The sequence below is a fragment of the Rhizobium sp. 268 genome (assembly GCF_036571585.1).
GTDB classification, from domain to species: Bacteria; Pseudomonadota; Alphaproteobacteria; order Rhizobiales; family Rhizobiaceae; genus Rhizobium; species Rhizobium redzepovicii.
The window spans coordinates 112,052-166,483 of the sequence record NZ_JAPPSO010000003.1 but is presented as its reverse complement, the minus strand read 5'-3'; the positions used below and the strand labels follow the sequence as shown (position 1 = coordinate 166,483).

The following is a 54,432-nucleotide window of genomic DNA, read 5'->3' as shown; positions in this document are numbered from 1 at the left end:
GCCCGTCCTGCGGCGCATGCAAATCGATGCTGCCGCCGGGCTGCCCCGGCCGGATGACGATCGTCGCCAGAAGCTCGCCCTCTGCAACCCTGTCGCCGATCTTGCGATGGAATAGCACGGCGCCGCCTTCGGGCGCGCGAAGGATCTCGACATTATCGAGCGGCACGGCCGGACCGGAAAATGCCGTAGTGGCCGTCTCGCCGCTGACGATCCCGCGCGTCACGAGGAAACGCCAAAGCCCGTCCGCGTCCTTCTTCGCCAGCGTCGGATCGACATCACGCTTACCGCGCAGCTCGACCGTGACCGAAAGCCGGCCCGGCAGTCGGGATCGGCGCTCGCCTGGGACCTTATATTTCCAGGCAAAGCCGACGGCCTCCTCGAAGGCCGAGCTTTCGCCATCCGAAAGCAGCACGGCCTCCATGTCGAGCGCAGCGGCGAGATCGGCCGCTTCCGGCCAGAAGGCCTCATCGATATAGGCATATTGCAGCGATTCATCGTCGCAATGCAGATCGACGACCAGATCGGCACCGAGCGCCAGATGCATCAGCTGCCGCTTCAATCTGTCGGTAGCCGGGTAATCGTCGAGGTCTTCAATCAGAGTGGCGCGATCGGCAATGGAGATCAGCGGGAAATCCCGATTGAAATTGGTGCGGGAGCCGAGATCGAAACGGCCCTGCAAATCACCGAAATGCGATTGCGCCGCACCGATCGGATTGGCCTGCTGCACGATGGTGATATCGCCGGCAATTCCGCCTTCGCTTTCCGCCTGCCGCAGCCGCTCGCAGAGGAAGTGCAAGAGCGCCGTTCCCGGCAGCTCGCCGGCATGCAGTGCCGCCTGGATATAGATCGTCGGCGCCTTGTGATCGCAACCGAAAAAACGCAGCACCGGCAACCGCCACTCCGTTCCAGGCGTATCGCCCGGGATGATGATCTCTGAAACGTCCATGCTGTCTTCGCTCCGCATTGCCATCCGAACGGCGCTTCCAGCTTTATCCGCGGATATCCGGCAAGCGCAAGTCTCACCGGGCACGGTGCCTCAGCCGAGCAGCGGCCAGCGATCGATGATGTTCGGTTTTTCCGAGAAGGCTGTGGATCAGCAGGAATTCGACGCCGCTTGCCGTTCGACGATCGCGGTAGGGCAGAGAGCGAAGAAAAGCCGTGACTGTCACTCCGGCTTTCACCCGGCCGCCCGCGCCGATTCTGACCATGGTCGAAATCGAAGGAAGTCTGTTCATGGGCTATCCGGCCGTCATGACCCACCTCGTCGTTCCCAAACGGCATGAAAGATACGCCGGCATGATAGGATATCAAGAACAGAAAAAGAACATGAGGCGCAAGAATCGGGTTGAAACAGCGGCCGTCCCGTACGATTTTGGTGTTGATCGAAAAACGTGGAGGCTGTGTTATGGCCCAGACGACATACCACTATCTGATCTTCGAAACCGCCGGCGGTTTCTGCGGCATCGCCTGGCGCGACGCCGGCATCGCCCGCTTCCAGTTGCCGACGAAGTCAGCGGAAGCAACAGAACGCCTGCTGCGCCGCCGCCTGCCGGATGCCGAACCCGGCGCGCCGACGCCCAATGTGCTCGAAACGGTCGCGGCGGTGAAGCGCTATTTCCAGGGCGAGGAAACGGATTTCTCAGGCGTCGAACTCGATCTGGCCGGCCAGGATGCCTTCTTCAGGGATATTTATGCAGCGGCAAGGCGTGTTGGTTGGGGTCGTACGACCACCTACGGCGCGCTGGCGAAAGAGCTCGGCGCCAGGCCGGAAGCCGCCCGCGACGTCGGCCAGGCGATGGCAAAGAACCCGGTCGCGCTGATCATTCCCTGCCACCGGGTGCTGGCCGCCGGCGGCAAGATCGGCGGCTTCTCCGCTCCCGGCGGTTCGTCATCGAAGGCCCGTATGCTGGAACTCGAAGGCGTCAGCCTTGCCCCGCCGCCGCCGGCCCAGCAGTCGCTGGGCCTCTAGTCGAAATGCCGGCTGCTCAATACGGGCTCGCCGTCGGTCGGATGATGATCTCGCTGACATCGACGTCATCGGGCTGGCTGATGGCGTAGAGGATCGAATTGGCGACGGCCTCCGGGCTGATCGTGACCGCTCTGAACGCCTTCATGGCGTCCCGCGCGGTCGGATCGGTGATCGTCTCGGCCAGTTCCGAGGTCGTCGTGCCGGGAGAAATGACGGTGACGCGGATGCGATCGGTCTCCTGCCGCAGCCCGTCCGAGATCGCACGGACTGCGAATTTCGTCGCGCAATAGACGGCGGCCGTCGGCGAGACACTGTGGCCGCCGATCGAAGACAGGTTGACGATCTGCCCTGATCCCTGCGCCTTCATGATCGGCAGGGCTGCGGCGATGCCGTAGAGAACGCCCTTGATGTTGACGTCGACCATCCGGTCCCATTCCTCGACTTTGAGAGCGTCGAACGGCGAGAGCGGCATGACCCCGGCATTGTTGACGAAGACGTCAAGCCGGCCGAATTCCGATCTGGCAAAACCGGCAAAGGCCTCGACCTCGGAACGGTCGGTGACATCAAGTTTTCGCAGGCGCACCATTCCCCCCTTGGCTTCGATTTCGCCGGCAAGCGCCTGCAACCGCTCGGTGCGGCGCGCGCCGATCACGATATGGGCGCCTGCGGCAGCCAGCACCCTTGCCGCAGCCTCTCCGATGCCGCTGCTGGCTCCAGTGATGGCAACGACTTTTCCTTCGATCTTCGACATTTCAAGCTCCATTTTTCGATGAGTGTTTTCTGGGCGATCAGCTGGGGAAATCGGCGCTGAGCGTCGTCTCTGCCCAGGCGTCGAAATTTACCCGCAGCGCATCGAGCCGTTCGCGGGCGATCTTCAGGGCAGGCGCGCCGAGCAACAGCCGCAGTGGCGGCTCGTCCGCCTCGAATGCCGATATGATCGCGGCTGCGGCGCGCGCCGGATCGCCTGGCTGCTTGCCGGAGACCGAACGGGTGGCCTGGCGCCGTTTGCCCGATGTCTCGGCATAGTCGTCGATAACAGTCCTGGATTCGACCATCGACCGACCGGCCCAATCCGTGCGGAAGGCGCCGGGCTCGAGGATCGTCACATCGATGCCGAGCGGTTTGACCTCATGGAAAAGCGACTCCGACAGGGCTTCGACCGCGAACTTAGTGGCATGGTAGTAGCCGGTCGCGGCGAAGGCGACGAGCCCGCCGAGCGAAGAGACGTTGAAGATATGCCCCCGACGGCGCGAGCGCATGCCCGGCAGGACGTGTTTGGTAACGGCGATCAAGCCGAAGACATTGGTCTCGAACTGGGCGCGTATTTCGGTTTCTTCGCCCTCTTCGATCGCCGAGAGGTAGCCGTAACCGGCATTGTTGACGAGCACGCCGATCGCGCCGAAATGCGCTTCGGCGTCCTGGACCGCGCGGGCGACGGAGCGGGCATCCGTCACATCGAGCGCGAGAGCAAGGGCGCGGTCGCCGTGTGCTGCCGTGAGATCTTTCAAGGCTTCGGGTCTGCGTGCGGTAACGGCGGCGCGCCAGCCCCGGGCTAGAACCGTTTCGGCAAGCGCCCGGCCGAGGCCGGACGAGGCGCCCGTTATGAACCAGATGGGTGTGATGGAAGACATGATTGTCGTCCTTTCCGGCCGGAAACGGCCTTATCCCGAGTGATGTATTATTTGCGGCGAAACACCATGCCGCCATGATGGAGTGTGTTGCCGTCGGCAAAATCGCCGTCGGCGGTGAAGCCGGTGTCGTCCCAGTATTCGATGTGGCTTCCGGTGACTTCGTAGCGGCCTCGATAGGCGCTTTCCCGGCTGCCGCGGGCCTCGTCGTAGCGCCCATCAGCCAGAAGTTCGTGGCGCACACGGCCATCATCCGTGACCCACATGCCGACATAGGGATGTTGTTGCATCATGTCCTCGCTTGTTTGTTGACGCACGGATTGCCCGGCGTTGAGACCATCCGCGGCTGCCCAACCGATCGCCGTGCCGGCCAAGGTGGTTGCGGCGGAAAGAAGCAGAACAGGTCTGGCTGAAATGTTTCGCATCGGTCTTCTCTTCGAAAGAGGCCTGTCCATGAACACTGCCTTGCTTGGCCTCGAGAGGAAGATAGTCTCCTTGGTCGACGTGATTAAGTTGCCAATTCGGGATGCCATGGTTAGAAATACTAACCAATGGTCGATGATCTCGAAGGCATTTCGGTCTTTCTTGCGGTGGCGGAGGCGCGCAACTTCCGCCTCGCCGGCGAGCGGCTTGGCGTCACCCGCTCCGCCGTCAGCCAGGCTTTGCAGCGCCTGGAGGATCGCCTCGGCGTTGCGCTCGTCCAACGCACGACGCGCAGCGTCAGCCTGACCGAGGCCGGCGAAGTGTTCTTCGAGGCGGTTCGCCCGTCTGTGCGGCAGGTCAGGGATGCGATGCAGACGCTGCGGGAAATGCAGGCGCGCCCGAGCGGCCTGCTCAGGCTCACCGTCTCGTCGATCGCCGAGAGTTTTCTGTCTGGCACCTTGCTGGCCGGCTTCATCGAGGCCTGCCCTGAGATCAAACTCGATATCACCATCACCGATGACGAATTCGATATCGTCGAGGCCGGCTTCGATGCGGGCGTCCGGCTCGGCGAGGTGATCGAGCAGGATATGATTGCAATCTCGGTCTCCGAGCGGCAGAGGCAATATGCCGTGGCATCCCCCGCCTACCTCGACAGCCGCGGCCGTCCGCGCCATCCCGGCGAGCTGCAGGGTCATTGCTGCATCGGCTGGCGGCCGCGTCCCGATACGGCGCCCTATCGCTGGGAATTCACCGAAAATGGCCGCGATTTCGAGGTCTCCGTCGATCCCGCCGTTACGACCAACGACATGGGCATGATGATCCGCATGGCCTGCGCCGGCGCCGGGATCACCTTCGGCATGGTGGAAACCTTTCAGCCCTATGTCGAACGCGGCGAACTCGTACCGCTGCTCGAAGATTTCTGTCCACCGTTTCCGGGCTTTTATCTCTATTATCCCAGGCGCCAGCGGCAGCCGCTGAAGCTACGGGCCTTGGTCGATCATATCAGGACGTCCGCCAGGCGTTAGTCGCCTGCCGCTGAAAGCAGCTATTGGCGTGAATTGTCCGCTCTTTGTCCGCGGCGTGTATTTCGCTCCGCTTTCAAATCGCGGAGTATGGCGTCATGATCAATCTCGAAGGAGCAAAAAATGTCCGATCATGATACCGTTCTTCTCGTCATCGACGCCCAGGAATCCTTCAGGCACCGTGATTATTGGGATGAAGACCTCGCCTCCGCCTATATCGATCGCCAGCAGGCTTTGATCGACGGCGCGGAAGCCCGCGGCATGACAGTCATTCAGATCTTTCATGTCGATGGAAACGGGCCGTTCTCCGAAAGCTCCGGGCTCGTCAGAACGCTTGCCCCACTCCGGATCGCCCCGAAGGCGACCTTCAGGAAGAGCCGCCATAGCGCTCTCGTCGGTTCGGGGCTCGACGTGTGGCTGACCGAGAATGGCGTCCGCCGTCTCCTCGTCTCCGGCATCCGCACCGAACAATGCTGCGAGACCACGACGCGTCACGCCTCGGATCTCGGCTATCAGGTCGATTATGTCGGCGAAGCGACCCTGACATTCCCGATGACCGACGGTATCGGACGCAGCTGGAGCGCCAGGGAAATCCGGGACCGAACCGAACTTGTTCTCTCCGGTCGCTTCGCGCGGATCGCGACCGTCGAACAGGCACTGACAGGCCGTGGGGAGCTGCTCGCCGCATGACCGACCCTGCGCAGCCCCTCGATATCCCGGTTTTCGTCGTCGTCCCGCCGCGCGTTCTGCTGCTCGACGTGGCCGGCCCGATCGAGGTGCTGCGTAAGGCCAACCTCGAACAGAACAGGGTGCGCTTTACCGTCACCTATATCGGTCCGTCGTCGACGGTCGGCAGCTCGATAGCTCTTGCCGTTACCGGCGTTGCTCCGCTGCCGGAGCGATTGCCGGATGGCGCGCTTGTCGTCATTGCCGGCAGCGCCGACGCCCCGATGGAAAACGGCCTCGAGCATAGCGAACGGGAATGCGCCGATGAGGCTGCCATCGTCGAATGGCTGAGACGTGCCATTCGTCCGGGAATTCGCCTGGCCTCGATCTGTTCGGGCGCATTGCTCGCCGCCGAGGCGGGAATGCTCGACGATTGCGACTGCACCACTCATCACGGCTGCATGGAAGATCTGATCAGGCTCGCGCCCACGGCGCGTGTCCGGGAGAATCGGCTTTATGTCGAGGACGGAGAGCGCCTGACGAGCGCCGGCATCACCGCCGGCATCGACCTCATGTTGCATATCGTCGCCGAAGCGGCGGGCCACGCATGCGCTGTCGCGGTGGCGCGATATCTCGTCGTCTATCTCAGGCGCGGCGGCTCGGACCCGCAGCTTTCACCCTGGCTTGAAGGCCGAAACCATATCCATCCGGTCATTCATCGTGTGCAGGACGCAGTGGTGGCCGATCCGGCTCAGGACTGGTCGGTCGCAGCACTTGCACGCCTCAGCGGCGCCAGCCCCCGCAACCTCTCGCGGCTGTTCAACGAACAGACAGGCATGAGCGTCACGGATTTCGTCAATCGTATGCGCGTGGCGCTCGCCCGCGAGATGCTCGCCGGTTCGCGGCTGGACATGGAGGCGGTCGCAATGCGCGCCGGCTTCGGCTCGGCGCGGCAGCTACGCCGCGCCTGGAACCGCTTGCATGAAAGCCCGCCGAGCACGGCGCGATCAAGGCTGTGATCGTCTGTCAGGTATCGGGCGATGAGATCGTATCAATCGCGATCATGGGAACGCAGGGCTTCCGCCAGGATGCCGGCTTCCATCTCTTCCAGGGTTTTCGGCTCGCCATTGAAGGGAAGCGTGCTGAACACGTCGTCTGCCTGCGTCAGCGCGAAGGCGGGCGCTTGCCTTTGCAGCACACCGTCCGGGTTTTTCTCGACAATGAGACGAGTTCCCGCCTTCCATTCCCGCCGTTGGCACACTTTTGGGAAGTATGACCTGTCCTTTGGTCGATACGGTGGTAATGAGGTTTTCAGCGCGGGCCATCGGTTTGGTCCCGTTTGGAAGACGAACATAAGATAGACAGGTGGGCCGCGATACCCAAGGATCACGATCCGGGCGAGGCGCGCGCCCTTTTGCCGGAGAAGCTATGCTGGACGAAGTCTTTCCCGTTCCGACCAGGGCCTTGATCCGCCAGGGTGGGCGAGCCTGTTTTTATCGTCTCGTCAATACGAGCCCCATTTTGTTCCAAGTGCAATCGGGAACTAAGATCATCATGGCGGATGACAGGCCTTTGCGCCTTGAGGCCGGCGCATACGGCTTGCTGCCCGACTATCAGCCATTGACGATGGAGAACATTCCGAAGGCGCCGCGAAACTATCAGACCGTAGCACTTCCCGTTCCGAGACAGTTGTTCGAGGATGCCTATGCGAGGATGGGGCCAATCGCCGTTCCCTCGCGGCCGCTTCCGGCAAGCACCTCGAGCTTCCCGGAAGAAGCCGCCGTATTGTTTGACTATTGCTGTCAGCCCGGCAACCTGGCGAGGCTTCCTGGCGCCATTGCCAGGGCCAGGCTGATGGAACTCGTCACCTGGTTTGCGCTCTGCGGTGCGGTGCTGGGTGAAGGCCAGAGTCCTCGGCTTGAGGATCGGCTGCGGCAGATGATCGAAAGCGATCCGGCCTTTGATTGGACATTGGCGCATGCGGCGCGTTCGTTCAACATGAGCGAAGCGACACTGAGGCGCAGGCTGGCCGCGGAGAATACCGGCTTCAGCGAGATCCTGAGCGATACGAGAATGAACCGGGCGCTGGGGCTCATTCATACGACGACGCTGCCGATGGCGCAGGTCGCGCTTGAGGTCGGCTACGATTCACCCTCTCAATTTTCGGCGCGTTTCAAAGAGCGGTTCGGCGTCAGTCCGCGCCACGTGCGCAGTGGTTCCGAGCATTTTGAACGGATCGGGGCAGAAGTTGAGCATAGCGGGGCAGATGCACTGACTCGCTGACGGTAGTTTTCCGGCGTCATCAACCGCAGGAAAACAGCATGCGTCTCATAACAGCAGTCCTTCTCGCCGCGTCCGTCTTTGGCGCCACGGCCGCCCAGGCCGAAATGAAACTCACCTCGAAAGATCTGACTTCAGGCAAGTCCATGGCTGATGCGCAGGTCTTCAACAGCTTTGATTGCGCGGGCAGCAACATCTCGCCGGAACTCGTTTGGTCGGCTGCACCCGAGGGAACCAAGAGCTTTGCGGTCATGGCTTACGATCCGGATGCTCCGACCGGCTCGGGCTGGTGGCACTGGTCTGTCTTCAACATTCCCGCAAATGTCTCGAAAATCGCCACTGGCGCCAGCGGTGAGAAAAAACTTCCAACGGGTGCCGTGGAAGGCCACACCGACTTCGCTACGTCAGGATATGGCGGCGCATGCCCGCCGGCCGGCGATGCGCCGCACCACTACCAGTTCACCATCTACGCGCTCTCGGTCGACAAGCTGCCGCTTCCCGAGACCGCGCCCGGGGCCATGGTTGGTTTCTATGTCAGGGCAAATACGCTCGCCAAGGCCTCCATCGAGGTGACCTACGGCCGCTGAAGCCGGCTGACCTCCGGCGACCAGTTCAGGCTGGCCGATAGATCTGCGCCACCGCGCCGCCTGGAAAAGCCTTCGAGCTCATCAGCTTGAGAGGCTTCGGCGCGGTGAGCTCGGAGAATAACGGCAGGCCTTTGCCGAGCGCCACGGGGATCACAAGCAGGGCGAACTGATCGACCAGTCCCTCGGCGATCAGGCTGCGGCCAAAGCTCACGCCGCCATGGGCGATGATCGGTTTGCCCTCCTCGGCTTTCAGCGTCGCGATTTCTTCCGCGAGGTTTCCGCCTGCCACATGTGCCTCCGCCCAGCTTTCCGCGCCGGGCTGCAGCCCTGGAGATTGTCCGGTTCCCGCCTTGGCGCCGATGTCATCGAGCGTCGCCGCCACCTTGCCGAGGATCGCCGGCCCCTGTCGTGAGAAGACGGCCTTGGGGATCTGGTTCATCGGTGGCGCGAAGGCCAGGGTGGACGTCGGCCAGAAGGGGGCCATGGCAAGGAAGCTGCGGCTGCCCATGATGTGCAGGCCGGCTTTCCCTATATATTCCACGCTCCAATTCTTCGCCTCCTGATCGGCGCCGAACATCCATGTGTTCCGGCCATCCAGATCACTGACGAAACCATCGACCGATATGGACATTTTCAGGATCAGGTCTCTCATGGCGTTCTCCTCGTTGGGCTTTGGCCCAAGGACGAACCGGACCGGGAAGATCCGACATTACCCGATCATATTAAGTGTCAGGGCCGCGCCTATCGCGACGCAAAGCGCTGCTTTGCCGAATCCGTGAACGGCATGAACAACGCGACAAGCGTGCCTTCCGGATCGCGGAACTGCACCGACCGATTGCCCCACGGCATCAGTTTAGGCTCATGAACAACTTCGACCCTATCCTTCAGCCGTGCATATTCTGCGTCGACGTCATCCACCATGAACTCGATGATCGCCGTTCGGTTGGCGCCGGCCTCGGCGCTACCTTCTTTGAACAGCGGTACGGTTTCCATGCTGCCAATGGCGAGCGCCGCCGAAGGGGTGACGATCTCGGCGAAAACCGGCGCCAACCACTCGGCCGATTGTCCGGTGACCATCTCGTAGAAGCCGACCACAGCCTTGATATTGCCGGCAATCAGCCGGGTTGAGGCAAATTTCATGACTTTTCCTTCCAGAAGACCGCAAACGCGCGCCACGTCGCTCAGGCCTTGTCGCACAGGCCTGTTGCCAGCATTATGGCAACAGGAGTCAGCAGTTATGCGAAAAGCCGATCGTCTGTTTCAGATCATTCAGATCCTGCGCCGGACGAACCGGCCGGTGACTGCCGCGGCAATCGCCGAAGAGATCGAAGTGTCCAGGCGCTCGGTGTACCGCGATATCGCCGACCTGATCGGCCAAGGGGTCCCCATCGTCGGAGAGGCCGGCTTCGGTTATTTGCTCGACCCTACCTATGACATGCCGCCTCTGATGCTGACGCCCGACGAGATCGAGGCGATCGTGCTGGGTGTACAATGGGTCGCAGGACGCGGCGATAAGGCGTTATCCGCAGCCGCACGGGACGTAGTGAGCAAGATCGCAGCCGTTATCCCCGAAAGGCTACGTCCATACATCGCTGAGCCAAGCGTTGAAGCAAAGCCTGGCACGATCACCCCGACACACACGGTCGATACGAACGAACTGCGCCATGCGATCCGTGAAGATCGGAAGCTTCGCCTGCGGTATCGATCCGATACTGGGGAGGAGACTGAGCGGATCGTGTGGCCGGTCATCCTCGGCTACAGTGAAGCAACGTGCCTGATTGTCGCGTGGTGCGAATTACGGCAGGACTTCCGTCATTTCCGAACCGATCGCATGCTTAAGATCGAAGTGCTGGAGGCGAGCAACGGCCTAAGGAAAGGCGACTTGCGTCGCCGCTGGGAGCGGTGGCGCGAGGAGCAGCCCTCCCGGTCCGACCACTGATCGCCGGGAGCCGCCGGGGCAGATGGCCCGCTACAGAGATATCGGTTGCGATCCGAGCCTAGTTTAGGTGGACAGCTCCTCGCGCCGCGGCGCTTCGCTGCCTGCGGATCGCGTCCGAAGCAGGCGGCGTTCTGCTGATTATCGACGCAAAGGGCGAGCGCGCAGCCCAATGGCATGTCAGCTATGGGGCCCAGCCGCTGGAAAGCCAGCCGCTTACGCTTGTGCCGCTCGCCACCTTCGCCGTTGATCTCAAGGGCAAGGGTCTTCTCTGACGGTCGTTCAGGCCTGTCGCCTTGTGGAGCAGAGCCACCAGTTCACGCTTGTTGCGCGGCGGCCGGCCATCGACCGTCTATTCCGGGGCTTGCCCCGCGATAGACGGCGATAGATGGCAGATGATTTATTGCTTTTTCAGTACGTTATTAAGGGTTTTGGCGCGCTATCGGCGGCGTTCGGATAGGCCAAAATCACTCCCACTCGATCGTGCCGGGCGGCTTCGAGGTGACGTCATAGACCACGCGGTTGATGCCACGCACCTCGTTGATGATGCGCGTGGCGGCGCGGCCGAGGAATTCCATGTCGTAGTGGTAGAAATCCGCGGTCATGCCGTCGACGGAGGTGACAGCGCGCAGTGCGCAGACGAATTCATAGGTGCGTCCGTCGCCCATCACGCCGACGGTCTGGACGGGGAGCAGCACGGCGAAGGCTTGCCAGATGGCGTCGTAGAGGCCGGCCTTGCGGATTTCGTCGAGATAGATCGCATCGGCTTCGCGCAGGATTTCCAGCTTCTCGCGGCTGATGCCGCCGGGGCAGCGGATGGCAAGGCCGGGGCCGGGGAAGGGGTGGCGGCCGATAAAGCTGTCGGGCAGGCCGAGCTCGCGGCCGAGCGCGCGCACCTCGTCCTTGAAGAGTTCGCGAAGCGGCTCGACGAGCTGCATCTTCATGCGCTCCGGCAGGCCGCCGACATTGTGGTGCGACTTGATCGTCACCGACGGGCCGCCGGTGAAGGAAACGCTCTCGATCACATCAGGATAGAGTGTACCCTGGCCGAGGAAATCGGCGCCGCCGAGCTTCTTCGCCTCTTCCTCGAAAGTTTCGATGAACAGCCGGCCGATGATCTTGCGCTTGGTTTCCGGGTCGCTGACGCCTTCGAGCTCGCCGATGAAGCGGTCGGAAGCGTCGACATGCAAGAGATGCAGATTGTAATGCTCGCGGAACATGGCGACGACATTGGCCGCCTCGTCCTTGCGCATCAGGCCGTGGTCGACGAGGATGCAGGTCAACTGATCGCCGACCGCCTCGTGGATCAGGAGTGCGGCGACCGAACTGTCGACGCCGCCCGAAAGCGCGCAGATGACGCGCTTGTCCCCCACCTGCTTGCGGATCTCGTCGACCGCCTTCTGGCGATAGGCCGACATCGACCAGTCGCCCTTGATGCCGGCAATGTTATGAATGAAGTTGCCGATCAGCTTTGCGCCGTCGGGTGTGTGCACGACCTCGGGGTGGAACTGCACGCCGTAATATTTGCGCTTCTCGTCGGCGATGAAGGCGTAGGGGGCGTTGGAGGAGGTGGCAACCACCTCGAAACCGTCAGGCAGCGCCGTGACGCGATCGCCATGGCTCATCCACACCTGATGGCGCGAGCCGGAGGACCAGAGGCCCTCGAACAGCTGGCAGTCCTTGTCGACGTCGAGGAAGGCGCGGCCGAATTCGCGGTGATGGCCGCTCTCGACCTTGCCGCCGAGCTGCATGCACATCGTCTGCTGGCCATAGCAGATGCCGAAGACCGGCAGGCCGCTGTCGAAGATGATCTGCGGCGCTCGCGGCGACCCCTCGTCGACCGTGGAGGCCGGGCTGCCGGACAGGATCACGGCTTTCGGCTGGAGGCGCTGGAAGCCCTCTTCGGCCGATTGGAACGGAACGATCTCGCAATAGACGCCGGCCTCGCGCACGCGTCGTGCGATGAGCTGGGTCACCTGGCTGCCGAAATCGACGATGAGAACGGAGTCGGGATGTGCTGTCTGGGTCATGGCGAGGCTTTAATGAAAAGCGCTTCGCCTTGCAATCCGGGAAATCGGCGGCGTCGGGTTTTTATTGTTCCGATTGTCCCCCGCGCAGCTGACGCGCGGCGCTTTCGAGCGGTCAGAACCAGAAAACCCCGTCCTCCAGCGCCGTGAACAGGCTGTCGACGCCGTAGGAGAGCTTGCGGTCGACGATGTGCAGATATTCCGTCCAGCCCGAGATGTGCTGCAGCTCGACCGCGCCGTCGGAAATGCCGCGAAGGCCGATCAGCGGCAGCTTGTAGCCCTGGCAGGCGCGCAGCACCGCATAGGTCTCCATGTCGACCATGTCGGCGTCGATGGCGCTATAGGCGGTGCCCGAGATGACATTGCCGCCTGTCGAAAGGCTTGCTTCGGCAATGCCCGGAATGCGCAGCGGCAGCTCAAGCGTTGCCGGCAGGTCGAGAAAGGGCGTGCGGCCCTTTTCGAAGCCGAGCGGCGAAGCGTCCATGTCGCGGTAGGAAACCGAGGTTACCTGATAGATTTCCGTCTGCTCCAGTTTGGCGGAGCCGGCCGAGCCCAGCGAAACCACGAGATCCGGCAGGTCGTCGGCGGCATCCAGCCGCGCCAGCGTCTTGGTCAGCGCGACCGCCGCCTCGACCGGGCCGACGCCGGTCATCAAGGGTTCGATCCGCGACCGCAGGAAGGGGCCGTATTCGGCCTCCGCCGCCATGACGAACAGCATGGATTTTCCCGCGACCGACTTCAACTCGAATTTCATCCCGTAATCCCTTCTCTACCGCGGATCACCATCATCGTTCCGGTCATGGAGGCGATGAGTTTCGCCGGCCCGTCGCTGATCGCGTAGCCTCGCCCGTCGGCGACGATGATGGTGGAGCCGGGTTTGGTAATTTCCCCGCGGAACAGGAAACGATCGCCACGCCCCGGCGACATGAGATTGACCTTGAATTCGATCGTCAGGATCGAGGCTTCGGGGTCGATGACGCTGTAGGCGGCAAAGCCGCAGGCTGAATCGAGCGCTGCAGAAATGATACCTGCGTGCAAGATGCCGTGCTGCTGTGTCAGTTTGACGTCGAAGGGAAGCTCGATCTCAACGACGCCGTGCTCGACGCGCGTCAGCTCCGCGCCGATCGTCTCCATCGCTGCCTGCCGCGCAAAATTGCGGCGGATTCGCGCGCGGAAATCGCCCCTGTCAGTCTCGCTCATGTCTGCCCCTCTTGCAGCCGGGAAAGTGGCATGGCGGGCCGGATTCGACAAGCTGCACATTGCTGAAATCGGTCTCAGCGCCGATGGAAAGCTGCGGCCGTGTCGCCGGGGCAACCTTTCGTCTTTCCGTCGCCATGCAAGCGGGTGATGCAAGCCGGTGCGAAGACGATTGCAGCTTCGCGCTCAGCGCGTATTCTCCGCGTCATGTCTCGAAAGAACGGAGCGCCGGCGCATGACGACGATATCGCAATCGGTCCGCAATTTCGAGACCTGGCTGGCGGGCGAACTCGGCGGCGATCTCGTCAAGGAGGATCTTCTTGAGAAGCACGAGAAGATGCGCAGCGGCGGCTTCGTCTTCCTGCGGGCCACCTATTGGCGTTGGTGCGAGACCATCCTCGATATCTGCCCGGAGCTTGGCCGCGCGCCCGAAGTGCTGGCGATCGGCGATACGCATCTGGAGAATTTCGGCACTTGGCGCGATGGCGAAGGCCGGCTCGTCTGGGGCGTCAATGATTTCGACGATGCGGCTGTGATGCCCTATGCGCTGGATCTCGTTCGCCTTGCGGCAAGCGCCATCCTGGCGCGCGGCGAGGATGGTCCCTCGGTTCGGATGATCGGCGAGTTGATCCTCAGCGGCTATCGCAGGGGCCTTGAAAATCCACTGCCCGTCATTCTCGAGCGGGATCACAAGTGGCTGCGCAAGGCGCTGATGCTGCCGAATTCCGAACGCCGGGAGTTTTGGGAGAAATATGAAATGCTGCTTCCCGGACGCGAGCCGCCGCCATCCGCTTATGCCAAGGCGCTCGCAGCTGCACTGCCGCCCGGTTCGGGACCTTTCGTGGCGAAGCCGCGCAGCGGCGGCACCGGCAGCCTCGGCCGGCCGCGTTTCGTCGCCTATGCGGAATGGCAGGGCGGGCCGGTGCTGCGTGAGGCCAAGGCGCTGATGCCGTCCGCCTGGTCGCTTCGCCACAGACCACAGGACATGGCGATCCATGTGGGAGAGATCGCCAATGGGCGGGCGCGGTGCGTCGATCCGCATTACCAGATTTCCGGCCGCATCCTCGTGCGCCGGCTCTCGCCGAACAGCTGTAAGATCGAAATCGACCGCCACTCCGACATCCTGCTTTCGCCGACGATGCTCGAATTGATGGGTTTCGAGATCGCCAATTGCCATTCCAACGATGCGGCTGCGACAGCGAGGATTCTCCAGGATATCAAGACGCGGGGAAACGAATGGCTGCATGAGGCGGCCAGGGCCGCCGCCTCAAGCGTCAGTGCCGAGCAGAAAGCCTATTCGCGCGGCGGCTAAATCCGCACGATATGCTGGTCCCATGCGACGTCGCTGCGGGTCGACAGGAAATCGCCGTCGTAGGAGGAGACGGCAAAGCCGCTTTTGGCCGGGGCGATGCCGGCCGCGTCCGGAATGATCGTCTCGGCCAGGACCTTGCCCGTCCTTGCGTCGAGGGTCACCGAGGCGCCGCCCTTCGGCGAGGTGATGCCGACGATGCCCTCGCTGCGGTTGACGGCAATCGCACCAACGTAATTAGCCAGCCTGCGCGTCGTCTGCTCCGGCAGGTCGATGAAGGAAAGCTCTTCGCCCTTGGCGAAATGGCCGACGAGCGGCGGTAAATCCTTGCGGTGACCTTCGTATTGGCAGGCAAACCAGATGCGGCCCTTGTCGTCGAGATCGACGTGGCGGGTGGAAAGCTCCGCCCATTGCGCCGGCAGCACATGTTTTTCGACAAGCGCCCCGGTCGCCGCATCGATCAGCGCCAGCGACGGCTGCATCTCCCCGAGATTGAGTTTGGTGCGGCCGAAATCCGGATGCGTCTCGATGCCGCCATTGGCGACGATCAGAAGGCCTCCGTCATCGGAAACCGTCATATCGTGCGGACCGATGCCATAGGTCTCGTATTCGCCGATGCGGGTGAAGCGGTTGCCGGCGTCGTAGATGCCGATCATACCGCGATTGCCGTCGAAGTCGTTTTCGCTGGCGTAGAGAAAACGACCGTCGGGAGAAAAGGCGCCGTGGCCATAGAAATGCCGGTCTACCCTGGCGCTGATGACGATCGGCTCGCTCCTGTGCCAGGGGTCGAAGATCATGGCATAGGTGCCGGGCCGGCGGGCGAAAGCGACGGTCCTGCCGGAGACGGCGCTGAACGCCATGCCGTGGGCCCGGGCGGGAAGCTTGACCTGGTCGACGATCTCGCCGCGCTCCGTCACGGTGGCAACGGCAAAGGAGCCGTCGGCAGCGCGAATGCCCGAGGCATAAACTGCATCGGCCCGCTCCAGGGCCATCAGCGACTTCGGCGCCAAACTCGCAAGGAAGCCGAGTCCGGCGGCCTTGACGAAACCGCGTCGGTCGATAGCAGTTGTTCGCGTCATCGCTTCAGTCCCCGTCTGAAAAGGAAAAGCCGGCCGAGAGGCCGATTGCGGCGCCATATTCGTCGCTGATCCTAGTGATCAGATCACGGCTTTCGGCCAAAAGCGTGTCGAGCTTGGCCTTTTCCGCATCGCTTGTGGCGGCGTCTATATCGGGGTTGAGTTTCGGCACGCTGTCGAGCAGCGATTTGAAGTCTTCGTCGATCGAGGCGGCGACTGCCTGTTTGTCCGGCGGCAGAAGCTCGGCCATGCCGGCCTTCTGCCAGAGCGTGCGCAGGCCGTCGATATTGGCGGTCATTGATTTCCAGGTATTCTTGGAACGCCAGTAGATCGCCATGCGCGGGCGCGGCGTGGTGTCCTTGCCCTTGTAGAATTGCTCCAGCCGCTGGTCGCGGACGTTCTCGGCGCCGTGGACGAGAATGCCGAGCAGCGCTGTCACGGCTTCCTTATTGTCCATGAAATCGTTGCTCTGCGGACCCGGATGTTTCCAGCTCGCCTGCACGCCGTCCGGCTTTTCCCAGGCGGCGACGACTTCGCCGGCCTCACGCTGGATATTGCCGGCGACAGCGGCGCCGTAAAGGCAACGGAAGCCGCCCTTCTGCTTGATCAGATCGTCCGAGCCGTTGCCGTAAAGCACGTATTCCAGCGCCGTCAGGCCCTGCAGCGCCACACTCTTGCCGGCGATCGCATCGACCGTCGCATCCTTCGGGTCGGCCTTGGCGATTAGCGCCTGCACCTGCTTCAGGCCAACGCCCTTGCGGTCGGGGTAGAACAGGATGTGTTCGAAGAGATTGTCCTGGATAACAGGTCCGGTCTGGACGATTTCGATGATCGACCAGTAGCGGATCGTATCGTCAAAGGCCGACTTCGCCTTATCCAGCGTCTGCTGGGTGCCGCCGTCGCAAAGATCCTTCATCGCCGTCGTCAGCCGGGCGGCGGACTGCTGCATGTTGCGATAGCCGGGGCGGATCACCTCGTCGACCGCGCGTTGCATCACGGCGGGAACGGCATCCTCGTTCATCCCTGCCGGCGGAGCGGCGGTCTGGGCAGCCGCCGACGTGGCAAGGCCGATCAGAGTGAGGCAGAGCAGGGGGTGCCAAAGGCGCATCAAAGTGACTCCAGGAATGTAATCAGGGCCGCCCTGTCGTCTTTCGACAGGGAGGAGAAAGCGTTGCGGGCCTTGTCTGCTTCGCCGCCGTGCCAGAGGATCGCCTCGGTGAGATCCCGCGCACGGCCGTCATGCAGGAAAAAGCTGTGTCCGCTGACAGTCCGGGTCAGTCCTATACCCCATAGCGGTGGCGTGCGCCATTCACGTCCGCTTGCAAGACCGACTTGCTGCCCGTCGGCAAGCCCGTCGCCCATATCGTGCAAAAGGAAGTCGGAATAGGGCCAGATCAGTTGGAAGGACTGCGCCTTGTCTGCCGAATCCCGGCGGGTGACGAATTTCGGCACATGGCAGGAAATGCAGCCGCTTTCATAGAAAATCCGTTTGCCCTTCAGCGTCTCGGGAAAGCTCGCCTTGCGGCGCGCCGGAACGGCAAGATTTTCGGAGTAGAAGGTCACGAGGTCGAGAATGGGGCCCGGCGCTTCTTCCGCGCCCAGCCGTTTCTGCACGCCGGTCGGCAGATCGAGGCATTTCTCCTCCGCCTTGGTGCAATCACCATGCGCGTCCGGGTGGTCGGGTGTCGAGATGCCGATATCATTGGCAAATGCGTCGGCATTCTGGTCGCGCACCGTGGCGTTCTGTGCCTTCCAGCCGAAGCGGCCGAGCGCGATCTCGCCGCTGCGGTGATCACGGACGATCGCCGCCTTGCCCGAAATGCCGTCGCCATCGGCATCATCGGGGTCGGCATGGGCAAGGATATCTGCCTCGGGAATGGCCTCGATCAGCCCGAGGCCGATCATGGCGGGGGCGACACGCGCCGAGATCGTCGTCGCCGCATCGAGCGGTCCATAGGCCAAGTTGGTCGCCGCATAATGCGGGCGGCGCAGAGACACGGTTTCGCCGTCGCCAAGCGTTGCCGTCTCCTCATCATAGCGGATCGTCATCCGGCCTTCGGCGGCAAGACCGGGAACGGCAAGATCCTGCAGCTGATGGCCATAGACCGGATCGGGGAAATTGAGGATATCCGCGCCTGCGATCGCCTTTTCTTCCTCCGGCGTTGCGGCCGCACGGGAAAGCCGCAGGAACATCGAGACGGCGCTTGGACCCCCTTCCGGCGGTTTGCCGCGGCCGTCATTGACGTGACAGCTCATGCAGGAGCGGGCGTTGAAGAGAGGGCCGAGCCCATCGGAAGCCTGCGTCGAGGAGGGGGAGGAAACCCAGAGCTTACGGAAAAGCGCATTGCCGAGCTTGAAATTCTGCTCTTCCTCGAAGGGAATGTTGGCCGAAATATGCGAGAAACTGTCTTCGGTGACGGGATCGATCGAGGTCGCCCCGCCCGCCTGCATCGCCTCATATTGTTCAGCTTTGGAAAAATCGCTAGTCGGCCGCGTCACGTCGGCGACGCGTTTGAGATCGGTTTCGGGAAGGTCGGTGCGTTTGGTTGGAAGATCGAAACCGGAGGCAAAAGCCACGGGTGCTCCGGCAAGGGCGGCGTAGGCTGCGACGCGGAGGCATGGGCGGAGTTTTGAGAGGACGCGATGAGCCCGAGCGGTAAGCTCCGGGGTGCTGGCGCGCGCTTCCTTTGCAACGCCCTCATTCGCTTCCTCGGGCTTTGCCCGAGGGATGTCACAGGAATCCAGTGCGCCCAAGTCCTTGGGCGTGGAAGACTCCCCTCTGACCGAGTCATTCACGGCGCGGACGCGCCGTGGCTGGATTCCTGTGACGAGCACAGGAATGAGGGAAGTAACAAATCGCATTTCAGAGTCGGGGCCGCTCCGTCATCGAAGCGGCCCGCCTTTGCTTATTTGAAGACGGCGTTAGGATTATCCAAGCTGTCGGAACCTTCAAGCTGAACCGTGCCGAGATCGAGTGCGGCAATAACGCGCTGTACCGATTTCGTCTGGTCGATCAATCCGTCGATGGCGGCCTGAACAACGGCGTTGCCTTCCTTGTTGCCTTCGCCGATCATCTGGTCGTACTTCTCGACTGTCTCGCCGCGCTTGGCCATGGCATTCATCGCGTCGAGCGTCTTGTTGAGCTTGCCTTCCATCTCGGCGTCGAGCGCTTTGTCCTTGGCGGCCACCAGATCATGCAGCGACGGTCCGCTGAGCTTGGTGCCGTCGACGCGGGTATAGTTGCCGGTATAGGCGGCGGCAATGCCGATCGCGTCGTTCAGATGCGAGTTGTAGGTGTTGTCGGAGAAGCAATCATGCTCTTCCTCGGGATCGTGCAGCAGCAGGCCGAGCTTCATGCGCTCGCCGGCAAGCTCGCCGTAGGAAAGCGAACCCATGCCAGTCAGGATCGCGACGAGGCCGGCCTTCGGGTCAGCTTCGACATTCTTCGTCGCAGCGCCGTCCGCGTTCCAGTTGTCGGTCATTTCCTGCAGGTCGGAAACCAGCAGGGTGGAGGCGGATTTCAGATATTCGGCGCGGCGGTCGCAATTGCCGTGCGTGCAATTCTTCAGGTCGTAATCGGTCGCCGGGCGGTTGCCGGCGCCGGGTCCCGTGCCGTTCAGATCCTGGCCCCAGAGCAGGAATTCGATGGCATGGTAGCCGGTCGCGACGTTTGCTTCGATGCCGCCGGCCTCGGCCAGCGTGCCGGAGAGGAATTCCGGCGTCAGCTTGGAGGCGTCGACATCCTTGCCGTCGATCTTGATCGTCTTGTTGGCGATGACATTTGCGACATAGAGAGAGTTTTCGTCGCTCTCGGTGCCGTAGGAGGGATCGACGTAGTCGATCAGGCCTTCATCGAGCGGCCACGCATTGACCTTGCCTTCCCAGTCGTCGACGATCGGATTGCCGAAGCGATAGACTTCCGTCTGCTGATAGGGAACGCGCGCCTTGATCCAGGCGTCCCGGGCGGTCTTCAGCGTCGCGTCATCAGGCGTCTTCAGGAAGGCGTCGATCGCGGCATCGAGCGCCTTTGCCGTTGTCAGCGAGTCTTCGTATTTGGCATGGGCCACTTCGGCATAGTGTTTCACCACGGCGGCGGCATCGGTCTCGCCATGCGCGGGAAGGGCGAGCAGGGCTGCGGGGGCGATCGCCAGCACGGCTGCGCGGAGTTTATTGAGCTTCATTATCCTCTCCTGTGACGGGTTTTCCGTCTAAATCGGGCCCCGTCTCTTCGCCCAAAAGCAAACTGGTGTCAAATGCTCTAGTTTGGAATGGTTTTAAGGATGCAAGAGGTCTGCACACGCGCTTGTTTTGCGGAGCATTCGCCCGGAAAAATCGGCAACCACCGCGCCATTTGCCGCGGCGTCAGCCCTTCCGCTGCAGGCGGCAAAAGAAGAAGCCGTCCGTATCTGTGGAAGCCGGCGTCAGCGTCACTGTCAGGCCATCGGAAGAGTGCGGGCGCGGGGCGTCTTTGCCGAAGAGCGCATCCCAGGCGGGCAGGGCGCTGACGATCTGGAAATCAGGATTGTCGGCCGTGAAGCGGCGCACCTGTTCCTCGTTCTCCTGCGGCAGCACCGAGCAGGTGACGTAGATCAGCTCACCGCCTGGCTTGACGAAGCCGCTTGCCTGCGCCAGCGCGCCCTGCTGCTGGGCGGTGCGTTCGTCGAGGTTCTTCGCCGTCAGCCGCCATTTCGTATCGGGGCGGCGGCGCCACGTGCCGGTGCCAGTGCAGGGCGCGTCGACAAGCACCTTGTCGCAGCGTCCGGCAAGCCCGGCAAGGCCCTTGGCGTCGTCATGCACCTGGACATTGCGTGTGCCGGCCCGCTTCAGCCGCTCGATGATCGGGGCCAGCCGCTTGCGGTCGGCGTCGTAAGCGTGAACCTGTCCCTTGTTCTGCATGGCGGCGGCCATGGCGAGCGTCTTGCCGCCACCGCCGGCGCAATAGTCGAGGACCTGGTCGCCCTCATGGGCGAGCACCAGGTCGGCGACGATCTGCGAACCCTCGTCCTGAACTTCGAACCAGCCTTTTTGGAACGAAAGTTCGGCCGTCACGTTGGGAAGTCGCGAAGCGCCTTCGCCGGCGGCAATCCGGATGCCGTAGCGGGCGATTTTCGCTGCATGTGCACCGGCGCGTTCGAGCGCCTTGACGGCCTTGTCGCGGGAGGACTTCAAGATGTTGGCGCGCAGATCAAGTGTCGGGCGCGTCGCGAGTGCCTGCGCCTCGGAGAGCCAGCCGGCGCCGAAGGCCTGTTCGAAGGAGGGTTGGACCCATTCGGGAATATCGCCGCGGATATGCGGCGGCGCATCGTCGAGCGAGCGGCTTGCGAAGGCCGAGAGGGCATCGGCCGAAAGCGGTGCCGGCGCGAACTTGTCGTCCGCCAGTTCGGCGGCGAGACTGTCGGGGGTGAAACCCCATTGGCGGAACATGACGGAATGGGCAATGGCGGCGGCACTCTCGTCGTCCATCAGCCAGGCATGGGAAAGCCGCATGCGCAGGGCGTCATAGACGATGTTGCCGATGGCGGCGCGGTCGCCGGAACCGGCGAAGCGGTGCGCAAGGCCCCAGTCCTTCAGCGCGTCGGCAACGGGCCGCTTGCGGGCATCGATATCCGCGAGCACAGAAATCGCCCCTTCGAGGCGGCCGCCCAGACGCATTCACAAATCTCCTAATTGCCATGACGTGTGATCGGTCCGCATGGTCACGACAGGCGCGGGCGGAATGTTCACAAGTCTCAACCGCGTGGTAACCGCGATTGACGGCAAGAGCAAGCGCCGGTGACGGCGCAGCCAATTGCTGCAAGGCCGGCCTGGCCCCAGCTGACCACCTCGATCAGCTTTGGCTGATCACCGGCTGTCAGCTTTAGCTGATCACCTGGTAGCAGACCTTCGCCGTGCCGGAGCTGACCATGCCGATGTTCTGTGCCGCGGCGCGCGACAGGTCGAGTACGCGGCCGCGGATGAACGGACCGCGGTCGTTGATGCGAACGACGACGGTGCGGCCATTGTTGCGGTTGGTGACCTTGACCTTGGTGCCGAAGGCAAGCGAACGATGTGCGGCAGTCAAGACGGCGGGATTCATACGTTCTCCGGAAGCAGTTTTGGAGTGAAGTGCGTACCATGAAGCACCGCCGCAGCCATTTCCAGCAAAACTCTCCGCCGGAAGCAGGAAAGAGCAGGCTGCAATAGTTGCGGCAGCGATAATAGAACGACATATTTTCTTCAAAACAGAGTATCCCTCAACTATTGAACTCACGCCCTTGCAGGCGGCGGGGCTTAAATCTGTGAAAAAGTGGCGAAAAAGTGCCGCGCATGATCACGGAATGTTACAATATGTAATATTCGTGAGTGCGATGATGGAATTTCGGAAGCGGGCGGTGATGGGGGAAACGGAAAAAACGCAGTGAAATCAGTTAAAATCCGAACGAATTTTTCAGTGGAGCGGTTAACATCCCGGCACTCACAAAAATCGCGAAATTTTTTTTCCGGCTTCGCCATATTTTCCGCCACATTTGCGCAAATTTAAAGGCCGTTAACCATAATATACGGCGAAAATCATCCCGACAAATGGGTAAAGTAGGTATTTCCTACTCATTATGGGCGCTGATTTTGAGTGTATGAAACGCTTGGGCTCTAGCCCCGCCAGCGTCCGTCCTGCCACAATTGCGCAAGCGACATCGGATAGTTCGGGAAGGCGAATTCGAAGCCGGCGGCCTTGAGTTTCGCATTCGAAACCCGCTTGTTCTCGCCGTAGAAGGAGCGCGCCATCGGCGTCAGCTCGGCGGTCTCAAACGCCTGCTCCGGCGGGGGTTCGACGCCCATCAGCCGTGCCGCCTCGACAATCACGTCCTGCGGCGGGCCGGGCCGGTCGTCGGTGACGTTATAGATGCCGCTGAGGCCATGCTCTGACAGGAAGCGGGTCGCGGCACCGATATCCTCGACGCGGATACGGTTGAACACCTGGTCCTTCTTGATCAGCCGCCGCGCCGTGCCCTTGTCCAAATTGCAGAAGGCATTGCGCCCCGGCCCGTAAATGCCGGAAAGGCGCAGCACCGCCGCCGGCACACCGCACGCCTCACCCATTGCCAGCCAGCCCGCTTCCGCTTCGAGCCGCTCCTTCGAGCGCCCGGATACGGGCACGCAGGGTGTTTCCTCATCGATCCAGGCGCCCTTGTGATCGCCATAGACGCCGACGGTGGAGAGATAACCGATCCATTCGAGGCTGGACGGCAGGCTTGCGCGGTCTTCGTCCAGCAACCGAAGCAACGGGTCGCCTTTGCCGGGCGCGATCGACTGCACGAGGTGGGTGACGCTTCCCAGCGCCCGGCGCAAGTCGTCGGTCACGGTCTCGCCGTCGAAAAGGAAGGCTTCGATGCCGTATTGCCGGAACGCCGCCATCTTGTCGGCCGAGCGGGTAGTGCCGGAAATGCGCACGCCGTTGCCGGCAAAGGCCTTGGCGATCGCCGTGCCGGAAAAACCGCAGCCAAAAATCATCACATGCATCAGCCCACTCCCGCCAACCGCCATTCGTTCAATACGTCGTCATCGCTCTCACCAGCCCTTTGTGCGGCAAAGGCCGAGAATTCGTCAGCCGCCATCAGCCGCGACAGCGCCCACACTGCCATTCCCCGCACCACCGGCGAGGCGTCGCCGGCGAGCAGCCGACATTGGGCGATAAGCGCCTTCTCGCCGGAATTGCCGGCGGCGATCAGCACATTGCGGATAAAGCGGTCACGGCCGATCCGCTTCACCGGCGAGCCGCTGAAAAAGGTGCGGAAAGCGGCATCGTCAAGCGTCAGCAGAAAGGCGATCGATGGCTCCTGCAGATCGTCCCGCGCCTTCAGCTTCATCTCGGAGGCCGCATTTGCGAACTTGTTCCACGGACAGGCGGCCAGACAATCGTCGCAGCCATAGATGCGATTGCCGATCGGCAACCGCAGTTCAGGATCGATCGGCCCCTTATGCTCGATGGTGAGGTAGGAAATGCAGCGCCGCGCATCGATCTGATAGGGTCCCGGAAAGGCGGCCGTCGGGCAGGCGTCGAGACAGGCGCGGCAGGAGCCGCAATGATCGGTCTCTTCAGCGTCGACGGCGAGATCGGCGGTGGTGAACATGCTGCCGAGAAATAGCCAGGAACCGTGCGTGCGGCTGACGAGGTTGGTATGTTTGCCCTGCCAGCCGAGGCCGGCTGCCGCCGCCAGCGGCTTTTCCATGACAGGGGCGGTATCGACGAAGACTTTGACATCGGCGTCGGCCCGCGCCGCAAATCGCGTGGCGATTTCCTTCAGCCGGCCCTTGATGATGTCGTGATAGTCGCGGTTGCGGGCATAGACCGAGATCGCAGCCTTATCGGGTTTGGCGAGGATGCCGCGCGGATCTTCTTTAGGGGCGTAGTTGAGGCCGAAGACCACGACGGACCGCACCTCGCTCCAGAGTGTGCGCGGATCGCCGCGACGGTCGCGGGTCTCCGCCATCCACTCCATCGTCCCATGGCGCCCGGCATCGATGAACTGGCCGAGGCGCTCTTTGGCTTCGGGAATCGCGTCGGGCCGCGTGATGCGGCAGAGATCGAATCCCTTGGCGGCAGATTCCGCCCGCACGAACATGGTCAAATTGTCGCGGCGGCGGCGCTCTTTGTCATCTCTATCGGCTTCGGGCATGGAGAGCCCTCGTCAGAAATCCAGATCGGCATAGTGCGAAACCGGCGTCAGGCCGCGCACCCGCTCGGTCAGCATCGGCCGGAAGGAGGGGCGCGATTTCAGCCGCTGGTACCAGTCCTTGACGACGGGCGCATCAGCCCAGTCGATCTCGCCGAGATAATCGAGGATCGAAATCGAGGCCGCGGCGGCAAGGTCGGCATAACTCATCCGCTCGCCCGCAAGCCATTGGCGCGAGCCGGCAAGCCAGGTGAGATAGCGCATATGCTGGCGGATATTCGCGCGGGCCGTGCGCAAAATCTTCGAATCCGGCGCGCCGCCGCCCTGATCGGCGGTCATCTGCAACTTGTAGACACGCTCGCGGGCGAGCGGCTTGGTCACGTCGTTTTCCATCTTCTGCATGAACCACTCGCTCAGCCGGCGGATTTCCGCCCGCTGGAAAGGGTCCTCGGCGAGCAGCCGCCGGTCGCGCTTCAACACGCCATGCGTCTCGTCCAGATATTCGGAAATGACGGTCGCGCCGCAGAGCGCCCGCATGCTGTCGTCGACATAAACAGGCAGCGTGCCGGCCGGGTTGAGCGCCAGGAAATCCCGGCGCTTCTCCCATGTCTGCTCCTCGATCAGATCCGCCTGATAGCCGTATTCGGCCAGGATCAGCCGGACGAAGCGAGATGCGGATGACATGGGATGATGATAAAGCGTGGGCATCGATACTCGAGCTTCGTGATTGCTGTTACAGGACTGTGTGGCAGCTCAGTTATAGCGCCCTAGTCATGACTCATTGGTTGAAGCTATAGGAGCTTGGCCCCGCCAATACAAGCGAATCGGATTTTACGCCATCTGACAATGGCGAGATACGGTCTAACGAACGAATGGAAGCGGCGGCCTGATCGACCCAAGCGGTCAGGCCCGGCCGACCTTTAAACGGAGACAATGTATGGATTATATCAATGCTGCGCTTCTCGGTGTCATCGAGGGGATCACCGAATTTCTTCCGATCTCGAGCACCGGCCACCTGATCATTGCGGAGCAATGGCTCGGCCACCGGTCGGACATGTTCAATATCGTCATTCAGGCCGGCGCTATCCTCGCCGTCACCATCATCTACTGGCGTCGGCTGCTGGATCTGGTGCTTGGCTGGCGGGAGCCTGAGAATCGCGACTATGCCGCCAAGCTGATCGTCGCCTTTCTCATCACTGCGATTCTCGGACTTATCGTCAAGAAGCTCGGCTTCGAACTGCCGGAGACCGCGACGCCGATCGCCTGGGCGCTCATCATCGGCGGTTTCTGGATGATCTTTGCCGAATGGGCCGCGGCGCGCAAAGCCCCCCATAAGGAAATCACCTGGCTCGTCGCCATCCTCGTCGGCATCGCCCAGATCGTCGCCGGTGTCTTCCCGGGAACCTCGCGCTCCGGCGCTACGATCTTCGTCGCCATGCTGGCCGGCACCGGCAACCGCGCCGCAGCGACCGAATTTGCCTTTCTCGTCGGCATCCCCACCATGTATGCGGCGAGCGGCTATGAATTGCTGAAGACCTTCAAGGACGGCGGCGCGGCAAACGAAGACTGGACGGCACTCGGCATCGCCTTCGTCGTTTCCACGATCGTCGCTTTCATCGCCGTCAAATGGCTGCTGGCCTATATCAGAAGCAACCGCTTCACGCTGTTTGCCGTCTACCGCATCATTCTCGGCGTCCTGCTGCTCGGCATGGCCGCAACCGGCTTGATCGGCTGAGACATCCCAACGCATTGCATTCGCGCGGCTCCCCGGCGCGAATGCAATTTGCCGCGTCGAGCTTATGGACAGGCATGCGATTGCCAGCCAAGGGCGCCGTATTTTTCAGATAGCAAGATAAGCGGTGCTCGCTGCTGTTTTGAAGCGGGCAAGACCGGGCGTTCATTTTGGAGCGTCCTGCTTCAGGCGCTCCGACCGCTAGGTGTCTTTATGAAAGATGCCGGCGGCGAGGCCGGCCTTTCGTCAATGGCTGATCGAAGCCGTCGAGCAAGGATCGACGCCGTAGGCCGGCGAGCAGCCGCCCTTCACTGCTGCGACCGAACCGGACGCAACGAAGGAGCCTGCAAGGATAACCAGCGCCGCACACGCAAACAGGAGCGCGATTGACTTGCCCATCGAGAAATGCCTTTCACAGTGATTGCCGCACGCGATGCCAAGCGTTGAGTCCGTTGGAAGACGCGCGGGTTTGGTAGTCAGTGGAATGGCAAATAGCAATAAACGTTCCTGCTAAATTTGGTGTTAATTCCACAAAATTTCCGATGCGTCTTTTATGCAACTGCGCCTGATATGGCCGGCACAACAACATTTCAAACTTGCGCCGGCTTTGCTTAAGCCGGCAAAGCAAAACGCCGTCCGCGGCGTGCGCGAACGGCGTCCTCCAGAAGCTCGAAACTGTTCAGGCGGCCTTGCCGGTGCCGGTATACTGGCCGTGCGGACGATAATGCACGAGATAGGAGCCGAGCACCGATGCGGCCATGGTCGGCGCAATGCCGAGGCCCTTCAGCGTGCGGCCTTCCGCCTCGGCGGCCGGCGAAACGATGTTGTCATGCTTCAGCATACGAACCTGATCCGGGGTGATCGGCGGCGTTATGAGGGGGATCAGCGAGGCGATGCTGCCGATCATCGACGCAATGCCGAAGGGCAGGGAGACCAGCGGGTTCTTGCGGCTCGTCACCTTCAGCATCATCTCGAGACATTCGCGGAAGCTCAGCACCTCGGGCCCGCCAAGCTCATAGACCTTGCCGCCGGCAACCTTGCCGTCGACGGCGCGGGCGACGGCCTCGGCGACATCCTCGACATAGACGGGCTGGAATTTCGTCTTGCCGCCGCCGATCAGCGGCAGGACCGGCGACATGCGGGCCATGTCGGCAAACTTGTTGAAGAAGCTGTCTTCCGGGCCGAAGACGATCGACGGGCGGAAGATCACAGCATCGGGCTTGACCGAGAAGATGGCGGTTTCGGCGCGGCCCTTGGTGCGGCCATAGCCGGACTCGGAATTGGCATTGGCGCCGATCGCCGAAATATGGGCGAGCGTGGCGCCTGTGCCGCGCGCCGCTTCAGCGACCGCGCGCGCGCCGAATTCCTGCACCGCGTCGAAGGTGTTGCGGCCGGTCTCGTGCAGAATGCCGACGCAGTTGACGACATGATCCGCACCGTCGACGGCGCGGTCGATCGAATTGCGATAGCGCAGGTTCGCCTGGACGAAGGAAATCTGGCCGACATTGCCGAGCGGCTGCAGGAAGCCGGCGAGATCGGGACGGCGCACGGCGACGCGGATATTGTAGCCGCGCTTGGCGAGTGCCCGAACCACGTGCCTGCCCACGAAGCCGGATCCTCCGAATACGGTGACGAGCGGCGGCAGGTTGGCAAGGGTCATGGCAGGTTCCTCGAAAGGCTGGGCAGGATGCTGTATCGGCACCCGTCTTAACCGAATCCCGGCGCGACGGGAAGGCCCATCGCACCGTCAGTTTTTGCGGATCCGAACTCGCCTGACGCATCGTCCGAAACGACGCACGGCGCTCTAGACGCCTTCGACGACGACCATTTCCGCATCCGCCACTTCCTGGCGGATTTTGGCGGCGATCTGGTATTCCGGTGAATTGTAGCAGTCGACGGCATGCTGCATCGAGGGGAATTCGATCACGACGTTGCGGGCGCGCGCCTTGCCTTCCAGTTCGGTCAAGGCGCCGCCGCGCGCCAGGAAATTTGCGCCGTATTTTTCGAAGGCGGGTTTGGCCGCCGCCACATAATCCTTATAGCGCTCTGCATCGCGAACATCGACGCGGGCGATCCAATACCCCTTGGCCATGGTCTTCTCCCTTTTGGTGTCTGTCAGCGGTTTGCCGGCCAGCGCGCAGCAACCATTTCGTTGAGCACGGCGCGAGCGGCATGCCGGGGATCGGGCGCCTTGACGATCGGCCGGGCAACGACGAGGTGTGTCGCTCCCGCCTTCAGCGCGTCGAACGGCGTCATCACCCGCTTCTGGTCGCCATGGTCGCTGCCCGTCGGACGAATGCCGGGGGTGACGATCGCCATGTCGGGTCCGACGATCTCGCGCACCTCCGCCGCCTCAGCCGCTGAGCAGACGATACCGCCCATGCCAGCGGCGCGCGCTTGTCCGGCTCGGCGCAGCACCAGGCTGTGCGGATCCTGGCTGTAGCCGGCGTCGGCAAGGTCTTCGGCATCCATCGAGGTCAGCACCGTGACGCCGAGCAGGCAGAGGTCGGAGCCGGCCGCCGCCTCGACCGCCGCCTTCATCGCCTTGGGATAGGCATGCAGCGTCAGCATCGACATGCCCATCTTGGCGATGTTCTCGACGCCTGAAGCAACGGTATTGTCGATGTCGAGCAGTTTCATGTCGAGGAAGATCTTCTTGCCGCTTGCGGCAAGATCGCGGGCGAATTCCAGCCCGCCGGCAAAGACCAGCTGATAGCCGATCTTATAGAAGAGAATGTCGTCGCCGAGCGTGGAAACCAGTTTTTCCGCCTCGCCGATCGTTGGAACATCCAGGCCGACGATCAGCCGCTCGCGTGCGTCCATTTCAAGTCACCCCCGCCAGTCTTCGATGGGTGTCCAGTCGCATGTCAGGGCCAGATCCGCAAGGCCGAAAGCATAGCGATTGCCGCCGCCGCTCGGCTGGTCGCGGTCGCGGCCGATCGGCTTGCCGGCCAGATGGCATTTGAGCAGCGTGCCGACGCCGCCATGGCCGACGAAGGCGATCGGGGCTGTCGCATCATGCGTGGCAAGAACGGTCTTCACCGCCTCGACGATGCGGGCTTGCGCGTCGACGGCGCGCTCCCAGCCCTTGAAGCTCTCTTCCGGATGGGCGAAGAACCAGTTGGCCGCTTCCTCGAATTGCGCAGGCGGCAGGAAGCCGGTGGCCGAACGGTCGTTTTCATGCATGCCGTGGACGATCTCGATCGTCACGCCGGTGGCTTCCGCCAAAATTTCGGCCGTCTCGATCGCCTTGGTCTCGTCGCTGGAGATGATCCGCCGCAATTGCCGCGCCCAGGCACTCTCGGCCGCTTTGCGCGCACGCGCGGCGCCGACATCGGAAAGCCCCCATTTCGGCACCGGCACGTTGGCATCGATCTTGACTTGCGGATGGGTGATATAGAGTCCGAACATCAGCCGCGCTTATAAATCCAGAGCTGCGCCGGCGGGATGTTGCGCATGACGAAGTCGAAATGCTGAATATGGTAACGGTCGGGATTGGCGGCGATCGGCGAGATCGCGCCGTAGGAGATCTGCACCACCGGCCGGCCGGCAGGCAGGCGGTCGAGCAGGCTTTCGAGCAGCGAGACGCGCATCGCCATCGGGAAGTTCAAGAGCGGAATGCAGGAGATGACGCAATCGAACGTCTGGTCGCCGAAGGTGCCAAGTGTGGTCTTGAGATCGAAGGCATCGCCGTTGATGAAGTGCACACCGGGATAGGCGCGCAGCAGATGCTGGTGGAAATCCGTCGAATATTCGATCGCGACCAGATTGTCCGGCTTCACACCGCGGCCAAGGATCGCCTTGGTGATCGCGCCGGTGCCGGGCCCGAGCTCAAGCACCGGTAGCCCGGAATGCATGTCGATGACGCTTGCCATGCGCCTGGCGGTGATCGAGGAGGTCGGCACGATCGAGCCGACCGTCTTCGGCCCCTGCATCATCCCCCGGAAGAAACGGATTTCCTCATCGAATCTTTTCCCGAGCTGTTCCTTGACCTTGACCCTTAAGCGCATTCTCCACCCATCCGCATGTTGATCGACTGTCTTAATATGCCGCTTGTCGCTGTCGGGACAAGGATTTTCGCAACAAGGATACCGGCATCAACAGCTCATGCGGCTTTCGGGGCGGAACGCGGCATAAGATCGGCAAGCCTTTGGCAAAGATGATCGGCGTCAACAGGCGCGCGCAGCTTCTTGTCGGTATTGTCGAAATAGAGATAAACGTCGCGGCCCTTGCTGGACGCTGCGAGCGGCGCCAGCACCCGCGTCGCATTTTTCGGTTCTCCGCCGGTTGCCCAGGCACGGATGCGTTCGGCCCATAGGTCGAGTGCCTCGTCCTCATAGCCGCTGACATAGAGTTGTTCGGAACCATGCAGGCGGCAATAGATGAAATCGGCGGTGATATCCATCAGCAATGGCCATTCCACCGTGTCGGCGCAGACGAGGGCGACATTATGTCGCCGAAGCATCTCGATGAAGGGGGCAGAGCGGAAGCTGTTGTGGCGGATTTCGAGCGCGTGGCGGATCGGCTGATCGCCGTCGCTTCGAAGCCAAGCCCGGCCTTTGACGTGCCCGTCATGCCGCTTGGCAAGTGCTTCAGCCGCATCGCGGTCCTGCGGCAGCAGCGCCAGGAAATTTTCGAAAAGATCGGGATCGAAAGCCATGTTCGGCGGGAATTGCCAGAGGATCGGCCCAAGCTTGGGGCCAAGCCGCAGCAGGCCGGAGGCGAGAAAATTGGCGAGCGCCGTCTCGATCTCGCGCAGCCGCAGCATATGCGTGATGAAGCGCGGCCCCTTGACCGCGAAGACGAAATCACCAGGTGTTTCGTCGCGCCAGCGGCCGAAGCTTTCCGAACGCTGCAGGCTGTAGAAGGTGCCGTTGATCTCGATCGACGGGAAGCGCCGGGCGGCGTAAGAAAGCTCCTGCTTCTGCGGCAGGTCCTTCGGATAGAACTGGCCGCGCCAGGGCGCATAGGTCCAGCCGGATACGCCGATGCGCACCGTTCCTGCCTTTTTCATCATCGGATCCTCCGTTTTCACAGGAGGAGCAATCCTCCGCTTAACTGGAGGAAAAACGGGGCCGGGGGGCCTTCGTTCCCGTCAGACGCGCATCGGCATCAGCACGTAGAGCGCATCGTCGCCCGCCGTGTCGCGGATCAGCGTCGGCGAGCCGGCATCGGCCAGCAGGAAGATCGCTTGCTCGCCGGAAAGCTGCGCGGTGATGTCGAGCAGGTATTTGGCATTGAAGCCGATTTCCATCGCATCCGTGTCGTAACCGACGGCGACTTCCTCGGTCGCGCTGCCGGAATCCGGATTGTTAACCGTCAGCATCAGCTGCCCTTCGGACAGCGCCAGCTTGACGGCGCGGCCGCGCTCGGACGAAATGGTGGAAACACGGTCGACGGCCTGGGCGAAGGTCGTGCAGTCGACGCGCATTTCCTTGTCGTTGCCCGTCGGGATGACCCGCTGGTAATCCGGGAAGGTGCCGTCGATCAGTTTCGAGGTCATGACGATCGAGCCGATGGTCAGGCGGATCTTGGCGTCGGAGACCTCGACGGTCACCGTCACCTCCGGATTGTCGACCAGCTTCTGCAACTCGCCGACCGTCTTGCGCGGAATGATGATGCCGGGCATGCCTTCGGAGCCGGAGGGCGCATCGACATCGGCGCGCGCCAGCCTGTGGCCGTCGGTGGCGACTGCCCTGAGCTTCAGGTCGCCATTGCTCTCGATCGTGTGGAAGAAGATGCCATTGAGATAGTACCGCGTCTCTTCCGTCGAGATGGCGAACTGCGTGCGGTCGATCAGCATCTTCAGATCGGTCGCCTTCAGCTTGAAGGAATGCGTGAAGGTGCCGGCGGTCAGATCGGGAAAGTCGGATTCGGGCAGGCACTGCAGCGAGAATTTCGAGCGGCCGGACTGCACGGTCATCGAGCCGCCGTCGGTGCTGGTGGCGAGCAGCACTTCCGAGCCGTCCGGAAGCTTGCGCACGATATCGTAGAGAAGATGGGCCGGAACGGTGGTGGCGCCGGCCTGCTCGACGCTTGCCGGTGTCGCCTCGGTAATTTCGAGGTCGAGGTCGGTCGCCTTCATGTCGAGGTTCTGGCCGTCGGCCTTGAGCAATACGTTGGACAGGATCGGGATCGTGTTGCGACGTTCGACCACGCGGTGCACGTGGTTCAGCGATTTCAACAGGTTTGACCGCTCAATAGTAATACGCATGGAATGCTACCGCTTTCGACCGTGACTGTCCGGGCGCATCGAGCACCCGAAGAATGCTTTCCCGGCCTGAGACCGGAGGAGTGGACGGGCAAAATGGCAGACTTCAGCATCGGATTGCAAGAGGCATGGAGGGCCAAGCGCCTGCATTTGCGGTTTTCCCGGGCAATTCTCACAGAAATCCGAACCCTTGCCGAAGCCGTGCCGCTCGCCCATAAAGGCGCGATGACGGCGGGACGAAAGCAAATTGCATGAATGAGGAAACGACAGAGCAGGCCGCCACCCGGCGAAGCTTCCGCCTGCACAATATGGCGGTGCCGGCGCGGCCGCTGGAGCCGGCGCTCTATCTGGTCGCCACCCCGATCGGCAATCTCGGCGATATCACGCTGCGGGCGCTGGAAACGCTGGCCGGCGCCGATGTGCTCGCCTGCGAGGATACGCGCGTCACCCGCGTGCTGCTCGACCGCTACGGCATCCAGAATCGCCCCTTCGCCTATCACGAATACAATGCCGACGAGGCCGGCCCGCGGCTCCTCCAGGCGTTGGAGGCCGGCCGCTCGGTGGCGCTGGTCTCCGATGCCGGCACGCCGCTGGTCTCCGATCCCGGCTATCGGCTGGCGCAGCAGGCAATTGCGGCAGGTTACCGCGTCATTCCCATTCCCGGCGCATCGGCGCCGCTTGCAGCCCTTGTCGGCTCCGGCCTGCCGAACGACGCCTTTCTGTTTGCCGGCTTCCTGCCGGTCAAGGACAAGGCCCGCCGCGACCGTCTCGGCGAACTTGCCACGGCCCCCGCGACGCTGATCTTCTTTGAATCGCCGCATCGCATCGGCGCCACGCTTCTTGCAGCCGCCGACGTGCTGGGCAGCGCCCGGCCCGCTTCCGTCTGCCGCGAGCTGACCAAGACCTATGAGGAGTTCCGCCGCGGCACGTTAGGCGAGCTTGCCGCGCACTACCGGGAGGTGGACAACGTCAAGGGCGAGATCGTCCTCGTCGTCGGCCCGCCGGAGCCGGTGGAAACGCCGGAGGCCGATGTCGAAGCCGTGCTGGCCGATCTCTCGAAGACCATGCCGACGGCCAAGGCCGCGACCGAGGCGGCCCGTCTCACCGGTCTGCCGCGCAAGGTGCTCTACCAGCGCCTGCTGGAGCTGAAGGGCGCCGATGGGCGATAGCGACCTCACCGCCCTGAGAAGAAAGGCGCTACGCCGCGGCCTGACGTCGGAATATGTCGCCGCCGTCTTTCTGATGCTGAAGGGTTACCGCATCCTGGCGCTGCGCCACCGCACCCGGCTCGGCGAGATCGATATTATTGCCCGCAAGGGTGACCTCGCCGTCTTCGTCGAAGTCAAGGCCCGCCACGGCGAGGCGGCAGCTGTCGACGCCGTCTCCGCCGCCGCCCAGAAGCGCATACGAGCGGCAAGCGATCTCTGGCTCGCCCGCCAGCCGGATCAGGCCCGGCTTTCCCAGCGTTACGATATTGTCGCGGTGATGCCACGGCGGCTGCCGCGACACTTTCCTGACGCCTTCTGACCTCGTTTCAACCCATCCTTGTCCGGATCGTTAAAATTTTAGTGCCCGTTTGAACCAGGTGCTTACGACTCTCTGTTAGCCAAATCTCGGTAGGGATAACAATTGGGGATTGTTTCATGGCCTGGAAGCTGATGCTTGCAAGTGCGGTCGCCATGGCCGCGCGCTCGGTGCCTTATGCCGTGGTAAAGCCGGCCGGCAAATCCTTCGTCGCGCATGCAAGCGATCTCTTGCCGCTGAAATCGACGCCGATCAATCCGGACTGGATTATCAGCGGCAATCCGCAGGCCCGCACCGCCGAGCATTCGCGCGGTCATGACGAGGCCTCGCTGACGGCGATCTGGGACTGCACATCAGGCGAATTCCGCTGGTATTTCGGCTGGGACGAGACAGTGATGATCCTCGAAGGCGAGGTCCATATCACTGCCGAGGACGGCACCGAACGCACGCTCTGCGCCGGCGACGTCGCCTTTTTCGCCGGCGGAACCTGGGCGAGCTGGCGGGTCGACAATTATGTCCGCAAGGTCGCCTTCCTGCGCAAGCCCTTCCCGAAGCCCCTGGCGATTGCCTATCGCCTGCGCAACATGCTGCGTAACGGCGGCAATCAGGGCATCGCCGCCTGAAAAGCGCCGCCGGCCATCATGCGCGACTAATCGGGCTGGGGCGGGGCGGTGGTTTCGCCCTCTAAAACCTCGCAGGCAAACAGGATCGGATTGTCGAGCTCAGGCGCGGTCTGCTTGTTCAACAGAACGGCGACCGCGGCGGCGGCGACATCCTGGATCGGCTGCTTCACCGTCGTCAGGCGCGGCGTCGTCATGCTGGCGAGCGGGATGCCGTCGAAGCCGACGATGGAAAGGGCCGCGGGAACCGGAATTCCCAGATCATGCGCTGCCCGCATGCAGCCGATTGCCTGCTGGTCCGAACTGGCGAAGATCGCCGTCGGCCGTTCGTTGCGGGCGCGGGCCAGAAGATAATTTCCAGCCGAGCGGCCGCTCTCATAGTCGAAAGCGGCTTCGGCGATCAGCGGCGGTCCCGCCGTTTTCGCGCCGTCCTCCGTCTGCTCCATGGCGTCGAGATAACCCCTCAGGCGGTCGTTGGCGGGGACCGAGTGTCCAGGCCCTGAGATGAAGCCGATGCGGCGATGGCCGAGCTTCAGAAGGTGCTCGACGCCGAGGCGAACGCCCGCGCGGTGATCGGCGGCGATGCCGGAATATCCGGGCATAAGACGGTCGACGACGACGATCGGCAACCCTTTCGGCAGCTTGAGCGTATGAAAATCATTGCTGGGGACGAGAATGATGCCGTCGACCTTCCGGCTCGTCAGCTGCTTGATCCGATCGGCTTCCTTGGCCGCATGATCAAGCGAGGTCATGACGATGATATTATAGCCGTGATTGGCCGCCGCCTGTTCTGCCGATTGCACGAGTTCGGAGAAGAAGGGATTGGTCAGATCCGGGATGACGATGCCGATCAGGCGGCTGACCTTGCTGCGCATGCTTCTTGCCGACGGGTCGGGCAGATAACCCAGGTCCTTGATGATCCCTTCGACGCGTGCCCGCACATCCTTGGTCACGGACGGATGATCGTTCAAAACCCTGGAAACGGTGCCGGTGGAAACACCCGCAAGCTTGGCAACATCCCTGATCCCGACCTTTGACATGACAGAAATAGATGCCCTTCATCTTCGCCTGCGCAAGGCGCCCGAGGGCGCCTGATCCTGGCTTCCAGCTAATGGTCTTCAGGTCCCTAGTCAAAGGGCCGTGTCTCGATTCCAGCGTCTGAACGTGCGAGCAGCGCCTGCCTAAGAGCATGGAAACGGTTCATCGCGCTCATGTCAATATGCGTCGAACGTGGCGATGCAGTTCGCTCCAGGGCGCCGTTTTGGTCGCTTGACAATTTTTGGAGGCGTGTTACCCATTTGGCGTTGGAAACGGTTCATTTGCCGCGGGCAACTCAGATGGAGCTGAGCCCTGGGCCGTTCGGAGGAAAAAATGTCCAAATTTAAGCGTGAATCCGTCTTGATCAATGCACCGCGCCGTGCGGCCTTGAAGCTCGGTATCGCCGGTACCCTGGTGCTGGCGCTGTCCTGCAGCGTGTCGACTGCCTTCGCGGCCGAGAAGCCGAAGGTCGGCCTGATCATGAAATCCTTGTCCAATGAGTTCTTCAAGCAGATGAAAGCTGGCGCCGACAAATATGCGGCCGAGAACAAGGACAAGTTCGATTTCAAGGCCGTCGGCATGAAGGACGAGCGTGACTTCGCCTCGCAGGTCGACGCCGTCGAGAACTTCGTCACCCAGAAATACGATATCATCGTCGTGGCACCGGCCGATTCAAAGGCGATGGCGACGCCGCTGGCAAAGGCGGTCAAGGCCGGCGTCAAGGTCATCAACATCGACGTACCGCTCGATGCCGATGCCAAGAAGAAGGCCGGTATCGATCTGGCTTTCTTCGGACCTGACAACAAGGAAGGCGCAAAGCTTGCAGGCGATGCGCTGGCCAAGGATCTCGGAGCCGGCGCCAAGGTGGTCATCCTCGAGGGCAACCCCGAGGCCGACAACGCCAAGGAGCGCAAGGAAGGCTTCATGGCCTCGGTCAAATCGGGCAAGCTCGAGCTTCTCGACAGCAAGACCGCCCATTGGGAGACCGAGGAAGCCAATACCGTCATGACGAATTTCCTGACGAAGTATAAGGATATCCAGGGCGTCATGGCCGCCAACGACTCCATGGCTCTCGGCGTCGTCAAGGCTCTCGATGCCGCCGGCCAGGCCGGAAAGATCAAGGTTGTCGGCTTCGACAACATCCCGCCCGTTCAGCCGCTGATCAAGGATGGCAAGATGCTCGCCACCGTCGAGCAGTATGGCGCGCAGATGGCGGTTATGGGCATCGACTATGGCATGCGCGAACTTGCCGGCGAAAAATTCACCGGCTGGGTCAAGACCGACGTCAAGCTCGTCACCTCTGCCGATCTGAAATAAGCGGATCGCCGGTTGTAAAACCAAAGGAGCGCCGGCTGCTGGCCGGCGCCAACCGCTAACAAACCGATTGACGCGTTGATCGCTCCGGATGAGGCTCGTTTTCGAGCCTCTCCTATGCGCCTTCGCGGAGGATCGCATAAGCGCGCATGAGGTCGACGTGTCAGACGCAGTAGATGACGACATCCTGAGGCTGGAAGGGATCGGCAAGCGCTTCCCGGGAGTCGTGGCGCTCAAGGATGTTTCGATGCGGATCGGCCGCGGCAAGGGGCATGTTCTCCTTGGCGAGAACGGCGCCGGAAAATCGACCCTGATCAATCTGCTCGGCGGCGTCTTCAGGCCGGATGACGGTCACATCCTGTTCGACGGCAGGCCTTATCACCCGGCCTCGCCGCTTGAGGCGTTCAGGGCCGGCATCCGGGTTATTCACCAGGAGCTGCATCCCCTCTCCAACCTGACGGTTGCCGAAAACCTGCTCTTCGAACATCTGCCGCGCCGCTACGGCCTGGTGAACTACAAGGCGATGAACGCCAGGGCCGCCGAACTGCTCGAAGAGGTCGGCCTCGATGTCGCCCCGACGACGTTGGCGAGCCGCCTCAGCGTCGCCCAGCTGCAGCTGGTCGAGATCGCCAAGGCGCTATGTTACGAAAGCAAGCTTCTCGTTCTCGACGAACCGACGGCGACCCTGACCTCCAAGGAGGTCGATCGCCTGTTCGAGATTCTGAAACGGCTGAAGGGCCGCGGCGTCACCACCCTCTATATCTCCCACCGGCTGGAGGAAATCTTCGAAGTCGGCGACGAGGTGACGGTGCTGCGCGACGGCCAGCATGTGATCACCCGGCCGCTGGCAGGCCTTGCTATTCCCGATATCGTCGAGCTGATGGTCGGGCGCAAGCTTGCCGATCACGGCATCTTCAAAGGCGACAGCACAATATCCGGCGAAGCGCTCGGTGTCTCCGGCCTGAAGGTGACGCGCAACAGCCCGGAACTGTCCTTCTCGGTTGCCAAGGGCGAAATCGTCGGCATTGCCGGCCTGGTCGGCAGCGGCCGCACCGAGGCGGTGCGCGCCCTCTTCGGCGCCGACCTGAAGGCCTCTGGCGAGATCCGCCTGGACGGCGCGCCGGTCGAGATCAACTCGCCGAAGGATGCGGTTGCCGCCGGCCTGTGCCTGGCGACCGAAGACCGCAAGATGCAGGGCCTGATGCTCGACATGAGCTGTGCCCAGAATGCCACCATCACCGATCTCGCCAAGATCTCCCGCAACGGGCTGATCAACCGTAGAGCGGAGGACGATCATTCGCAGCGCCTCGTGCGCGAGTTGCGGATCAAGACCCCCTCTATCCATCAGGCCGTCAGGACCTTTTCCGGCGGCAATCAGCAGAAGGTCGTCATCGCCAAATGGCTGTTCCGCGGTCCCAAGGTGCTGATCTTCGATGAGCCGACCCGCGGCATCGACGTTGGCGCCAAGGCCGAGATCTATGAGCTTTTGTGGAAGTTTGCCGCCGAAGGAAAAGGTGTGCTGGTCGTGTCTTCGGATCTGCCGGAGCTGATCGGCATTTGCCATCGCATCATCGTTTTCTCCGACGGCAAGATATCGGGCGAAATCGCCCGCGAACAATTTGACGAGAGCAGGATCCTGTCGCTCGCCTACAAGGAGTACAGCCGTGTCCGCCAGCATTGAAAAACAGACCGAGGCAAAAGAGGCGCGCTTCTGGGACAAGCTGATCAGGATCTCGATGAAGGAGGCGGGCGTCGCCATTGCCCTCGTCCTGATCCTGGCGTTTTTCTCGGCGACGGCGCCCTATTTTGCCACGCCTGAGAATTTCCTGAAGATCTTTGTGCAGATCGCCATCAACACCGTGCTGGCCGCCGGCATGACCTTCGTCATCCTGGTCGGCGGCATCGATCTCTCTGTCGGCTCGCTGCTTGCCCTTTGCACGGTGATCGGTGCGACGATCATGATCAATCCGGCGTTTTCGCCATGGCAGGCCATCATTCTCGCCTGCCTGGCCTCGATGGGCACCGGTGCCGTGCTAGGCGCCGTCAACGGCTGGATCTGCGAGAAGTGGAAGCTTCCGTCCTTCATCGTCACCCTTGGCATGCTGAATGTCGCGAGCGGCCTGGCCCGCGTCGTCAGCGACAATTCGACGATTACCGGCCTACCTCAGCCTTTCGTCGATTTCGGCAACCTGATCTTCTGGGGCATCTTCCCGTCGATCTTCCTGATTGCGATCGTCGTCGTCCTCATCGGCTGGTTCGTGCTGCGCTACACCGTCTTCGGCCGCTTCGTCTTCGCCATCGGCACCAATGAAGAGGCCGTCCGCCTGTCGGGTCACCAGCCGAAACGATACAAGATCGCCGTCTTCACCATCTCGGGGCTGACGGCCGGCATTGCTGCCATGGTCTATTTGCTCCGCCTCAATGTCGGCAGCCCGGTCGCCGGCATCGGCTACGAACTGAATGCCATCGCCGCGGTCATCATCGGCGGCACCAGCCTCTCGGGCGGCAAGGGCTCGATCATCGGCACGTTGGTCGGGGCCTGCATTCTGCAGGTGCTGTCGACCGGATTGCAGCTCTTGGGCGCCGACGACAACATCAAGCCGATCGTCATCGGCGCCGTCATCGTGCTCGCCGTCATTCTCGACAGCTATCGCGGCCGGCTGATGCGCATCCTCGAAACCCGGTAATTGGCTGGCGCCGCAAGCCTTGATTGACCGTTGCGTTTGATACCGGGCCGACCTACATCTGTCCGGCATTCAGCGAGGGACGGAAATGGCCAAGATCACCAATGTAGCGGTCCAGATGGACCATGTCGCCGGCATCAATATTGCGGGCGACTCCACCTTCGCCATGAGCTTGGAAGCCCAAGCGCGCGGCTACCGGCTGTTCCATTACACGCCTGAACGCCTGAGCTTCCGCGACGGCAAGCTCTATGCCAGCGTCGAGCCGATGCTGCTGCGCGACGTCAAGGGCGATCACTTCGAGCTCGGCGCGCCCGAGCGCGTCGATCTGTCGACCATGGACGTGGTGCTTCTGCGCCAGGACCCGCCCTTCGACATGGCCTATATCACCTCGACGCATCTGCTCGAGCGCATCCACCCGAAGACGCTCGTCGTCAACGATCCGGCCTGGGTGCGCAATTCGCCGGAAAAGATCTTCGTCACCGAATTTGCCGACCTGATGCCGAAGACGCTGATCACCAAGGATCCCGCCGAAATCCGCCGCTTCCGCGACGAGATGGGCGATATCATCCTGAAGCCGCTCTACGGCAATGGCGGCGCCGGTGTCTTCCATTCCACGCGCGACGACCGCAACCTCTCTTCGCTGCTGGAAATGTTCGGCCAGCTTTTCCGCGAGCCCTTCATCGCCCAGCAATATCTGCCGGACGTGCGCAAGGGCGACAAACGCATCATCCTGGTCGACGGCGAATTTGCCGGCGCCATCAACCGCGTGCCGGCCGAGCACGACAGCCGCTCCAACATGCATGTCGGCGGCCGCGCCGAGGCGACCGAGCTGACGTCGCGCGAACAGGAAATCTGCGAGCGCATCGGTCCGGCGCTGCGGGAACGCGGCTTCCTGCTCGTCGGCATCGATGTGATCGGCGATTACATGACCGAGATCAACGTCACCTCTCCGACAGGCATCCGCGAAGTGAAAAAATTCGGCGGCGCCGATATCGCAAGCCTGCTCTGGGACGCGATCGAGCGCAAGCGCGGCTGAGCCTACCGCGCGAGCCACCCGCGCCTGCTGTGACCGGGCACAACCCCGGTCACAGTCCATATCTGACTCCGTTCCTTTCTTGTTCTTGTTTTATTCCTATTCCCATGCCAGATTGCAACCGCTGGCCCTGAAGGGTTGCAGGCGGTATAAGAGTTGGCGGGCAGGGGGACGGGTTTATGGTCGCGCGTGTCAGTACGGTGGCATTTCAGGGCATCGAAGGCGTGCCGGTCGAGGTCCAGGTCATGGTCGCGCCCGGCAAGATCGGCATGCAGATCGTCGGCCTGCCCGACAAGGCGGTGGCCGAAAGCCGCGAGCGGGTGCAGGCCGCCCTTCACGCCTCCGGCCTGTCGCTGCCGGGCAAGCGCGTGACCGTCAACCTGGCGCCGGCCGATCTGCCGAAAGAGGGCTCGCATTTCGATCTGCCGATCGCGCTTGCCCTGATGGCCGCCCTCGGCGCCATTCCCGCCGATGCGCTGTCGGATTATGTCGTCGTCGGCGAACTCAATCTCGACGGCACCATCGCCGCCATTTCAGGCGCTCTGCCGGCTGCGATCGGCGCCAATGCGCTCGGCAAGGGGCTGATTTGCCCGGCCGAAAGCGGCGCCGAAGCCGCCTGGGCCGGCGCCGAGGTCAATATTCTCGCACCCCGCAGCCTGATCGCCCTTGCCAATCATTTCCGCGGCACCCAAGTGCTCACCCGGCCGGAAGCATCGATCCGCGCCAATGCCGCCAACCTGCCGGATCTCGCCGAGATCAAGGGACAGGAAAGCGCCAAGCGGGCGCTCGAGGTGGCTGCCGCCGGCGGCCACAATCTCCTGATGGTCGGCCCGCCCGGCTCCGGCAAGTCGATGCTGGCGGCACGGCTGCCGTCGATCCTGCCGCCGCTCTCGGCCGCCGAACTGCTTGAAGTGTCGATGGTCCATTCGATCGCCGGCCAACTCACCGGCGGCAAGCTCTCCGACCGCCGGCCCTTCCGTACCCCGCATCATTCCGCCACCATGGCGGCCCTGGTCGGCGGCGGCATCCGCGCCCGTCCCGGCGAAGCCTCGCTCGCCCATCATGGCGTGCTCTTCCTCGACGAGTTCCCGGAATTCACGCCGCAGGCGCTGGATGCGCTGCGCCAGCCGCTCGAAGGCGGCGAGTGCGTCATTGCGCGGGCCAATCACCGCGTCTCCTATCCGGCCAAATTCCAGCTGATCGCGGCAATGAACCCCTGCCGCTGCGGCATGGCCGGCGAGCCCGGCCACACCTGCGCCCGCGGCCCGCGCTGCATGAGCGATTACCAGGCCCGCATCTCCGGCCCGCTGATGGACCGCATCGATATCCGCATCGACGTACCCGCCGTCTCCGCCGCCGATCTCATCCGCCCGATGGCCGCCGAGGCCAGCGCCGACGTCGCCCGCCGCGTCGCCCGCGCCCGCGAGCTCCAGCAGCAGCGCTTCGAGGCCGCCGGCGCCAAGGGCATCGGCACCAATGCCCGCTGCTCCACATCAATGATCGAGAAACTCGCCGAACCGGATGCCGCCGGCCTGCAGCTCTTGCGCGACGCCGCCGAAAAAATGAAATTCTCCGCCCGCGGCTACCACCGCGTCCTCAAGGTCGCCCGCACCCTGGCTGATCTCGACGGCAAACCGACCGTCGGCCGTATTCATCTTGCCGAAGCAATCTCCTACCGAATTGCTGGGGAGAGATTGACGGCGGCCGCCTGAGAAGGGCGGATGCCGCAGATATCTTGAAGTATCAGCCGGCCGCCCAGCGATGCGGATCGCGCTTGCGCTGCTGGCTGCTACTCAGCGACATTCCCACTGAGCGCTGCCGAATTATGAAATTACGTCGCCGCCGGCGAACCCAAGCTTCGGGACGATTGATTGCTGCCATAGCGGGCGTGCTGTCGGCTGCGATCGCCGTTGGCACGGGGGCTGATCTGCCGCAAGTGGTGGCGAAGCTGCCTAAGATGCCGATTTGAGCGTCCCATCGACATTCGTTGTTGCGAACTAACGCAGAACTTCGTCCCACTTCGTCTGGGATGCAGGTGACGGCACAAAAGAAAGGGCGCCGAAGCGCCCCGATATTTTGCAAGACAAATTGGCGGAGAAAAGGTTCGGCCACAGCCAACTTTAGCTCCCAAGGCCCTCGAACAGCGCCGTCGAAAGATAACGCTCCGCAAATGACGGAATAATCACGACGATGTTCTTTCCCGCATTCTCCGGACGGCTGCCGACCTTGATCGCCGCGGCCAGCGCCGCACCCGAGGAGATGCCGACCGGCACGCCTTCCAGCCTTGCGACCAGCCGCGCCTGTTCGAAGGCTTCGTCATTGGTGACGGTGACGACCTCGTCATAGATGCCGGTATCGAGGATTTTTGGCGCAAAGCCGGCGCCGATGCCCTGGATCTTGTGCGGACCGGGATTGCCGCCGGAAAGGATGGGGGAATCGGCGGGCTCGACGGCGATGATCTGGATCTCGGGCTTATGGCTCTTCAGCACCTGGCCGACGCCGGTGATCGTGCCGCCGGTGCCGATGCCGGAGACGAGGATGTCGACCGTGCCCTCGGTGTCGTTCCAGATTTCCTCGGCGGTCGTCTTGCGGTGGATTTCGGGATTGGCCGGGTTTTCGAACTGCTGCGGAATGATGGCGTCGGGAAGCGACGCCGCCAGCTCCTCCGCCTTCGCGATGGCGCCCTTCATACCCTTCGGTCCCTCGGTCAGCACCAGCTCGGCGCCGAGCAGCGCCAGCATCTTGCGGCGCTCGACCGACATGGTTTCCGGCATGGTGAGGATCAGACGGTAACCCTTGGCGGCGGCGGCGAAGGCCAGCGCGATACCGGTGTTGCCGGAGGTCGGCTCGATCAGCACCGTCTTGCCAGGAGTGATCTTGCCCTGCGCTTCCAGGCTTTCGATCATCGCCACGCCGATGCGGTCCTTGACTGAGGCGATCGGGTTGAAGAATTCGAGCTTGCCGATCAGGTTTGCCACCACGCCCTTTTCCCGCGCCAGCTTGTCGAAGCGCACGAGCGGCGTGTTGCCGATGGTCTCGGTGATCGAGGAATAGATGCGGCCGCGGCCGGGCTTATGCGACATGAGTGCCTCCCTTTGAAATCCTGCGTCTGAAATTGAGGAGGAGAATAGGGTCAAAGGGCTGAAGAGACCAGACCGCGTTCATGTCGGGAGGGCGGGCGTCGGAGAAAAAAAGCTTTGAAAACCGTTTCTTGCCGGATGTTTATTTCAGGCCGCCCGTGTGGCGATGAAGGCCGCCGTTCCGGCTAGGATGCCTGAAGCAACCCGGTTCAGCGCCTGCAGGGCGCGCGGCTTTTTCAGCATCGTGCGGGCCCGCGAGGCCAGCAGCATATAGGGCACGAGCACGACGATCAGCACCACGAAGGTCACCGCAAGCAGCATCGCATAGTCGCGCAAGCTGATATTGCCGATATCGATCAGCGTCGGCGCCAGCGCGACATAGAACAGCATCGTCTTCGGATTGCCGAGCGTCACCAGCAGGCCGGAAAGGAAGGACAGGCCGATATTGCTGGATTTCTTCGCCGCGATATCCTGCGGCAGCAGTCCCGCCGTCCACAATTTCCAGGCGATATAGCCGAGATAGAGGGCGCCGGCGATCTTGATGGCGATGAACACCTCGGTGAAGGTCTGCGCCACAAAGGCAAGGCCGAGAATGACCGCGGTGAGATAAGTCATGTCGCCGAGCACCAGGCCGAGGCCCATGAAGAAGGTCTCGCGGAAATTCGAGCCGAGCGCGCGGGCGACGATCGCGGTGATCCCGGGTCCGGGAATGGCCGCGGCGATGAACAGCGCTCCGGCATAGGCGATCAGGGCGGTAAGGCTCATCTTTGATATCCACTGGATTGCGCGATCTCTCTATAGGCGCGCGTTGCGGCTTCATCAATGCTTCGGTGCTGATCGGTCCATTACCATAAGGAATAGGTCTGCTGAACCTCGGTCCACTTGGAAAGCGGTCGGGCCTTGCTAGTTCTTTCTCTGCACGCGCGCCATCAGCACCCCCGCGCTTCTCGAAAATGCGCGCGGCGCTCTTGAGATTTCATCACCAAGGAGAAAATGCATGTCCCCGACCGCAGCCGAAACCCGCAGACTTTCGCCGCTGAAGACGCCGTCCACTCTGCCGACCAACGCCGTCACCGACATTTCGGCGGCGCTGACCGCGCTGCTCGCCGATGTCTTCGCGCTTTATCTGAAAACCAAGAACTTCCACTGGCACATGTCCGGCCCGCATTTCCGCGACTACCACCTGCTGCTCGACGAACAGGCCGAGCAGATCTTCGCCATGACCGACGACATTGCCGAGCGCGCCCGCAAGATCGGCGGCGTGACGCTGCGCTCCATCGGCCAGATCGCCCGCCAGCAGCGAATTTCCGACAATGACGCGGATTTCGTCACGGCCGAGGACATGCTGTCGGAACTGCGTGAGGACAATGGCCAACTCGTTTCGCTGCTGCGCGAGGTGCACGATCTCTGCGATGAGCACAATGATGTCGCGACGGCGAGCCTGATCGAGAACTGGATCGACGAGGGAGAACGCCGCACCTGGTTCCTGTTCGAAACGACCCGGCCGCAGAAATAATATCGGCAGTCGGGCGTGGTCTCATCTGTGCGGCACCGCTCTCAGCTCTGCAGCGCCCTCGGCCGCAGCCATCTCGGGCTCCAGCCGAGGTTCATGCCGGCGGCGGCAATGAGGATGATTGCGGCGCCCGCGATCTGCATCGGCTGCAGCGCGTGGCCGAAGGCCAGCCGGTCGACGAGGATCGCCGCGATCGGATAGAGGAAGGAGAGGGCCCCTGTCAGATGCGTCGGCAGCCTCTGGATGGCGCCATAGAGCAGCACATACATCAGCCCGGTATGGACGACGCCGACGGTGATAAGGATCGCCCATGTCCCGAGATCCGTGGGCGGATGCGAAAAGTCGGTCATCGGCGCCAGCATCAGCATGCCGGTCGCGACCTGGATCAGCGCGATCAGATGCGGCGGCGTGCCTTTCAGCCATTTCGCGGCAAGCGCTGCCAGCGCGTAGAAGAAGGCCGCGCCCAGCGCCATGAGGATGCCGAGGCCGTAGCCGTCGACCGTATTGCCGCTCCCACCCGGTTTCGCCTGGACGATCGCCACCATGCCGGCGAAGGAAAGCATCAGCCAGAACAGCTTGGTGGCGGTGATCTTTTCGCCGAGAAACAGGGCGCCGAGCATCAGCAGCATGAAGGGCTGGGTGTTGTAGACGGTCGTGGCGATCGAGATCGTCGCATGCGAATAGGAGGCAAACAGCAGCAGCCAGTTCAAGACGATGGCGACGCCGCCGAAGACGGCAATGCCGAAGGTGCGCCACGTGAGGATGCCGGGCCGCAGCAGCCCGAGAGCACCGCAGATGGCGAGCAGGGTGAGTGCGCCGAACAGGCAGCGCCAGAAGACCACGCCGCTGACCGGCTGGCCCGACATCACGACGAACCAACCGATCGTCCCCGAGATCAGCATCGCCGCCGTCATCTCAGCCGTGCCTCTTTTAATGTCGCCACTCATGATCGCCTCCGTTTTCTATGGCATCAGAATATTGCGGCGGCGAACGATTTTATATAGTTATCGTAAGGAGTATGATCTAAATCACCTAATCATATGAGGATTGAAGGACGCTATGCCTAATGATGTGCAATCGCTCGACGAAACCGATCAGGCCATTCTGGAGGCGCTGGCCGGCAACGCCCGCATCTCGCTGAAGGAGCTGGCGCAGCAGGTGGGCCTTTCCTCGCCAAGTGCGGCCGAGCGCCTGCGGCGGCTGGAGGAGCGCGGCGTCATCAAGGCCTTCACCATCGATCTCGATCCTGCCGCCGTTGGCTACCCCCTGCAGGCGATCGTCCGTGTGCGGCCGCTGCCGGGACAGTTGCACATCGTCGAACGGCTCATTCAGGAGATTCCCGAAATCGTCGAATGCGACAAGGTCACCGGCGAGGATTGTTTCATCGCCCGCCTGGTCATCCGCTCGATGGCGGAGCTCGACGGTCTCCTCGACCGGGTCGCCGAACGGGCGGAAACCAACACCGCGATGATCAAAGCCTCGCCCGTCAAACGCCGCCTGCCGCCGCTGTCACGGAAAAAGTAAGGCGGCGAACTTTTAGAAGTCCGCCATCGGCGACAGCATTGCCGGAAAGTGCGGGGCCTCATCGCCGAGCCCGCGCAGCATCAATACCGTGCCGCTTTTCGCCGGCTGCGGAGCACCCGCCCAGTCGAGCTTGTCGGGACGGAAAAACACCTCGATGGCGGCGGAGGCGATGTCGAGCCCGCCGAGGATGGCTGCAAGCGTCGGGATCTCGGCCGCCACGACATCGAGAAGGCTGAAGCGACCCGCCGCATCCATCTTCCAGGCGATCACCGCTTGCAGGTCTTCGATGAAGCTGACGCGGACATCGGGATCGAGCTGCGTGTTGATGAGAAACATCGCCGCATTGACGGTGACCGAGAGCGAGGTCGAAATCGGGCTCCGCGCGTTCAGCAGCGATTGCAGCAGGGCAAGATCATCCGCATCGGTCGGCGCAAGTTGCCGGGCAGGTCCTGAAAAAATCGATGGGTCTGGTGCCGCCCCCTGATATCGATGCTGTGGTATCGCGCGGAAACCATAGGGCTCATAGAGCGACGGCTTGTCGGTATAGAGGATGACGGCTTCGAAACCCTGCCGCTCGCACCAGCCGAGCGCCTTCACCGTCAGGTCGCGGTAGAGCCCGCGTCGGCGCCATGCCGGCCGCACCGCACCCGATTGCAGCCCGGCGGCATGGACCATCCGGCCGTTGAGGACGAAGGGCAGCGCAAAGGCCGAGATATTGGCGGCAAGCCCGCCCTCGGCATCGAACCAGCCGAACGGCATGCTTGTGGGGTCGGGGCCGCCGAGCTGCTGCAACGGGCAGATATCGATGCCGAAAATATCCCGGAGCAGGCGCACCAACGCCGCCCAGCCGGCCGGGTCGCCGAAATAATCCTGCCGGAAGAAGAGGCCCGCGCTGTCGGGGCGCTTTGTCATCACACGCCGGTGGAACCGAAGCCACCGGCGCCGCGCGTCGTCTCGTTTACGGCGGCACTTTCGGCCACCCGCACCTGGGTCACCGGCGCAATCACCATCTGGGCGATGCGCATACCTCGTTCGATGATGAAGGCTTCGTCGCCGAGGTTGGCGAGCAGCACCTTCACCTCGCCGCGATAATCGCTGTCGACGGTGCCCGGTGAATTCAGGCAGGTGATGCCGTGTTTGAAGGCGAGGCCGGAGCGCGGCCGCACCTGGCCTTCGAAACCTTCGGGGATCTCGAAGATGAAGCCGGTCGGCACCAGCGCCCGTTTGCCGGGCTGAAGCGTCAGCGGCGCTGCCTCGTCGACGGCAGCGCGCAGGTCCATGCCGGCCGCGCCTTTGCTTTCATAGGCGGGCAGGTCGAGGCCTTCGCCATTGGCCAGGCGGATGAGGTTCAGCGTCGGTCTCACATCATGATGAATGGTCATGGCCCATTACTTTGCGCCCTGAGCGCCGAGGTCAATTGCAATGCCGGGCTTTAATCGCTAGATACGCGGCAATTCCACAGGATTCATAGTATGGCCGAAAGTCTCGCCGAGGCGGTCTCCCGCCGCCGCACATTCGCTATTATCGCTCACCCGGACGCGGGCAAGACGACGCTCACCGAAAAGCTGCTGCTGTTCGGCGGCGCCATTCAGCTTGCCGGCGAAGTCAAGGCGAAGAAGGATCGCATGCAGACGCGCTCCGACTGGATGAAGATCGAGCGCGAGCGCGGCATCTCCGTCGTCACCTCGGTGATGACCTTCGAATATAACGATAATGTCTTCAACATCCTCGACACGCCTGGTCACGAGGATTTCGCCGACGACACCTATCGCACGCTGACCGCCGTCGACGCCGCCGTCATGGTCATCGACGCCGCCAAGGGCATCGAGCCGCGCACCCTGAAGCTTTTCGAAGTCTGCCGCATGCGCGATATCCCGATCATCACCTTCATCAACAAGATGGACCGCGAAAGCCGCGATCCCTTCGAGATCCTCGACGAGGTGGAAGAGAAGCTGGCGCTGGATACGGCGCCGATCACCTGGCCGATCGGCCGCTCGAAGACCTTCTGCGGCTCTTACAATATTGCCGCCAACACGGTGCGCGGCTCGGATACCGAAATCGAGGGAACGCCGGTCAACGGTCCGCAGGCTGTTGCCGATCGGCTGCCGGAAAACGAGCGTCGGGCTTTCGTCGAGGAGACGGAACTGGCAATCGAAGCCTGCCGCCCCTTCGACCGCGAATCCTTCCTGGAAGGCCATATGACCCCGGTCTTCTTCGGCTCGGCGCTGCGCAATTTCGGCGTTCGCGATCTGATCAACGCGCTCGGCGAATTTGCGCCGCCGCCGCGCGACCAGGTCGCCGACACCCGGACCGTGCATGCGACCGACGACAAGATGACGGCCTTCGTCTTCAAGATCCAGGCCAACATGGACCCCAACCATCGTGACCGCATCGCCTTTGCCCGCATCTGCTCCGGCAAGCTCGAGCGCGGCATGAAGGCGAGGCTTGCCCGCACCGGCAAGCAGCTCGGCCTGACGGCGCCGCAATTCTTCTTCGCGTCGCAGCGCCAGCTTGCCGACACCGCCTATGCCGGCGATGTCGTCGGCATTCCCAACCACGGGACGCTGCGCATCGGCGATACGCTGACCGAAGGCGAAGCCCTCGTCTTCCAGGGCGTGCCGAACTTCTCGCCCGAGATCCTGCGCCGTGTGCGGCTGGAAGATGCGATGAAGGCGAAGAAGCTGAAAGAAGCGCTGCAGCAGATGGCCGAAGAAGGCGTCGTCCAGCTGTTCTCCCCGGAAGACGGCTCGCCGGCAATCGTCGGCGTCGTCGGCGCCCTGCAGCTCGACGTCCTGAAGGAACGGCTGATGGCCGAATACGGCCTGCCGGTCTCCTTCGAAATGTCGCGTTTCTCCGTCTGCCGCTGGATCTCGGCCGATCAGCCGGCCGATCTGGAAAAATTCCTCACCGTCAAACGCGGCGATATCGCCCGCGATCTCGACGGCGATCCGGTCTTCCTCGCCCAGGACGGTTTTTCGCTGCGCTACGAATCCGAACGCCATCCGGCGATCAAGATGGTCGCCATCAAGGAATATCACGCCGCCAAGGCGGCGTGATCGGTCGCCGCTATTTTTCCCGCAGCGCCCGGCGGAAATTCTGGGTGATCGGCTCGGCCAGATAGGAAAGCACGGTGCGGGCGCCTGTCCGGATCATCGTTTCGCTCGACATGCCGGGCAGAAGCTTGCGGCCTTCCAGCTTGGTGAGTTCGCTCTTGTCGATCAGCACGGTCGCCGCGAAATAGGGCGCCCCGCTGCGCTCCTCCACCATCCGGTCGGCCGACACGATCTCAACGACGCCGTCGAGCGGCGGCAGGTTGTAGCGGGCAAATGCCGGGAAACTGACGCGTGCGCGTTGTCCGGGCGCGATCGTCTCGACATCTTCAGGCCGGACCATGGCCTCGACCACGAGCTGCTGGCCGAGCGGCACGACCGTCATCAGTGTCTCGCCGGGTTTGATGACGCCGCCTGTTGTGTGGACCTTCAGGTCCATGACGATGCCATCGACGGGCGCGACGACATTGGTGCGGGCAAGCACGTCCTTGGCGGACCGCTCCTCCTGTCTAAGGTCGAACAGCTCAGCTTCGACCTTACTCAACTCTTCCACAGCCTCGTTTAGCCGCAAGGTGCTGAGATTGAGGATTTGCATGTCGATCTCGGCCATGGCGCTCTTGGCGCGGGCAATGGCCGCGACATTGGTCGCGCGTTCCCCCTCGACCTCCCGTTGTTGCCGTCTTAGCAGCAGGCCGCGCTCGCGGGTGACCAGCCCGCGTTTGAGGAGGCTTTCAAGATCCTTGGTTTCACCCTCGAACCCCTCGATCTGCTTGTCCTCGGTGATGATCAGCTCCTCCAGTCCCGTGATCTCTTCCTGGGTCTGACGACGGCGCTGGCTGAGAATTTCACGCTCGTCCTGCAGATTGTGGTGCTTCGCCGCGAAGACATCGCGCTGGGCGGCCACCGCGTCCTTTGCCGAGCGGGTGGGGTTTGCGAGCAGCGCCGGGTCGAATTCGATCTCGGTCTTGTCGTCGCGCTCGGCCCGCAGACGAGCGGCCAGCGTCTCACGCGTTGCGATCCGGTTCTGGACCAGATCGAGCCTCGCCTTTGCCTGTGTGGCGTCGAGTTGGATGAGGACAGTACCCGCCTTGACGATATCGCCATTGGCGGCGTTCAGACCGGCGATGATGCCGCCCTCCAGGTGCTGGATGAGCTTGCGGTCGCCGGCAACCTTGATGACCCCGGGGGCCACTGCGGCGCTGTCCAGCGGCGCCAGCGTCGCCCAGCCCCCGGCCATGCCGAAGAACAGGAATATGATCGCGAAGCCGGTGATCGTCACGCCGGTCAGGCGCAAGGGGACCGGAGCGGCGGGCGGTGAAACCGGTAACGGAACGACCTTCATATCCTTCATGTCTGTCTCGTTTCTTCTCACTTCGCCACGATAGTCGGCATCTGGGTGACCTTGCGCAGGCGCACGGCCAGTTCATTGAAGACGTAATCGCGTGGACCGAAGAGGTCCTGCTGGCCGCGGTTGAGAACCAATATCTTGTCCACCGTTTCCATGATGTTCGGCCGGTGCGCGATCAGGATGACGGTCGTGCCCGTCGCCTTGATCGTGCCGAGGGCCGCGATTAAGGCCTCCTCACCTTCGCGGTCGAGATTGGAATTGGGCTCATCCAAGATGACGAGGGCCGGGTCGCCGTAGAGCGCCCGCGCCAGGCCAATGCGCTGGCGCTGTCCGCCGGACAGGACCGCGCCGGATTCGCCGATCTCCGTCAAGTAACCCTTCGGCAGCCCTTTGATCAGGTCGTGGACGCCCGCCAACTGCGCTGCCTTGACCGCCTTGTCGAACACCACCGGACTGACCGTGGCGAAGCGGCAGATATTTTCGCAGACGTTCCCGGCGAAAAGCTCGATGTCCTGCGGCAGGTAGCCGACATGATGACCGCGGTCCTCCGCCGCCCATTGGGCGACATCCATGCCATCAAGCAAAGCCCGCCCGCCAGAAGGGCGCCAGGCCCCGGCCAGGATGCGTGCTAGGCTCGTCTTGCCGGCCCCGCTCTGGCCGATCAAAGCCAGGGATTCACCCGGCTCGAGACGGAAATTGATCCCTTTCAGAATATGTTCGCCGCCCTGTCGGGCAAGCACGATATTGTCGGCCTCGAACCGGCCTGTCGGCCGCGGCATCGCTGGAACCGGTGCGGCCTCGGGGTGCTCGCCGGCGACGGCGGTGAGACGCCGGTAGGCGGCGCGCGCGCCGACCGTCGCCTTCCACGTGCCGATCGCCTGCTCGACCGGCGATAGCGCGCGGCCCATCAGTATGGAGGCGGAGACCATGATCCCCGGGGAGGCCTCATTGCGCAGGACGAGATAGGCCCCGAGGCCCAATATCCCCATTTGCAGAGCCAGCCGGTGGCAACGCGCGATGGCCGAGATGATGCCACCGCGGTTGGCGGCAACAACCTGGCCCCTGTTTGCCTCGTCTTGCTGCACCTTCCAGCCCTCGAGCAGTGGCTTCAGCATGCCCATCGCCTGGACGACCTCGGCGTTGCGGATCGCAGCCTCGGCTTGGGTGTAGGCCCGCGACTGTGCGCTCGTCGCCTCGGTCAACGGCTTGCGTGTCAGCCATTCATTGAGCAGGGCCAGCGTAAACAGCACCCCGCCACCCGACAGCGCCAGCCAGCCCAGCCACGGATGCATGAAGAAGATGGCGGCGAAAAACAGCGGCGCCCAAGGTGCATCGAGAATCGGGAAGATGCTCGGGCTGGTGAAGAAATTCCGGACCTGGTCGAGGTCGCGCAGCGGGCGGGCATTGGCCTGGCCGGGCTTTGAGGCCGCATATTCCACCGATGCCGTCAGCAGAACGGGCGCCAGCCGCGCGTTCATCCACGATCCAAGGGTTGCCAGAAGGCGCCCGCGCACCACCTCCAGCCCCGCCATTGCCGCAAGTGCGCCTGCCGCCATCAGCGATAACATCAGCAGCGTCTCGAGACTGTGGCTGGACAGCACGCGGTGATAGACCTGCAGCATGTAAAGCGCCCCGGTCAGCATCAGGACGTTGATGGCGCCGCTGAACCAGATAAGCGGCCGGATAGCCCGTCTGGCTTCTTTCATCACAACCTGAAGCGCCGGGGGCGGCTGTTTGGTTTTCATCTTTTATGGCTCTGTACTCGAGATGACACTTTGCGCAATGGATGACGGGGGCAGCGAATGCTGCCCCCGTTGGTTACATGTCAGGCGACGTCGACAAGTATGTGCTGCATCACCGTCTGGTCTCCGTCCGCATCGACCACCTGGAAGGCGAAGTCGAGGTTGGCATCCGGTGTCTGGCTGACGGTTGAGGTGAAGCCGATGTCGGTGATCTTCAGCACGTCGTTGTCGGCGCCGTCGAAATTTACCAGGCCGGCGGTCGCATTGCTGCCGCCGTTGGCGCCGGTCGTCCGCACCAGGTCGATCGCTGTGTTGTTGCCGGTGATGCCGTTGCCCGACTGCATGATCTGCACGCCCTGGAGCACGTAGTCTTCGCCGGTCGCGTTGTAGTCGTTCTGCTCGACGATCACGAGGCCGTCATTGTTGTCGAGCGTGAACTCGCTGCTGTAGGGGGCCGGCACTTGCCCCGTCTTGTAGATGTCGGCGTTCGACACATACATGGCCCGCGTGATCGTCGTATTATCGTCTCCGTTGCCGGCGATGTTGTCGGCGCCGTTCTTGTCGATCAGGTTGAGGATCAGCATCAGGTCTTCGCTGTTGCCGATGCCGTCGAATTTGATCGCCATCGTGCCGGCGGTCGCTGTCGGGGTGGTGGCCTCATTGGAGATACCGACATCGCTGTTGAAGAACCGCAAGGTGAGCAGTTCGTCTTTTTGGATCGTGTCGCCGGCGACGCCGTTGGTGCTCTGTGTTGCAGACACCCACGTCTCATTCCCGTTGCTCACCATCTCGTGACCGCCGATGGTGAAGGTGGTGTCAGTGGACGAGCCTTGGCCATTGCTCGTCTAGCCGAACGGGTTGGCCTTGTTGACCAGGTTGCCGGTGAACTGCACATAGAAGTCTTCATCGGCAGGTGTATTCGAGTCATCTGCCTGCAGCTTTTCCAGCACGATCGGCGGGTGGCCGACATTGCTCGTCGGCTGCTTGGACAGCAGCTCGCTCGTATGGAGCACGTCGAAACTGAAGCCTTCGAGCGGGTCGGTCAGGTTGATGGTATAGGTGTCGGCGACCTTATCGAAGACGAGGGTGCCGCCTCCCGTGCCTGTCTGGGTGCCGGCAGCCGGATCTCTGTCGTAGGTGAAGGTGAAGTTGAACGTCGCTGAGGTGAGGCTCTCCGACGCCAGCGTCACATTCGAGGTGAGGAGATTGCCTCCGCCGCCGCCGGTGATCGTGCCGGTCAGTCCGATC

58 protein-coding genes and 2 pseudogenes (2 of these 60 only partly in view) are annotated in these 54,432 nt (G+C 62.5%); 22 read left to right on the top strand and 38 right to left on the bottom strand.

Going from position 1 to position 54,432, the window contains the following annotated elements; all coding sequences use genetic code 11:
• Together OS035_RS07340 and OS035_RS07335 are read right to left on the bottom strand one after the other, a co-directional pair.
• Nucleotides 1-946, bottom strand: partial view of a succinylglutamate desuccinylase/aspartoacylase domain-containing protein gene (locus OS035_RS07340; RefSeq protein WP_331813586.1) — the 5' portion only. 113 nt of this gene lie to the left of the window's left edge; 946 of the gene's 1,059 nt are visible here — the first part of the coding sequence; its start codon is at nt 944-946; its stop codon lies off the left edge, out of view.
• Nucleotides 947-1,019: 73 nt separating this feature from the next.
• Complete coding sequence (locus OS035_RS07335; RefSeq protein WP_183852886.1) at nt 1,020-1,235, bottom strand: hypothetical protein; 216 nt, start codon at nt 1,233-1,235, stop codon at nt 1,020-1,022.
• Nucleotides 1,236-1,405: 170 nt separating this feature from the next.
• On the opposite strand from OS035_RS07335, the gene OS035_RS07330 reads away from it, so the two are divergent.
• Entirely contained in the window at nt 1,406-1,969 is a 564-nt protein-coding gene (locus OS035_RS07330; RefSeq protein WP_097624569.1) for a methylated-DNA--[protein]-cysteine S-methyltransferase, read from the top strand.
• Nucleotides 1,970-1,985: 16 nt separating this feature from the next.
• On the opposite strand, the gene OS035_RS07325 is transcribed toward OS035_RS07330, so the two are convergent.
• Genes OS035_RS07325 through OS035_RS07315 form a run of 3 tightly spaced genes read right to left on the bottom strand, consistent with a single transcriptional unit; the run spans nt 1,986 to nt 4,022 of the window.
• Nucleotides 1,986-2,720 carry an SDR family oxidoreductase gene (locus OS035_RS07325; RefSeq protein WP_097624841.1) on the bottom strand — a complete coding sequence of 245 codons (735 nt, stop codon included), beginning with the start codon at nt 2,718-2,720 and terminating at the stop codon, nt 1,986-1,988.
• A gap of 37 nt (nt 2,721-2,757) precedes the next feature.
• Complete coding sequence (locus OS035_RS07320; protein ID WP_097624570.1) at nt 2,758-3,600, bottom strand: oxidoreductase; 843 nt, start codon at nt 3,598-3,600, stop codon at nt 2,758-2,760.
• Between the two features lie 47 nt (nt 3,601-3,647).
• Nucleotides 3,648-4,022 carry an Atu4866 domain-containing protein gene (locus OS035_RS07315; RefSeq protein WP_097624571.1) on the bottom strand — a complete coding sequence of 125 codons (375 nt, stop codon included), beginning with the start codon at nt 4,020-4,022 and terminating at the stop codon, nt 3,648-3,650.
• Between the two features lie 126 nt (nt 4,023-4,148).
• On the opposite strand from OS035_RS07315, the gene OS035_RS07310 reads away from it, so the two are divergent.
• The 3 genes from OS035_RS07310 to OS035_RS07300 all read left to right on the top strand — a co-directional run bounded on the left by OS035_RS07310 (nt 4,149) and on the right by OS035_RS07300 (nt 6,727).
• Nucleotides 4,149-5,045 carry a LysR family transcriptional regulator gene (locus OS035_RS07310; protein WP_097624572.1) on the top strand — a complete coding sequence of 299 codons (897 nt, stop codon included), beginning with the start codon at nt 4,149-4,151 and terminating at the stop codon, nt 5,043-5,045.
• 120 nt (nt 5,046-5,165) lie between these two features.
• Nucleotides 5,166-5,732, top strand: coding sequence for an isochorismatase family protein (locus OS035_RS07305; protein ID WP_097624573.1), 567 nt, complete (start codon nt 5,166-5,168; stop codon nt 5,730-5,732).
• Nucleotides 5,729-6,727, top strand: coding sequence for a GlxA family transcriptional regulator (locus OS035_RS07300; protein ID WP_097624574.1), 999 nt, complete (start codon nt 5,729-5,731; stop codon nt 6,725-6,727). Before OS035_RS07305 ends, OS035_RS07300 begins: the two co-directional genes overlap by 4 nt.
• 32 nt (nt 6,728-6,759) lie before the next feature.
• Here OS035_RS07300 and OS035_RS07295 read toward each other — a convergent pair.
• Nucleotides 6,760-7,033 (bottom strand): annotated as a pseudogene (locus OS035_RS07295) (AbrB/MazE/SpoVT family DNA-binding domain-containing protein).
• A 103-nt stretch (nt 7,034-7,136) separates the two neighbouring features.
• Here OS035_RS07295 and OS035_RS07290 point away from each other — a divergent pair.
• Both OS035_RS07290 and OS035_RS07285 read left to right on the top strand, forming a co-directional pair.
• A complete protein-coding gene (locus OS035_RS07290) occupies nt 7,137-7,991 on the top strand; it encodes a helix-turn-helix transcriptional regulator (protein ID WP_183852879.1) in 855 nt (284 codons plus the stop codon).
• Between the two features lie 38 nt (nt 7,992-8,029).
• On the top strand, nt 8,030-8,575 hold the full coding sequence (locus tag OS035_RS07285) for a YbhB/YbcL family Raf kinase inhibitor-like protein (RefSeq protein WP_331813585.1): 546 nt from the start codon (nt 8,030-8,032) through the stop codon (nt 8,573-8,575).
• A 25-nt stretch (nt 8,576-8,600) separates the two neighbouring features.
• Here OS035_RS07285 and OS035_RS07280 read toward each other — a convergent pair whose 3' ends face one another.
• Both OS035_RS07280 and OS035_RS07275 read right to left on the bottom strand, forming a co-directional pair.
• The gene (locus OS035_RS07280; protein WP_183852877.1) at nt 8,601-9,227 is read right to left on the bottom strand and encodes a dihydrofolate reductase family protein; all 627 of its coding nucleotides are present in this window, start codon (nt 9,225-9,227) and stop codon (nt 8,601-8,603) included.
• 89 nt (nt 9,228-9,316) lie between these two features.
• A complete protein-coding gene (locus OS035_RS07275) occupies nt 9,317-9,715 on the bottom strand; it encodes a VOC family protein (protein WP_097624579.1) in 399 nt (132 codons plus the stop codon).
• A 97-nt stretch (nt 9,716-9,812) separates the two neighbouring features.
• Here OS035_RS07275 and OS035_RS07270 point away from each other — a divergent pair, with 97 nt between their 5' ends.
• Both OS035_RS07270 and OS035_RS07265 read left to right on the top strand, forming a co-directional pair.
• A complete protein-coding gene (locus OS035_RS07270; RefSeq protein WP_331813584.1) occupies nt 9,813-10,514 on the top strand; it encodes a helix-turn-helix transcriptional regulator in 702 nt (233 codons plus the stop codon).
• Between the two features lie 63 nt (nt 10,515-10,577).
• A pseudogene (locus tag OS035_RS07265) lies at nt 10,578-10,786 on the top strand (GNAT family N-acetyltransferase); the annotation flags it as partial.
• Nucleotides 10,787-10,978: 192 nt separating this feature from the next.
• Here the strand turns inward: OS035_RS07265 and guaA are convergent.
• From guaA to OS035_RS07250, 3 genes are all read right to left on the bottom strand, one after another.
• On the bottom strand, nt 10,979-12,541 hold the full coding sequence (gene guaA / locus OS035_RS07260; RefSeq protein WP_183779054.1) for a glutamine-hydrolyzing GMP synthase: 1,563 nt from the start codon (nt 12,539-12,541) through the stop codon (nt 10,979-10,981).
• Nucleotides 12,542-12,653: 112 nt separating this feature from the next.
• Nucleotides 12,654-13,292 carry a 5'-methylthioadenosine/S-adenosylhomocysteine nucleosidase gene (locus tag OS035_RS07255; RefSeq protein WP_097624581.1) on the bottom strand — a complete coding sequence of 213 codons (639 nt, stop codon included), beginning with the start codon at nt 13,290-13,292 and terminating at the stop codon, nt 12,654-12,656.
• Nucleotides 13,289-13,738, bottom strand: coding sequence for a PaaI family thioesterase (locus tag OS035_RS07250; RefSeq protein ID WP_003544704.1), 450 nt, complete (start codon nt 13,736-13,738; stop codon nt 13,289-13,291). Before OS035_RS07250 ends, OS035_RS07255 begins: the two co-directional genes overlap by 4 nt.
• A 232-nt stretch (nt 13,739-13,970) precedes the next feature.
• Here OS035_RS07250 and OS035_RS07245 point away from each other — a divergent pair, with 232 nt between their 5' ends.
• Nucleotides 13,971-15,047: a DUF2252 family protein gene (locus tag OS035_RS07245; RefSeq protein ID WP_183852873.1), complete on the top strand. Its 1,077-nt coding sequence runs from the start codon at nt 13,971-13,973 to the stop codon at nt 15,045-15,047.
• On the opposite strand, the gene OS035_RS07240 is transcribed toward OS035_RS07245, so the two are convergent.
• The 9 genes from OS035_RS07240 to OS035_RS07200 all read right to left on the bottom strand — a co-directional run bounded on the left by OS035_RS07240 (nt 15,044) and on the right by OS035_RS07200 (nt 25,479).
• On the bottom strand, nt 15,044-16,123 hold the full coding sequence (locus OS035_RS07240; RefSeq protein ID WP_097624583.1) for a DUF1513 domain-containing protein: 1,080 nt from the start codon (nt 16,121-16,123) through the stop codon (nt 15,044-15,046). The genes OS035_RS07245 and OS035_RS07240 overlap by 4 nt on opposite strands.
• 4 nt (nt 16,124-16,127) lie before the next feature.
• Nucleotides 16,128-17,228, bottom strand: coding sequence for an imelysin family protein (locus OS035_RS07235; protein ID WP_097624584.1), 1,101 nt, complete (start codon nt 17,226-17,228; stop codon nt 16,128-16,130).
• On the bottom strand, nt 17,228-18,982 hold the full coding sequence (locus tag OS035_RS07230; protein ID WP_179867087.1) for a di-heme oxidoreductase family protein: 1,755 nt from the start codon (nt 18,980-18,982) through the stop codon (nt 17,228-17,230). The genes OS035_RS07235 and OS035_RS07230 overlap by 1 nt, the downstream gene beginning before the upstream one ends.
• Nucleotides 18,983-19,026: 44 nt before the next feature.
• Nucleotides 19,027-20,301, bottom strand: coding sequence for an imelysin family protein (locus OS035_RS07225; protein WP_183852871.1), 1,275 nt, complete (start codon nt 20,299-20,301; stop codon nt 19,027-19,029).
• 181 nt (nt 20,302-20,482) lie between these two features.
• Nucleotides 20,483-21,772, bottom strand: coding sequence for an RsmB/NOP family class I SAM-dependent RNA methyltransferase (locus tag OS035_RS07220; protein ID WP_097624587.1), 1,290 nt, complete (start codon nt 21,770-21,772; stop codon nt 20,483-20,485).
• Nucleotides 21,773-21,977: 205 nt separating this feature from the next.
• Nucleotides 21,978-22,340 (bottom strand): septal ring lytic transglycosylase RlpA family protein, encoded by a 363-nt coding sequence (locus tag OS035_RS07215; RefSeq protein WP_097624588.1) that lies wholly within the window; start codon nt 22,338-22,340, stop codon nt 21,978-21,980.
• Nucleotides 22,341-22,747: 407 nt separating this feature from the next.
• On the bottom strand, nt 22,748-23,617 hold the full coding sequence (locus OS035_RS07210; RefSeq protein WP_097624589.1) for an SDR family oxidoreductase: 870 nt from the start codon (nt 23,615-23,617) through the stop codon (nt 22,748-22,750).
• A complete protein-coding gene (gene queG, locus OS035_RS07205) occupies nt 23,617-24,774 on the bottom strand; it encodes a tRNA epoxyqueuosine(34) reductase QueG (protein WP_183852869.1) in 1,158 nt (385 codons plus the stop codon). The genes OS035_RS07210 and queG overlap by 1 nt, the downstream gene beginning before the upstream one ends.
• A 12-nt stretch (nt 24,775-24,786) precedes the next feature.
• Nucleotides 24,787-25,479: a glutathione S-transferase family protein gene (locus OS035_RS07200; RefSeq protein WP_049730772.1), complete on the bottom strand. Its 693-nt coding sequence runs from the start codon at nt 25,477-25,479 to the stop codon at nt 24,787-24,789.
• 229 nt (nt 25,480-25,708) lie between these two features.
• Here OS035_RS07200 and OS035_RS07195 point away from each other — a divergent pair, with 229 nt between their 5' ends.
• On the top strand, nt 25,709-26,506 hold the full coding sequence (locus tag OS035_RS07195) for an undecaprenyl-diphosphate phosphatase (RefSeq protein ID WP_097624591.1): 798 nt from the start codon (nt 25,709-25,711) through the stop codon (nt 26,504-26,506).
• Between the two features lie 243 nt (nt 26,507-26,749).
• Here the strand turns inward: OS035_RS07195 and OS035_RS07190 are convergent, their stop codons facing one another.
• The 8 genes from OS035_RS07190 to dnaN form a co-directional block, all read right to left on the bottom strand.
• Nucleotides 26,750-26,902, bottom strand: coding sequence for a hypothetical protein (locus OS035_RS07190; RefSeq protein ID WP_003570911.1), 153 nt, complete (start codon nt 26,900-26,902; stop codon nt 26,750-26,752).
• 280 nt (nt 26,903-27,182) lie between these two features.
• Complete coding sequence (locus OS035_RS07185; RefSeq protein WP_097624592.1) at nt 27,183-28,163, bottom strand: complex I NDUFA9 subunit family protein; 981 nt, start codon at nt 28,161-28,163, stop codon at nt 27,183-27,185.
• A gap of 144 nt (nt 28,164-28,307) precedes the next feature.
• Nucleotides 28,308-28,595: a DUF1330 domain-containing protein gene (locus tag OS035_RS07180; RefSeq protein WP_012482361.1), complete on the bottom strand. Its 288-nt coding sequence runs from the start codon at nt 28,593-28,595 to the stop codon at nt 28,308-28,310.
• A 23-nt stretch (nt 28,596-28,618) separates the two neighbouring features.
• Nucleotides 28,619-29,326, bottom strand: a complete 708-nt coding sequence (gene pyrF / locus OS035_RS07175) for an orotidine-5'-phosphate decarboxylase (protein ID WP_097624594.1) — start codon at nt 29,324-29,326, stop codon at nt 28,619-28,621.
• Between the two features lie 6 nt (nt 29,327-29,332).
• Nucleotides 29,333-29,914, bottom strand: coding sequence for a histidine phosphatase family protein (locus OS035_RS07170; protein ID WP_183852867.1), 582 nt, complete (start codon nt 29,912-29,914; stop codon nt 29,333-29,335).
• Entirely contained in the window at nt 29,914-30,513 is a 600-nt protein-coding gene (pmtA, locus tag OS035_RS07165; RefSeq protein ID WP_097624596.1) for a phospholipid N-methyltransferase PmtA, read from the bottom strand. The genes OS035_RS07170 and pmtA overlap by 1 nt, the downstream gene beginning before the upstream one ends.
• A 95-nt stretch (nt 30,514-30,608) precedes the next feature.
• Nucleotides 30,609-31,520: a DUF72 domain-containing protein gene (locus tag OS035_RS07160; protein ID WP_331813583.1), complete on the bottom strand. Its 912-nt coding sequence runs from the start codon at nt 31,518-31,520 to the stop codon at nt 30,609-30,611.
• Between the two features lie 78 nt (nt 31,521-31,598).
• A complete protein-coding gene (gene dnaN / locus OS035_RS07155) occupies nt 31,599-32,717 on the bottom strand; it encodes a DNA polymerase III subunit beta (RefSeq protein ID WP_064835993.1) in 1,119 nt (372 codons plus the stop codon).
• 93 nt (nt 32,718-32,810) lie between these two features.
• Here dnaN and OS035_RS07150 point away from each other — a divergent pair, with 93 nt between their 5' ends.
• The 4 genes from OS035_RS07150 (at nt 32,811) to OS035_RS07135 (ending at nt 34,861) form a co-directional block, all read left to right on the top strand.
• Complete coding sequence (locus OS035_RS07150; protein WP_165503874.1) at nt 32,811-32,969, top strand: hypothetical protein; 159 nt, start codon at nt 32,811-32,813, stop codon at nt 32,967-32,969.
• Nucleotides 32,966-33,883, top strand: a complete 918-nt coding sequence (gene rsmI / locus OS035_RS07145) for a 16S rRNA (cytidine(1402)-2'-O)-methyltransferase (protein WP_331813582.1) — start codon at nt 32,966-32,968, stop codon at nt 33,881-33,883. Before OS035_RS07150 ends, rsmI begins: the two co-directional genes overlap by 4 nt.
• On the top strand, nt 33,873-34,241 hold the full coding sequence (locus tag OS035_RS07140; protein ID WP_331813581.1) for a YraN family protein: 369 nt from the start codon (nt 33,873-33,875) through the stop codon (nt 34,239-34,241). Before rsmI ends, OS035_RS07140 begins: the two co-directional genes overlap by 11 nt.
• A 116-nt stretch (nt 34,242-34,357) precedes the next feature.
• Nucleotides 34,358-34,861 carry a cupin domain-containing protein gene (locus OS035_RS07135; protein ID WP_097624600.1) on the top strand — a complete coding sequence of 168 codons (504 nt, stop codon included), beginning with the start codon at nt 34,358-34,360 and terminating at the stop codon, nt 34,859-34,861.
• Between the two features lie 26 nt (nt 34,862-34,887).
• Here OS035_RS07135 and OS035_RS07130 read toward each other — a convergent pair whose 3' ends face one another.
• Nucleotides 34,888-35,898: a LacI family DNA-binding transcriptional regulator gene (locus tag OS035_RS07130; RefSeq protein WP_183779077.1), complete on the bottom strand. Its 1,011-nt coding sequence runs from the start codon at nt 35,896-35,898 to the stop codon at nt 34,888-34,890.
• Between the two features lie 331 nt (nt 35,899-36,229).
• Here OS035_RS07130 and OS035_RS07125 point away from each other — a divergent pair, with 331 nt between their 5' ends.
• The 5 genes from OS035_RS07125 (at nt 36,230) to OS035_RS07105 (ending at nt 42,639) form a co-directional block, all read left to right on the top strand.
• On the top strand, nt 36,230-37,213 hold the full coding sequence (locus OS035_RS07125) for a sugar ABC transporter substrate-binding protein (protein WP_183852860.1): 984 nt from the start codon (nt 36,230-36,232) through the stop codon (nt 37,211-37,213).
• Nucleotides 37,214-37,370: 157 nt separating this feature from the next.
• Complete coding sequence (locus OS035_RS07120) at nt 37,371-38,891, top strand: sugar ABC transporter ATP-binding protein (protein ID WP_097624842.1); 1,521 nt, start codon at nt 37,371-37,373, stop codon at nt 38,889-38,891.
• Nucleotides 38,875-39,897, top strand: coding sequence for an ABC transporter permease (locus tag OS035_RS07115; RefSeq protein ID WP_183779082.1), 1,023 nt, complete (start codon nt 38,875-38,877; stop codon nt 39,895-39,897). Before OS035_RS07120 ends, OS035_RS07115 begins: the two co-directional genes overlap by 17 nt.
• A gap of 85 nt (nt 39,898-39,982) precedes the next feature.
• Nucleotides 39,983-40,930: a glutathione synthase gene (gshB, locus tag OS035_RS07110; RefSeq protein ID WP_183852858.1), complete on the top strand. Its 948-nt coding sequence runs from the start codon at nt 39,983-39,985 to the stop codon at nt 40,928-40,930.
• A 176-nt stretch (nt 40,931-41,106) separates the two neighbouring features.
• Nucleotides 41,107-42,639, top strand: coding sequence for a YifB family Mg chelatase-like AAA ATPase (locus OS035_RS07105; protein ID WP_331813580.1), 1,533 nt, complete (start codon nt 41,107-41,109; stop codon nt 42,637-42,639).
• 408 nt (nt 42,640-43,047) lie between these two features.
• On the opposite strand, the gene cysK is transcribed toward OS035_RS07105, so the two are convergent.
• Together cysK and OS035_RS07095 are read right to left on the bottom strand one after the other, a co-directional pair.
• Complete coding sequence (cysK, locus tag OS035_RS07100) at nt 43,048-44,010, bottom strand: cysteine synthase A (RefSeq protein WP_097624608.1); 963 nt, start codon at nt 44,008-44,010, stop codon at nt 43,048-43,050.
• 144 nt (nt 44,011-44,154) lie between these two features.
• Entirely contained in the window at nt 44,155-44,772 is a 618-nt protein-coding gene (locus OS035_RS07095; RefSeq protein ID WP_331813579.1) for a LysE family translocator, read from the bottom strand.
• 232 nt (nt 44,773-45,004) lie between these two features.
• Here OS035_RS07095 and OS035_RS07090 point away from each other — a divergent pair, with 232 nt between their 5' ends.
• Nucleotides 45,005-45,523, top strand: a complete 519-nt coding sequence (locus OS035_RS07090) for a Dps family protein (RefSeq protein ID WP_183779089.1) — start codon at nt 45,005-45,007, stop codon at nt 45,521-45,523.
• 41 nt (nt 45,524-45,564) lie between these two features.
• On the opposite strand, the gene OS035_RS07085 is transcribed toward OS035_RS07090, so the two are convergent.
• Entirely contained in the window at nt 45,565-46,467 is a 903-nt protein-coding gene (locus OS035_RS07085) for a DMT family transporter (protein WP_331813578.1), read from the bottom strand.
• Between the two features lie 112 nt (nt 46,468-46,579).
• Between OS035_RS07085 and OS035_RS07080 the strand changes: the two genes are divergently transcribed.
• Nucleotides 46,580-47,044 carry an Lrp/AsnC family transcriptional regulator gene (locus tag OS035_RS07080; protein WP_003583755.1) on the top strand — a complete coding sequence of 155 codons (465 nt, stop codon included), beginning with the start codon at nt 46,580-46,582 and terminating at the stop codon, nt 47,042-47,044.
• Between the two features lie 12 nt (nt 47,045-47,056).
• On the opposite strand, the gene OS035_RS07075 is transcribed toward OS035_RS07080, so the two are convergent.
• Together OS035_RS07075 and dut are read right to left on the bottom strand one after the other, a co-directional pair.
• Nucleotides 47,057-47,956: a GNAT family N-acetyltransferase gene (locus OS035_RS07075; protein ID WP_331813577.1), complete on the bottom strand. Its 900-nt coding sequence runs from the start codon at nt 47,954-47,956 to the stop codon at nt 47,057-47,059.
• Nucleotides 47,956-48,426: a dUTP diphosphatase gene (gene dut, locus OS035_RS07070; RefSeq protein ID WP_331813576.1), complete on the bottom strand. Its 471-nt coding sequence runs from the start codon at nt 48,424-48,426 to the stop codon at nt 47,956-47,958. The genes OS035_RS07075 and dut overlap by 1 nt, the downstream gene beginning before the upstream one ends.
• 90 nt (nt 48,427-48,516) lie before the next feature.
• On the opposite strand from dut, the gene OS035_RS07065 reads away from it, so the two are divergent.
• A complete protein-coding gene (locus OS035_RS07065) occupies nt 48,517-50,100 on the top strand; it encodes a peptide chain release factor 3 (protein ID WP_097624614.1) in 1,584 nt (527 codons plus the stop codon).
• Between the two features lie 10 nt (nt 50,101-50,110).
• Here OS035_RS07065 and OS035_RS07060 read toward each other — a convergent pair whose 3' ends face one another.
• The 4 genes from OS035_RS07060 to OS035_RS07045 all read right to left on the bottom strand — a co-directional run.
• Nucleotides 50,111-51,445 (bottom strand): HlyD family type I secretion periplasmic adaptor subunit, encoded by a 1,335-nt coding sequence (locus tag OS035_RS07060; protein ID WP_310804214.1) that lies wholly within the window; start codon nt 51,443-51,445, stop codon nt 50,111-50,113.
• A 17-nt stretch (nt 51,446-51,462) separates the two neighbouring features.
• The gene (locus OS035_RS07055) at nt 51,463-53,187 is read right to left on the bottom strand and encodes a type I secretion system permease/ATPase (protein ID WP_097624616.1); all 1,725 of its coding nucleotides are present in this window, start codon (nt 53,185-53,187) and stop codon (nt 51,463-51,465) included.
• Between the two features lie 80 nt (nt 53,188-53,267).
• Complete coding sequence (locus OS035_RS07050) at nt 53,268-53,945, bottom strand: hypothetical protein (RefSeq protein WP_331813575.1); 678 nt, start codon at nt 53,943-53,945, stop codon at nt 53,268-53,270.
• An 84-nt stretch (nt 53,946-54,029) separates the two neighbouring features.
• Nucleotides 54,030-54,432: the final stretch of a DUF5801 repeats-in-toxin domain-containing protein gene (locus OS035_RS07045; RefSeq protein WP_331813574.1), read on the bottom strand. 2,384 nt of this gene lie beyond the right edge of the window; the window shows 403 of its 2,787 coding nt (coding positions 2,385-2,787); its start codon lies beyond the right edge, outside the window; the stop codon is at nt 54,030-54,032.

Bases quoted from the DNA above. Each gene is read 5' to 3' on its own strand.
- OS035_RS07150 (WP_165503874.1), top strand. From the start codon at position 32,811: ATGGCAGACTTCAGCATCGGATTGCAAGAGGCATGGAGGGCCAAGCGC.
- OS035_RS07245 (WP_183852873.1), top strand. From the start codon at position 13,971: ATGACGACGATATCGCAATCGGTCCGCAATTTCGAGACCTGGCTGGCG.
- OS035_RS07305 (WP_097624573.1), top strand. From the start codon at position 5,166: ATGTCCGATCATGATACCGTTCTTCTCGTCATCGACGCCCAGGAATCC.
- OS035_RS07240 (WP_097624583.1), bottom strand. From the start codon at position 16,123: ATGACGCGAACAACTGCTATCGACCGACGCGGTTTCGTCAAGGCCGCC.
- dnaN (WP_064835993.1), bottom strand. From the start codon at position 32,717: ATGCGTATTACTATTGAGCGGTCAAACCTGTTGAAATCGCTGAACCAC.
- OS035_RS07230 (WP_179867087.1), bottom strand. From the start codon at position 18,982: ATGCGATTTGTTACTTCCCTCATTCCTGTGCTCGTCACAGGAATCCAG.
- OS035_RS07180 (WP_012482361.1), bottom strand. From the start codon at position 28,595: ATGGCCAAGGGGTATTGGATCGCCCGCGTCGATGTTCGCGATGCAGAG.
- dut (WP_331813576.1), bottom strand. From the start codon at position 48,426: ATGACCATTCATCATGATGTGAGACCGACGCTGAACCTCATCCGCCTG.
- OS035_RS07055 (WP_097624616.1), bottom strand. From the start codon at position 53,187: ATGAAAACCAAACAGCCGCCCCCGGCGCTTCAGGTTGTGATGAAAGAA.
- OS035_RS07315 (WP_097624571.1), bottom strand. From the start codon at position 4,022: ATGCGAAACATTTCAGCCAGACCTGTTCTGCTTCTTTCCGCCGCAACC.
- OS035_RS07065 (WP_097624614.1), top strand. From the start codon at position 48,517: ATGGCCGAAAGTCTCGCCGAGGCGGTCTCCCGCCGCCGCACATTCGCT.
- OS035_RS07140 (WP_331813581.1), top strand. From the start codon at position 33,873: ATGGGCGATAGCGACCTCACCGCCCTGAGAAGAAAGGCGCTACGCCGC.
- OS035_RS07250 (WP_003544704.1), bottom strand. From the start codon at position 13,738: ATGAGCGAGACTGACAGGGGCGATTTCCGCGCGCGAATCCGCCGCAAT.
- OS035_RS07275 (WP_097624579.1), bottom strand. From the start codon at position 9,715: ATGAAATTTGCCTCAACCCGGCTGATTGCCGGCAATATCAAGGCTGTG.
- OS035_RS07105 (WP_331813580.1), top strand. From the start codon at position 41,107: ATGGTCGCGCGTGTCAGTACGGTGGCATTTCAGGGCATCGAAGGCGTG.
- gshB (WP_183852858.1), top strand. From the start codon at position 39,983: ATGGCCAAGATCACCAATGTAGCGGTCCAGATGGACCATGTCGCCGGC.
- OS035_RS07085 (WP_331813578.1), bottom strand. From the start codon at position 46,467: ATGAGTGGCGACATTAAAAGAGGCACGGCTGAGATGACGGCGGCGATG.
- OS035_RS07095 (WP_331813579.1), bottom strand. From the start codon at position 44,772: ATGAGCCTTACCGCCCTGATCGCCTATGCCGGAGCGCTGTTCATCGCC.
- OS035_RS07220 (WP_097624587.1), bottom strand. From the start codon at position 21,772: ATGCGTCTGGGCGGCCGCCTCGAAGGGGCGATTTCTGTGCTCGCGGAT.
- OS035_RS07170 (WP_183852867.1), bottom strand. From the start codon at position 29,914: ATGTTCGGACTCTATATCACCCATCCGCAAGTCAAGATCGATGCCAAC.
- OS035_RS07235 (WP_097624584.1), bottom strand. From the start codon at position 17,228: ATGCGCCTTTGGCACCCCCTGCTCTGCCTCACTCTGATCGGCCTTGCC.
- OS035_RS07160 (WP_331813583.1), bottom strand. From the start codon at position 31,520: ATGATGAAAAAGGCAGGAACGGTGCGCATCGGCGTATCCGGCTGGACC.
- OS035_RS07080 (WP_003583755.1), top strand. From the start codon at position 46,580: ATGCCTAATGATGTGCAATCGCTCGACGAAACCGATCAGGCCATTCTG.
- OS035_RS07090 (WP_183779089.1), top strand. From the start codon at position 45,005: ATGTCCCCGACCGCAGCCGAAACCCGCAGACTTTCGCCGCTGAAGACG.
- OS035_RS07330 (WP_097624569.1), top strand. From the start codon at position 1,406: ATGGCCCAGACGACATACCACTATCTGATCTTCGAAACCGCCGGCGGT.
- OS035_RS07135 (WP_097624600.1), top strand. From the start codon at position 34,358: ATGGCCTGGAAGCTGATGCTTGCAAGTGCGGTCGCCATGGCCGCGCGC.
- OS035_RS07225 (WP_183852871.1), bottom strand. From the start codon at position 20,301: ATGAAGCTCAATAAACTCCGCGCAGCCGTGCTGGCGATCGCCCCCGCA.
- OS035_RS07190 (WP_003570911.1), bottom strand. From the start codon at position 26,902: ATGGGCAAGTCAATCGCGCTCCTGTTTGCGTGTGCGGCGCTGGTTATC.
- OS035_RS07060 (WP_310804214.1), bottom strand. From the start codon at position 51,445: ATGAAGGATATGAAGGTCGTTCCGTTACCGGTTTCACCGCCCGCCGCT.
- OS035_RS07300 (WP_097624574.1), top strand. From the start codon at position 5,729: ATGACCGACCCTGCGCAGCCCCTCGATATCCCGGTTTTCGTCGTCGTC.
- OS035_RS07325 (WP_097624841.1), bottom strand. From the start codon at position 2,720: ATGTCGAAGATCGAAGGAAAAGTCGTTGCCATCACTGGAGCCAGCAGC.
- OS035_RS07130 (WP_183779077.1), bottom strand. From the start codon at position 35,898: ATGTCAAAGGTCGGGATCAGGGATGTTGCCAAGCTTGCGGGTGTTTCC.
- OS035_RS07320 (WP_097624570.1), bottom strand. From the start codon at position 3,600: ATGTCTTCCATCACACCCATCTGGTTCATAACGGGCGCCTCGTCCGGC.
- rsmI (WP_331813582.1), top strand. From the start codon at position 32,966: ATGAATGAGGAAACGACAGAGCAGGCCGCCACCCGGCGAAGCTTCCGC.
- OS035_RS07125 (WP_183852860.1), top strand. From the start codon at position 36,230: ATGTCCAAATTTAAGCGTGAATCCGTCTTGATCAATGCACCGCGCCGT.
- OS035_RS07310 (WP_097624572.1), top strand. From the start codon at position 4,149: ATGGTCGATGATCTCGAAGGCATTTCGGTCTTTCTTGCGGTGGCGGAG.
- OS035_RS07270 (WP_331813584.1), top strand. From the start codon at position 9,813: ATGCGAAAAGCCGATCGTCTGTTTCAGATCATTCAGATCCTGCGCCGG.
- pmtA (WP_097624596.1), bottom strand. From the start codon at position 30,513: ATGCGCTTAAGGGTCAAGGTCAAGGAACAGCTCGGGAAAAGATTCGAT.
- OS035_RS07185 (WP_097624592.1), bottom strand. From the start codon at position 28,163: ATGACCCTTGCCAACCTGCCGCCGCTCGTCACCGTATTCGGAGGATCC.
- OS035_RS07285 (WP_331813585.1), top strand. From the start codon at position 8,030: ATGCGTCTCATAACAGCAGTCCTTCTCGCCGCGTCCGTCTTTGGCGCC.
- OS035_RS07195 (WP_097624591.1), top strand. From the start codon at position 25,709: ATGGATTATATCAATGCTGCGCTTCTCGGTGTCATCGAGGGGATCACC.
- queG (WP_183852869.1), bottom strand. From the start codon at position 24,774: ATGCCCGAAGCCGATAGAGATGACAAAGAGCGCCGCCGCCGCGACAAT.
- OS035_RS07290 (WP_183852879.1), top strand. From the start codon at position 7,137: ATGCTGGACGAAGTCTTTCCCGTTCCGACCAGGGCCTTGATCCGCCAG.
- OS035_RS07075 (WP_331813577.1), bottom strand. From the start codon at position 47,956: ATGACAAAGCGCCCCGACAGCGCGGGCCTCTTCTTCCGGCAGGATTAT.
- OS035_RS07335 (WP_183852886.1), bottom strand. From the start codon at position 1,235: ATGAACAGACTTCCTTCGATTTCGACCATGGTCAGAATCGGCGCGGGC.
- cysK (WP_097624608.1), bottom strand. From the start codon at position 44,010: ATGTCGCATAAGCCCGGCCGCGGCCGCATCTATTCCTCGATCACCGAG.
- OS035_RS07210 (WP_097624589.1), bottom strand. From the start codon at position 23,617: ATGCATGTGATGATTTTTGGCTGCGGTTTTTCCGGCACGGCGATCGCC.
- pyrF (WP_097624594.1), bottom strand. From the start codon at position 29,326: ATGGACGCACGCGAGCGGCTGATCGTCGGCCTGGATGTTCCAACGATC.
- guaA (WP_183779054.1), bottom strand. From the start codon at position 12,541: ATGACCCAGACAGCACATCCCGACTCCGTTCTCATCGTCGATTTCGGC.
- OS035_RS07200 (WP_049730772.1), bottom strand. From the start codon at position 25,479: ATGCCCACGCTTTATCATCATCCCATGTCATCCGCATCTCGCTTCGTC.
- OS035_RS07280 (WP_183852877.1), bottom strand. From the start codon at position 9,227: ATGAGAGACCTGATCCTGAAAATGTCCATATCGGTCGATGGTTTCGTC.
- OS035_RS07255 (WP_097624581.1), bottom strand. From the start codon at position 13,292: ATGAAATTCGAGTTGAAGTCGGTCGCGGGAAAATCCATGCTGTTCGTC.